The 57,671-nt window shown below is 39.7% G+C and carries 52 protein-coding genes and 2 tRNA genes (1 of these 54 running past the window's edge); 37 read left to right on the top strand and 17 right to left on the bottom strand.

The genetic code is table 11. The annotated features are described in order from the left end of the window. The 3 genes in view from LV83_RS03555 to LV83_RS03545 are tightly spaced (each overlapping or abutting the next) and all read left to right on the top strand, a layout consistent with a single transcriptional unit that may run on beyond the window. On the top strand, positions 1 to 251 hold the 3' portion of the coding sequence (locus LV83_RS03555; RefSeq protein WP_111610166.1) for a QcrA and Rieske domain-containing protein. Its footprint begins 244 nt before the window's first position; 251 of the gene's 495 nt are visible here — the last part of the coding sequence; the start codon falls outside the window, past its left edge; its stop codon occupies positions 249 to 251. After that, positions 251 to 790 carry a YceI family protein gene (locus LV83_RS03550; RefSeq protein WP_111610165.1) on the top strand — a complete coding sequence of 180 codons (540 nt, stop codon included), beginning with the start codon at positions 251 to 253 and terminating at the stop codon, positions 788 to 790. Before LV83_RS03555 ends, LV83_RS03550 begins: the two co-directional genes overlap by 1 nt. Then, a complete protein-coding gene (locus LV83_RS03545; RefSeq protein ID WP_111610164.1) occupies positions 790 to 1,662 on the top strand; it encodes a DUF5777 family beta-barrel protein in 873 nt (290 codons plus the stop codon). Before LV83_RS03550 ends, LV83_RS03545 begins: the two co-directional genes overlap by 1 nt. A gap of 107 nt (positions 1,663 to 1,769) precedes the next feature. On the opposite strand, the gene LV83_RS03540 is transcribed toward LV83_RS03545, so the two are convergent. Further along, on the bottom strand, positions 1,770 to 3,362 hold the full coding sequence (locus LV83_RS03540; protein WP_111610163.1) for a hypothetical protein: 1,593 nt from the start codon (positions 3,360 to 3,362) through the stop codon (positions 1,770 to 1,772). A 132-nt stretch (positions 3,363 to 3,494) separates the two neighbouring features. On the opposite strand from LV83_RS03540, the gene LV83_RS03535 reads away from it, so the two are divergent. Then, the gene (locus tag LV83_RS03535) at positions 3,495 to 4,406 is read left to right on the top strand and encodes a helix-turn-helix transcriptional regulator (protein WP_111610162.1); all 912 of its coding nucleotides are present in this window, start codon (positions 3,495 to 3,497) and stop codon (positions 4,404 to 4,406) included. Positions 4,407 to 4,566: 160 nt separating this feature from the next. Next, positions 4,567 to 6,129, top strand: coding sequence for a S8 family peptidase (locus tag LV83_RS03530; protein ID WP_111610161.1), 1,563 nt, complete (start codon positions 4,567 to 4,569; stop codon positions 6,127 to 6,129). A 79-nt stretch (positions 6,130 to 6,208) separates the two neighbouring features. Here the strand turns inward: LV83_RS03530 and LV83_RS03525 are convergent, their stop codons facing one another. From LV83_RS03525 to LV83_RS03495, 7 genes are all read right to left on the bottom strand, one after another. Then, on the bottom strand, positions 6,209 to 6,514 hold the full coding sequence (locus LV83_RS03525) for a DUF3784 domain-containing protein (RefSeq protein ID WP_111610160.1): 306 nt from the start codon (positions 6,512 to 6,514) through the stop codon (positions 6,209 to 6,211). A gap of 184 nt (positions 6,515 to 6,698) precedes the next feature. After that, complete coding sequence (locus LV83_RS03520; protein WP_111610159.1) at positions 6,699 to 7,547, bottom strand: ORF6N domain-containing protein; 849 nt, start codon at positions 7,545 to 7,547, stop codon at positions 6,699 to 6,701. Positions 7,548 to 8,064: 517 nt separating this feature from the next. Continuing rightward, entirely contained in the window at positions 8,065 to 10,170 is a 2,106-nt protein-coding gene (locus LV83_RS03515) for a M28 family peptidase (RefSeq protein WP_111610158.1), read from the bottom strand. Positions 10,171 to 10,172: 2 nt separating this feature from the next. Then, entirely contained in the window at positions 10,173 to 11,342 is a 1,170-nt protein-coding gene (locus tag LV83_RS03510) for a C40 family peptidase (RefSeq protein WP_111610157.1), read from the bottom strand. A gap of 84 nt (positions 11,343 to 11,426) precedes the next feature. Continuing rightward, positions 11,427 to 12,728, bottom strand: coding sequence for an amidohydrolase family protein (locus LV83_RS03505; RefSeq protein ID WP_111610156.1), 1,302 nt, complete (start codon positions 12,726 to 12,728; stop codon positions 11,427 to 11,429). A 105-nt stretch (positions 12,729 to 12,833) separates the two neighbouring features. Next, positions 12,834 to 14,219, bottom strand: a complete 1,386-nt coding sequence (locus LV83_RS03500; RefSeq protein ID WP_111610155.1) for an amidohydrolase family protein — start codon at positions 14,217 to 14,219, stop codon at positions 12,834 to 12,836. A gap of 4 nt (positions 14,220 to 14,223) precedes the next feature. Continuing rightward, a complete protein-coding gene (locus LV83_RS03495) occupies positions 14,224 to 15,915 on the bottom strand; it encodes an amidohydrolase family protein (RefSeq protein WP_245946987.1) in 1,692 nt (563 codons plus the stop codon). 318 nt (positions 15,916 to 16,233) lie between these two features. Here LV83_RS03495 and LV83_RS03490 point away from each other — a divergent pair, with 318 nt between their 5' ends. From LV83_RS03490 to LV83_RS03470, 5 genes are read left to right on the top strand one after another with little or no spacing between them, the layout of a single operon-like run. Continuing rightward, on the top strand, positions 16,234 to 16,596 hold the full coding sequence (locus LV83_RS03490; RefSeq protein ID WP_111610154.1) for a response regulator transcription factor: 363 nt from the start codon (positions 16,234 to 16,236) through the stop codon (positions 16,594 to 16,596). 48 nt (positions 16,597 to 16,644) lie between these two features. After that, positions 16,645 to 18,159 carry a HEAT repeat domain-containing protein gene (locus LV83_RS03485; protein ID WP_146613681.1) on the top strand — a complete coding sequence of 505 codons (1,515 nt, stop codon included), beginning with the start codon at positions 16,645 to 16,647 and terminating at the stop codon, positions 18,157 to 18,159. 19 nt (positions 18,160 to 18,178) lie between these two features. After that, positions 18,179 to 19,615, top strand: a complete 1,437-nt coding sequence (locus tag LV83_RS03480) for a glycosyltransferase family 2 protein (RefSeq protein ID WP_245946986.1) — start codon at positions 18,179 to 18,181, stop codon at positions 19,613 to 19,615. A gap of 4 nt (positions 19,616 to 19,619) precedes the next feature. Next, positions 19,620 to 20,849: a YaiO family outer membrane beta-barrel protein gene (locus LV83_RS03475; RefSeq protein ID WP_111610151.1), complete on the top strand. Its 1,230-nt coding sequence runs from the start codon at positions 19,620 to 19,622 to the stop codon at positions 20,847 to 20,849. Beyond that, positions 20,849 to 22,039, top strand: a complete 1,191-nt coding sequence (locus LV83_RS03470; protein WP_111610150.1) for a hypothetical protein — start codon at positions 20,849 to 20,851, stop codon at positions 22,037 to 22,039. Before LV83_RS03475 ends, LV83_RS03470 begins: the two co-directional genes overlap by 1 nt. On the opposite strand, the gene LV83_RS03465 is transcribed toward LV83_RS03470, so the two are convergent. Then, positions 22,040 to 24,046: an LTA synthase family protein gene (locus tag LV83_RS03465; RefSeq protein WP_111610149.1), complete on the bottom strand. Its 2,007-nt coding sequence runs from the start codon at positions 24,044 to 24,046 to the stop codon at positions 22,040 to 22,042. It abuts the gene before it with no gap. Positions 24,047 to 24,063: 17 nt separating this feature from the next. Here LV83_RS03465 and LV83_RS03460 point away from each other — a divergent pair, with 17 nt between their 5' ends. From LV83_RS03460 to LV83_RS03435, 5 genes are all read left to right on the top strand, one after another. Further along, positions 24,064 to 24,669: a class I SAM-dependent methyltransferase gene (locus LV83_RS03460; RefSeq protein ID WP_317046649.1), complete on the top strand. Its 606-nt coding sequence runs from the start codon at positions 24,064 to 24,066 to the stop codon at positions 24,667 to 24,669. Between the two features lie 9 nt (positions 24,670 to 24,678). Further along, positions 24,679 to 24,924, top strand: a complete 246-nt coding sequence (locus LV83_RS03455) for a hypothetical protein (protein WP_111610148.1) — start codon at positions 24,679 to 24,681, stop codon at positions 24,922 to 24,924. Positions 24,925 to 24,966: 42 nt separating this feature from the next. After that, positions 24,967 to 25,545 (top strand): peptide-methionine (S)-S-oxide reductase MsrA, encoded by a 579-nt coding sequence (msrA, locus tag LV83_RS03450; RefSeq protein ID WP_111610513.1) that lies wholly within the window; start codon positions 24,967 to 24,969, stop codon positions 25,543 to 25,545. A gap of 219 nt (positions 25,546 to 25,764) precedes the next feature. Continuing rightward, the gene (locus LV83_RS03440) at positions 25,765 to 27,432 is read left to right on the top strand and encodes a DUF6909 family protein (protein WP_111610146.1); all 1,668 of its coding nucleotides are present in this window, start codon (positions 25,765 to 25,767) and stop codon (positions 27,430 to 27,432) included. Positions 27,433 to 27,613: 181 nt separating this feature from the next. After that, positions 27,614 to 27,958, top strand: a complete 345-nt coding sequence (locus tag LV83_RS03435; RefSeq protein ID WP_111610145.1) for a hypothetical protein — start codon at positions 27,614 to 27,616, stop codon at positions 27,956 to 27,958. A 66-nt stretch (positions 27,959 to 28,024) separates the two neighbouring features. On the opposite strand, the gene LV83_RS03430 is transcribed toward LV83_RS03435, so the two are convergent. From LV83_RS03430 to LV83_RS03420, 3 genes are read right to left on the bottom strand one after another with little or no spacing between them, the layout of a single operon-like run. After that, complete coding sequence (locus LV83_RS03430; RefSeq protein ID WP_111610144.1) at positions 28,025 to 28,513, bottom strand: GyrI-like domain-containing protein; 489 nt, start codon at positions 28,511 to 28,513, stop codon at positions 28,025 to 28,027. 31 nt (positions 28,514 to 28,544) lie between these two features. Then, positions 28,545 to 29,198, bottom strand: a complete 654-nt coding sequence (locus LV83_RS03425) for an SGNH/GDSL hydrolase family protein (protein WP_111610143.1) — start codon at positions 29,196 to 29,198, stop codon at positions 28,545 to 28,547. Between the two features lie 34 nt (positions 29,199 to 29,232). Then, positions 29,233 to 31,101 carry a gamma-glutamyltransferase family protein gene (locus tag LV83_RS03420; protein WP_111610142.1) on the bottom strand — a complete coding sequence of 623 codons (1,869 nt, stop codon included), beginning with the start codon at positions 31,099 to 31,101 and terminating at the stop codon, positions 29,233 to 29,235. Positions 31,102 to 31,421: 320 nt separating this feature from the next. Between LV83_RS03420 and LV83_RS03415 the strand changes: the two genes are divergently transcribed. The 3 genes from LV83_RS03415 to LV83_RS03405 all read left to right on the top strand — a co-directional run bounded on the left by LV83_RS03415 (position 31,422) and on the right by LV83_RS03405 (position 34,172). Beyond that, complete coding sequence (locus LV83_RS03415) at positions 31,422 to 32,816, top strand: DEAD/DEAH box helicase (protein WP_111610141.1); 1,395 nt, start codon at positions 31,422 to 31,424, stop codon at positions 32,814 to 32,816. A gap of 76 nt (positions 32,817 to 32,892) precedes the next feature. Further along, a complete protein-coding gene (locus LV83_RS03410; RefSeq protein ID WP_111610140.1) occupies positions 32,893 to 33,720 on the top strand; it encodes an N-acetylmuramidase domain-containing protein in 828 nt (275 codons plus the stop codon). Between the two features lie 5 nt (positions 33,721 to 33,725). Next, positions 33,726 to 34,172 carry a DinB family protein gene (locus LV83_RS03405; protein WP_111610139.1) on the top strand — a complete coding sequence of 149 codons (447 nt, stop codon included), beginning with the start codon at positions 33,726 to 33,728 and terminating at the stop codon, positions 34,170 to 34,172. A gap of 68 nt (positions 34,173 to 34,240) precedes the next feature. On the opposite strand, the gene serA is transcribed toward LV83_RS03405, so the two are convergent. Further along, positions 34,241 to 36,133, bottom strand: a complete 1,893-nt coding sequence (gene serA, locus LV83_RS03400) for a phosphoglycerate dehydrogenase (protein ID WP_111610138.1) — start codon at positions 36,131 to 36,133, stop codon at positions 34,241 to 34,243. A 223-nt stretch (positions 36,134 to 36,356) separates the two neighbouring features. Here serA and LV83_RS03395 point away from each other — a divergent pair, with 223 nt between their 5' ends. Genes LV83_RS03395 through LV83_RS03385 form a run of 3 tightly spaced genes read left to right on the top strand, consistent with a single transcriptional unit; the run spans position 36,357 to position 37,521 of the window. Beyond that, positions 36,357 to 36,875 (top strand): DUF4920 domain-containing protein, encoded by a 519-nt coding sequence (locus LV83_RS03395; protein ID WP_111610137.1) that lies wholly within the window; start codon positions 36,357 to 36,359, stop codon positions 36,873 to 36,875. A gap of 5 nt (positions 36,876 to 36,880) precedes the next feature. Continuing rightward, positions 36,881 to 37,087, top strand: a complete 207-nt coding sequence (locus LV83_RS03390) for a hypothetical protein (protein WP_111610136.1) — start codon at positions 36,881 to 36,883, stop codon at positions 37,085 to 37,087. A 59-nt stretch (positions 37,088 to 37,146) separates the two neighbouring features. Then, positions 37,147 to 37,521, top strand: a complete 375-nt coding sequence (locus tag LV83_RS03385; RefSeq protein ID WP_111610135.1) for a DUF983 domain-containing protein — start codon at positions 37,147 to 37,149, stop codon at positions 37,519 to 37,521. 2 nt (positions 37,522 to 37,523) lie between these two features. Here LV83_RS03385 and LV83_RS03380 read toward each other — a convergent pair whose 3' ends face one another. Further along, a complete protein-coding gene (locus LV83_RS03380) occupies positions 37,524 to 39,053 on the bottom strand; it encodes a BCCT family transporter (RefSeq protein WP_111610134.1) in 1,530 nt (509 codons plus the stop codon). Positions 39,054 to 39,131: 78 nt separating this feature from the next. Here LV83_RS03380 and LV83_RS03375 point away from each other — a divergent pair, with 78 nt between their 5' ends. The 6 genes from LV83_RS03375 to LV83_RS03350 all read left to right on the top strand — a co-directional run bounded on the left by LV83_RS03375 (position 39,132) and on the right by LV83_RS03350 (position 45,113). Next, on the top strand, positions 39,132 to 39,512 hold the full coding sequence (locus LV83_RS03375) for a DoxX family protein (protein ID WP_245946985.1): 381 nt from the start codon (positions 39,132 to 39,134) through the stop codon (positions 39,510 to 39,512). A gap of 116 nt (positions 39,513 to 39,628) precedes the next feature. Beyond that, entirely contained in the window at positions 39,629 to 40,306 is a 678-nt protein-coding gene (locus LV83_RS03370; RefSeq protein WP_111610132.1) for a TetR/AcrR family transcriptional regulator, read from the top strand. After that, positions 40,299 to 42,008 (top strand): peptidase domain-containing ABC transporter, encoded by a 1,710-nt coding sequence (locus tag LV83_RS03365; RefSeq protein ID WP_245946984.1) that lies wholly within the window; start codon positions 40,299 to 40,301, stop codon positions 42,006 to 42,008. Before LV83_RS03370 ends, LV83_RS03365 begins: the two co-directional genes overlap by 8 nt. 5 nt (positions 42,009 to 42,013) lie before the next feature. Next, a complete protein-coding gene (locus LV83_RS03360) occupies positions 42,014 to 43,369 on the top strand; it encodes an HlyD family secretion protein (protein WP_111610131.1) in 1,356 nt (451 codons plus the stop codon). Continuing rightward, positions 43,366 to 44,754 (top strand): TolC family protein, encoded by a 1,389-nt coding sequence (locus LV83_RS03355; RefSeq protein ID WP_111610130.1) that lies wholly within the window; start codon positions 43,366 to 43,368, stop codon positions 44,752 to 44,754. The genes LV83_RS03360 and LV83_RS03355 overlap by 4 nt, the downstream gene beginning before the upstream one ends. A gap of 74 nt (positions 44,755 to 44,828) precedes the next feature. Then, positions 44,829 to 45,113 (top strand): DUF1330 domain-containing protein, encoded by a 285-nt coding sequence (locus tag LV83_RS03350; protein ID WP_111610129.1) that lies wholly within the window; start codon positions 44,829 to 44,831, stop codon positions 45,111 to 45,113. Positions 45,114 to 45,182: 69 nt separating this feature from the next. On the opposite strand, the gene LV83_RS03345 is transcribed toward LV83_RS03350, so the two are convergent. Next, positions 45,183 to 45,818, bottom strand: coding sequence for a peroxiredoxin (locus tag LV83_RS03345; protein WP_111610128.1), 636 nt, complete (start codon positions 45,816 to 45,818; stop codon positions 45,183 to 45,185). A 188-nt stretch (positions 45,819 to 46,006) separates the two neighbouring features. Between LV83_RS03345 and LV83_RS03340 the strand changes: the two genes are divergently transcribed. The 6 genes from LV83_RS03340 to LV83_RS03315 all read left to right on the top strand — a co-directional run bounded on the left by LV83_RS03340 (position 46,007) and on the right by LV83_RS03315 (position 50,512). Continuing rightward, a complete protein-coding gene (locus LV83_RS03340) occupies positions 46,007 to 46,339 on the top strand; it encodes an arsenosugar biosynthesis-associated peroxidase-like protein (protein WP_111610127.1) in 333 nt (110 codons plus the stop codon). 3 nt (positions 46,340 to 46,342) lie between these two features. Further along, complete coding sequence (gene arsS, locus LV83_RS03335) at positions 46,343 to 47,395, top strand: arsenosugar biosynthesis radical SAM (seleno)protein ArsS (RefSeq protein ID WP_111610126.1); 1,053 nt, start codon at positions 46,343 to 46,345, stop codon at positions 47,393 to 47,395. A gap of 1 nt (position 47,396) precedes the next feature. Then, a complete protein-coding gene (locus tag LV83_RS03330) occupies positions 47,397 to 47,993 on the top strand; it encodes a TIGR04282 family arsenosugar biosynthesis glycosyltransferase (RefSeq protein WP_111610125.1) in 597 nt (198 codons plus the stop codon). 113 nt (positions 47,994 to 48,106) lie between these two features. After that, a complete protein-coding gene (locus LV83_RS03325) occupies positions 48,107 to 48,730 on the top strand; it encodes a DUF6134 family protein (RefSeq protein ID WP_146613680.1) in 624 nt (207 codons plus the stop codon). Beyond that, positions 48,723 to 49,430 (top strand): TIGR04283 family arsenosugar biosynthesis glycosyltransferase, encoded by a 708-nt coding sequence (locus LV83_RS03320; RefSeq protein ID WP_245946983.1) that lies wholly within the window; start codon positions 48,723 to 48,725, stop codon positions 49,428 to 49,430. The genes LV83_RS03325 and LV83_RS03320 overlap by 8 nt, the downstream gene beginning before the upstream one ends. A 20-nt stretch (positions 49,431 to 49,450) precedes the next feature. After that, complete coding sequence (locus LV83_RS03315; RefSeq protein ID WP_111610123.1) at positions 49,451 to 50,512, top strand: VOC family protein; 1,062 nt, start codon at positions 49,451 to 49,453, stop codon at positions 50,510 to 50,512. A 6-nt stretch (positions 50,513 to 50,518) separates the two neighbouring features. Here the strand turns inward: LV83_RS03315 and gap are convergent, their stop codons facing one another. Continuing rightward, entirely contained in the window at positions 50,519 to 51,529 is a 1,011-nt protein-coding gene (gap, locus tag LV83_RS03310; protein ID WP_111610122.1) for a type I glyceraldehyde-3-phosphate dehydrogenase, read from the bottom strand. A 190-nt stretch (positions 51,530 to 51,719) separates the two neighbouring features. Here gap and LV83_RS03305 point away from each other — a divergent pair. The 3 genes from LV83_RS03305 (at position 51,720) to LV83_RS03295 (ending at position 55,516) form a co-directional block, all read left to right on the top strand. Then, positions 51,720 to 51,791 (top strand) — tRNA-Glu (locus LV83_RS03305). A gap of 49 nt (positions 51,792 to 51,840) precedes the next feature. Beyond that, positions 51,841 to 51,915, top strand: a tRNA-Glu gene (locus LV83_RS03300). A gap of 181 nt (positions 51,916 to 52,096) precedes the next feature. Beyond that, complete coding sequence (locus LV83_RS03295; protein ID WP_111610121.1) at positions 52,097 to 55,516, top strand: HEAT repeat domain-containing protein; 3,420 nt, start codon at positions 52,097 to 52,099, stop codon at positions 55,514 to 55,516. A gap of 361 nt (positions 55,517 to 55,877) precedes the next feature. Here the strand turns inward: LV83_RS03295 and LV83_RS03290 are convergent, their stop codons facing one another. Next, a complete protein-coding gene (locus LV83_RS03290; RefSeq protein ID WP_245946982.1) occupies positions 55,878 to 57,212 on the bottom strand; it encodes a hypothetical protein in 1,335 nt (444 codons plus the stop codon). Positions 57,213 to 57,476: 264 nt separating this feature from the next. Between LV83_RS03290 and LV83_RS21510 the strand changes: the two genes are divergently transcribed. After that, positions 57,477 to 57,671, top strand: a 195-nt coding sequence (locus tag LV83_RS21510) for an IS1/IS1595 family N-terminal zinc-binding domain-containing protein (protein ID WP_449353829.1), incomplete at its 3' end; no start/stop codon positions are given.

Below are 57,671 nucleotides of genomic sequence, written 5' to 3'. Positions count from 1 at the left end.
GCGGATGGTTATTGGTGCTGAGTGCGCAGACTCTTGTGGTCAATGTAGGAGGAGCTTACATGGCAATGACCTCAGTATGTACACACTCTGCCTGTGATCGCAATTGGACCTTTACAAATAGCCGGTTTACCTGTACTTGTCATGGCTCTCAGTTTGACACCTCTGGAAATGTCCTTCAAGGACCAGCAACTCAACCTTTGCAATCATATGGAACTGCTCTGAATGGAACTACTTTGACAATCACCAAGTAATGAAACGCCTTCTTTTTATCCTCTACTTTATTACCACAGTTGCGCAGGCGCAGACTTTTATTACGGAATCCGGATATGTGAATTTCCTTTCCAAAGCTTCATTGAATGAATTTAATGGCGAGTCTGACAAATTAAATGGCCTAATTGACTTGGATAAAAATCTACTGGATTTCTATGTAGATCTTAATACTCTGGAAACTGGAATAGGACTGCGAGATAAACACATGAGAGATAATTACCTGGAAACGGATAAGTATCCCTTTGCAGAGTTTACTGGAAAAATGAAGACAATACCTACATTAAGTACAGGGTCAAAAAGTTCAGTAACTGCTATAGGTACTTTTAAAATACATGGAGTTGAGCGGCAAATAGAAGTCAAGGGAACCTTAAGTAAAAATGCGAAAGGTGAACTGGAATTAGAAGGAGGATTTAATGTCCTCTTATCAGATTATAATATAGAAATACCAAAACTGGTGTTCTATGAGCTTGCAGAAAAGCAGGAAGTTACATTCAAAGCACTATTTAAACCCAAAAATTAATGAATCGATCGCTACTATTGATCCTCTTGGGGATGTTGCCATTTTCACTTTTCGCACAGCTGGAAAGAAACTTAGCTAATCCAAATCAACAGGTGGAATTGATTTTCCATGCCCCTAGACATATCAACTTGCTGACCGTGGAGCCTCTGAGTAAAAAGTCCATGCACTTTGCGATCATGCATACGTTTGGTACCCTGGACGGAGGAATTCAAAACCTCTTTGGATTGGATAATGGGGCAAATATTCAATTCAGTTTTGAGTTTGGATTGTCTGAAAAATTCTCCTTGGCGGCTTCTAGATCAAGCAGAGACAAGGTTTATAATGTCTTTGGACGCTACCATATTTTCCAGCAAACTCAGAATGGAAGTAAGCCTTTCTCTTTGAGTGTGGCTGGTGGTGGAGGAGTCAATACATCGAAGTATGACTTTCTTCCAGAACCTGCCCCGAACTTCTCGGAGCGGATGAGTTACTTTGGACAGGTGATGCTAGCTAGGAAGTTCTCTCCGAAAATCAGTTTTCAGTTGACCCCAATGTTGGCATATTTCACTGACCCAAGGCCTGTATATCAGATCGAGGGCACCGATAATTTGTATGTTGCCCTCGGATTTAGTGGAAAGTTGAAAATCACTGAGCGTTCCTCGTTAGCGTTACAATTCATCCCTAATTTAAACACTGATTTGCGAAGTAATTTTGGAATTGGCTGGGATGTGGAAGCAGGAGGACATGTGTTTCAAATGTACTTCGTGACTTCTCAGGCGCTGAATGAACAATACCTTTTGGCAGGTGGAAATGGTACCATCGGAGACGAGTTTCGATTGGGCTTCAATGTCAATCGAATCTTTGCCACAGGTCAGAAGCGCAAAAAGTACTAGAAATTAATTTAGATCCGAGGGAAAATCTAACCTGTTTTTACCTCGGATCAACTTCCAACTTCCTACTTCCCGACTTCCTACTTCCCAACTTCCCAATTTCCTACTTCCTACTTCCCAACATCCAACTTCCACTCACTAACAGTGATATTCCCAGTACGTTGACTTTCTACTAGCTCATAATTCTTGCTGAGCCAGACTGAAATAGCATCGATGTCTTCCTGTTCTTCAGGATAAGCATGCAGGTAATAATCGTAAATGAATACTTTCAGTCGTTCTGGTTGCGGGAGGGAATCTTGAGAAAATTGGTAAAGAGAAAGAAGCTTTTCCTGTGCCAAAGAATCATCAGCTAAAAGTACTTTTTTACTAAAATCCAGAAAGCTGTGAGTATATATATTCTCCTTTGAATCAGTTGTTTGAAGTTCGCTAGTTAATGTATGAATTAGATTATCGTATTGTTTGAGATTCTTTTGGTACTGGATGGAATAGATAGCAGGAAATAGCAGGATTAGTCCAAAAAGCGCTGTGGAGATTTTCTGATTTTTAATATAAAGTGGTAGCAGAAATGCAGCATTAAAAGCAGCCATTTTCCAGTCTTGAATCAGCATCGCAACTACTATTCCTAAGCCTAGAAGCATGCCTAAGTAGTTTTTCCACTTCACATTAACTTTCCAGCTCCTCCATCCAGAAGCAATCAAAAATGCCAAAATTGGGATTAGAATAATGAGGTGACGGGGATTGAGGTAGATGGGATTGTAGAATGCCAATGTGGAACTCATGAACCAAAAACCTAGGATCAGGCAAGCGAGTGCTAAGCTGAATACTCTTGCTGCAGAATTTCTGCCTTTCCAACCTTCAATTATTCCTGGTAACGCAAAAACCATCCAAGGCCAATATGCTCGTTCAACGAAAGTTTGGACGGGAAGTATTGTTAATCGCTCGAAGATGGACCAGAATCCTTTGTCAGCATAGGTATAATCCGAAATATAATGTCCAGCATTGATGGAAGTGATTCGATGGAGGGGATGTCCGAATGCAATCCAGAAATAGCCTAGGTAGGCGATTGTCAGAAGGATTGCTGTACCGAGTAAACTGATATAAAAACTCCAATTCAATTTCTTTTCTTTTAAATCAAAGTAAAATAGTAGAAGAGGAAAAGGAGCTAGAAATACGATGGTTTCCTTGGTGACAAAACCTATAAATAGAGCCGAAATCATCAGTATTCCAGAAAATACGGGTTTGCTTTTTCTGTAGGGAGCTGCTACAGGAATCAAGGTAGTCCACAGAACCAAAAGACTGTCAGGATATACTTTTGTCAGGAAATGCAGGAGATAAACCTGGGTGCAAAGCCAGAGGACAAGAACCCAAGTCAGACTTGCTTTTGGAAGTACTTTGACCAATAGAAATAGAGTGATGACGTAACTCAGAAGGGAGATTAGCGAGATTTTATGCGGATCAAACCCAAAAATAAGCCCGATCAACCCAGCAGGCACATAGGCTCCCCAGCGGCTGGAGAAATGATAATCATTCACTTCCATGCTCCCTTCCCAGAATTTCTGGCCTGCGAGTAAGTAATAGACATCATCGCTGAATGTAATCCCATCAAAGCCGAAGAGCCAGTACGCGAAAAGAAAGAGAATGCCTGATGCAAAAGCTGAAAATTGCGATTTGGTTAAAAATGGATCATGTTTTAAGCTTTTCATTAAGCTAAAATTAGAAGGAATTTTATTCTTCTTGAGATTATTTGTGAGATAGATTTACTGACAATACGCGTCAAATACGTAAATACCTAAACTCATTTGTTTACTTTTAACTTTCCAAATTCACTACCCACCATGAGCCAAGCAGGAAAGATAGAGCAGCAAAAAATTCTTCGCGTTTTCAAATTGATCAATCTGCTTCAAAGCAATATTGGGAAGCCTGTGCATAGGCTTGCTGAACTGTTGGAGACCGATGAACGCACGATCTATCGCTATTTTAAGCTTTTGGAAGCGCTTGGTTTTGAAGTAGTGAAGGAGTTTAGTAAGTACAAAATCCAGCAAAAGCCGGGAATGGATCAGACGCTTAATTATGGGACTTTCTCCCAAGAAGAAAGCCAATGGCTGAGATCTATGATTGAAAGTCAAGGCAAGGGGAATTTGCTTCATGATTCCATTATTAAAAAACTAGATGTACGATCTGAGGTGAAGCAGGGAACCGAGCAACTGTTCAAAGCTAACCTCAGCAGGTTAGTAGATGAGATAGGTCTTGGAATTCAACAGAAAAAGCAAGTTTGGCTAAAGGATTATTATTCGCTCAGCTCTGATACTACCAGTGATCGCTTGGTGGAACCCGTAGCTTTTTCTTCAAACTATGAGACTATTCATGCATTTGAACCTGCCAGTAAAAGCATGAAAGTTTTTAAAATTGAGCGGATAGGAGAAGTCGTATTGAGTCAAGGGCCATGGAAATTTGAAGCCAAGCATCAGCTGCCGGGAACTCAACTTTTTGGATTTACTGGTAAGAATAAATTTCAAGTCAAATTGAAGCTGAGCAAAAAAGCCTATCAACTGATGATGGAGGAGCACCCAAATGCCCGTCCTTTTATGTCTATAAGGAATAGAAACCAGTATTACTTTGAAGGTGAAATCCCTCAATTACCAGGATTGGCTAGATTTATTTTGGGCTTGCCGGGCGAGATAAAGGTGGAAGAAGGAGAGGAGATGAAAGCTTATTTGAGCGAGCAACTTTCCAAAATGCTTTTGTAAACGAGAGGATTTTACTTCTTAGAGGTTATACTTAGGATAAAATTTTATATGATTTAGGTAAAACTAGGGCACTTCGTTTTAGGCCAGACTAGAACCATTGCAGATAATCAGAATATTTTTTTTAACTTATTGATTATCAATTTTTAAAACCAAAATTTTTATGAAGTATTCAAAGAATAATCAGATTTTTGGGCTGATTTTTATCGCCCTTTTTGTAGTCTCTTGTAGTACTGAAGAGCAGCCAGCGGTCTCCCAAGTGGAGTTTACAGAATCAAATACCGAAGTAATACCCTCTTCAGAAATCGACCAGATTATCCTCAAATCTTTACAGGAATCCGGTGATTTTATCTGGGGAAATCAATCCGATGAATTGATCTGGAGTGCATTGATTCAAAGTGATTCCATTCTAAGCATAGGCTATCAGGCCAGCGGAAAAGAGTTGGTCAATGCTAGAATTGGGTTGGAAGCTGTGGATAGTCCAGAGATGAAGGAAGCAGCTGGGAAAATCATCGGCATGATTTCAGAAATTTCCTCAAAACAATCAACCTCAAATTTGAGAGAAACTGATGAGTCCGAAATTCATGAGGATTTGCCTTATCTGGAAATTAAAGTTTCCAGTCTGGAAGCACTTCAAAATCTAAGGGAAATGTCTGAGGTAAGGTACTTCGAACCTCGAAGCTATGAGTTTGATTACAGCCTTTTAAACGATAACCAATACGCAAGAATAAGCAGTGATTCTGGTTGCGAGAATGAGCCTCAAGCTATCTCAGGATCTGACTTTTCGATTATAACTCCTGGAGCAAAAGCCTCCTGGAATTATGATCAAATGGGTATTTCGCAAGCTTGGTCACAAAGTACTGGTGCAGGAATCACAGTTGGAGTGATAGATACGGGTCTTTCTCCAGATCAACCTTCTTTGAACGCTTGGTTCAATAGCGGGCAATCCAGTGGCAGAACTGTTCAGAGCTTTGGTACTTATAAAACAGGTTATTGGTGGTGGAAAAAATACGATGGTCCGAATGATCAATGTGGTCATGGAACAGCAATGGCTGGAGTGGTGGCATCCCCAAGAAATACGGTTGGAAATGCGGTAGGTGTGGCTTACAATTCTAATTTGATCAGCGTTCGTGGGACAAGTGATGTGATTTTTAATTCCGGGAATGAAAAGGATGGCGTAGCTGAAGCTTTGGTATTACTTGGAAAAAGATCAGATGTGAAAATTATTAGCATGTCTATAGGAGATTTATTTTCCAACTCCAAAGTGGCAGATGCCATTCGTTATGCTCATAATCGAGGCAAATTGATTTTTGCTGCAGCAGGTACTTCTACTACGTTTACGAATTGGGTTGGAGTGATATTTCCAGCCACGATGTCTGAGACTGTGGCTGTTACTGGTGTGAAAGAAGGAAATGGCTATCAGCGATGTGATACCTGTCATTCTGGTTCCCAAGTCGAGTTTACGGTAGTTATGGAAAGGAGTGCTTCGAATACCAAGCCATTGACTACTGCCCTTTATAGCAATGATCCATCCACAGTGGGCGGCTCCTCAGTAGCAACAGCCACCGCCTCCGGGATAGCAGCATTGGTTTGGGCAAAAAATCCAAGTTGGAGTAGGGATCAGGTACTTTCTAAGATGCGTTCAACCACAGATCTTTATCCTGCCAAAAATGGAGAATATGGCTACGGGAATTTGAATGCAGCAGCGGCAGTGTTGATCAATTAATTTCTTTTTGAACAACAAACGGGCTTAGAGATTAATCTAAGCCCGTTTTTTTATTGTTTTTCGGACTGAATAGTACAATTTACCTTGAACGATTGTTAACAAGTATGTTCCCAAAAACTATCAGCACTACCATACCTACAATAGTCACTAATACCCAAATGCCACTTAAAGATGGTTTATTTAACCAAATTGAAACTAAGTATCCCGCGATAGAAATTAGTCCCATCACTCCAAATACGATAGCAGCAAACGTTGGGAGCGCATTTGATTCAGCATTTTCTCTTTCTCTATTGGATAAACTAGTGTAGCCAGCTAAGAGGCCAGGATAAATCTTGACTGCAACAGCGATAGCTATAAAAAGTAAGCCTATGTAAATGGTTTCCATGAGGATTAGATTTATTGGTTAACCTGAAGCAATTTATATAGGAATTTTAAAGCTAGTTAACAAGGGTTTAGTTAGTTGTAATTATTTTGCCACTCATTGAGTATTTTCTACAGTTACGGAGTAGGACTAATCAGCTTGCATTTGTTTGACTTCGTCAGTTTTGAGCCTTTAAATTGAGAAGAAATTAAGCGGTCTCTGCATTCATTATAGAAAAAGCGAACCACTTCTTCCCTAGATCTTTGATTGAAGCCCCAAAGTGGTACATATCTTTTCCGTCGAGAAGAAGAAAACGGTCATGGGATTTTTTGAGCTCATAGATGTTAATCGGTTCAAATTGTGAGTTGTGCTTCTTTAAATCCAGTAGCAACTGTTTACTAACAGTATTAGTATAGCAATCTACCTGTACATTTGGCTTTCTTTTACTGAGAAGTAATAATACCGTTTCATCCAAATAATTGTCTATCAATAGAATGTGAGAATTGGCACTTTTGATAAGTTTAGCGACAAAGGAATATGCATCGAAAACCTGTCCCTCATAGAAGATTCCCTGTTCAGGGAGTTTTGGATCATTTTCCAATGCTTTAAATATTTTCTCAAATTTCTGATCAGATTCGATCTGTTTAAGCTCAAGGAGATCTACTCGTTGTAGAATTCCTTCTCTATTTGTAATCACTTTTCGCATCTCTACGAATGCTTTCATCAGCTGTATGCTTACCTGAACTGCTATTGAACTTCTCAAAACAGCCGATAGTATAGCCACTCCTTGCTCCGTGAAGGCGTATGGAGGTGAAGTAGAATCCTTAAGATTGCTCAACCGGTCACAATTTGTGACCAGTTGCGATTTCTCAATTTCATCAAGCTGAAATCTGAATTCTTTAGGAAAACGTTCTATATTTCTTTTTACAGCTTGGTTGAGTGCTTTGGTTTCTACTTGGAATGCTTCAGCAATATCCCTGTCTATCATTACCTGAGTACCGCCTATAGTCAATACCCAGTTTTCAAAATTTGTGTTGATCAAATCGTTGCTTGTCATAAAAATTAAGTATAGTTTTTAAAAAGTCATTTGAAATCAAGCCTGCCTGAGGCAGACAGGCATGACGAAGAACGTCACACACTGGGATAATTATACCCTTGCGAGATTCCATGTGGCCATTGAAAAACAAATTATAAACACATGAAAGAATACCTGAGCTAAAATAATCATAAAAAAAATTATGATTATCCGTAATGATGCCAGTCACCATAGATTCTTTGTTTGGTTGGCTGGAAGAGCGAAGCGGCCTCAAAGCTAGAGTATACCATCTATTAAGTCGCTTTTATCTATTTACTGGTAACAAAGCGGATATACATAAAAACAATCAATACTATTTACTGATTGAGAGGTAGTTAAAATTATTATGAAACCACCTTACTTCTCGGGAAACTAGGAAATTATTCTCAAGTCTTAATCCAAAATTAGATTCATTTAAATGATATGCCACACCCAAAAAAAAGGGCTTAGAAGTTAATCTAAGCCCTTTTCTTATGTCTTAAGTCTAAAATCTAATGTCTCATTTCAAACTCTTCGTCATCTTCTCCACTTTCTTACTTAAGTCCAAAATGGCTTTAGCATATCGTGTATCCCATTCTTCAAGGCGCTCGGTTGAATTGGTTTCTACCTCGTATTTGATTCCTGGCAATATCCACGAAGCATATCCTGAGAATGGATCAGTGCTTACATAAAGAGACCTGTACCAGCTACCGAAATACATTCCTTTGGGATCTATCCAACTCTTTTCCAAACCAATTAAATCTTGGTTCAATGTGGAGATTTGCTTCTCTGATAGTTCACCTGATGCTAAAGCTGCATTCATAGCTGTCTGATATGCAGCTGAACTAGATTCAAGCTTTTCAATAGCAGCATCTACTTTGTCGAAGGAAGTGAAATTGGAATCCATTTCTTTCACGGATTTCACGGCATTATCGAAATGCAGTCTCAAATCCTGCGCATATCTGGGTACATCGTAAGGAATGATTGTAGCATTTGCCAAGCGTAAAGTTAATACTCCTATCACAGAAGCGACAGTTCCGCCCATTTTGAAAGTAGGATCTACAAACTTGCTGTAGTAGTGGAAATTGTCATAGTTGGAGTGATAGGCAGATGTTCCGCCTGTTCCACCACTCAAGCTAGGCACACCTGCATACATGTAAAATGCAATATGGTCTGATCCACCTCCAAGATTTCCGATTCTCGGTTCCTCATTTTTACCGGCCCACACTTCAAATACAGTTTTGGAAGAATCCGGATAAGCCACTTCTTTGGTAGCTTCGATGATCAGGTTTTTTAGGGTTGGAGCTGCAGATACGCCAAAGTTTCTACCAGAAACTCCCGCATCAAAATTCATATAAATCACTGCCTTAGCTCCCAGTTCCTCCTCAAATTGTTCGACCCATTCCGTAGAACCGATCACCCCTTGCTCTTCTGCATCCCAGTGCCCAATCAAAATAGATCGTTTTGGAGCTTCACCATTCTTAATTAACTCGCCCATAGCTTCTGCTAGGGTCAACAGCATCGCAGTGCCTGAATTCGGGTCAGTTGCACCAAAACTCCAAGCATCGTAGTGACTTCCTAGGATGATCCATTCATCAGGATATTCGCTTCCAATGAATTTCCCGACAATATTATTGGCGCGGATAAAATCTACTGGCTGCTCTACTTTCACCCGAACTTTCAAGTCGGAACCTCCTGTGATTTTATATTCAAACGGCAACCCTCCCTGCCATGCTTCAGGTACAGAAGATCCTTTCATTCTACTCAAAATCTCCTTAGCTGCTCCGTAGCCAATAGGGGAAACAGGTATCGTGTGAAATGCCACATCTTTTGGATCCAGACGATTTACTTTTTTGTCTCCATCTAGTGGAAGTGCAGGTTCGAACGGAGTTAATGGATCCCCTGTGTAATCCAAGGTCAACAAAGATCCACGCTGTATAGTAGTTTCATTATAAAATGGTCCATCGGGATAGACATCTCCTTTTCCAAACCCTGAGTCTTTTGGATCAGTGAAAATTATTAAAGCTGCTGCGCCGTATTGCTCAGCGAATTTTGCTTTGAATCCTCTGAAATTTCCTCCGTAACGCGCAATGACCACTTTTCCCTTTAGATCAACACCCATTTCGGCCAGTTTTTCGAAATCAGCTTTGACGCCATAATTGGCATAAACCACCTCTGCGGTCACATCTCCAGAACCAGAGTAGGCATTGAATCCTTTGTAAAGTCTCGGGTCGGTGGAAAAAGGGTCGCCTTCGATAGGACCTTCCTGTTGAGACAAGGTGATTTTTTCTGGGGTAATGATTTCCAAAAGTGATTCGCCTGGATGATTTGGCAAGTAGACATCGTAAGGGTAGGAGGTGACGTCCATTCCTGCATCAGACATCACCTTGGTCATATAGGATGCTACGGCTTCATTTTCCGGAGTTCCTGCGATATGCGGAGCTTTAGTCAATTCTTTCAAATGAACTTTGAACCGGTCGTAATCGACTGCTTTCAGATATTCCTGTTCTAGGCTAGCCTCCTTAGTTTTATCCTGCGGAAAAAAGCCTGTGACTTGCTGTGCATTGGCAGAAAAGGTTAAGCCAGCTGCGAGGGCAATTCCTAAAAATGGTTTGTTTATTGACATGGTTAGTTATTTGTTAAAAGCTCTGAAACTGATAAAACGTGTTCGGAAGGTACATTTATAATTCTTTTTGTCCTTAAATACCTGCCTAGTTCGTATTCATCATAATTTGGGCTTGTCGGGTCAAAGCTTGAGACTCTTACTAGGCCACGGGAATGTATAAACTCTCCATTTCCTATCCACATGCCCACATGAACTACACGTTCTTTTTTCTCTGGAGTGCCTTTTACTCCGAAAAACAATAAGTCCCCAACTTGAAGCTTATCCCAATCTTTATCCGCATCGACTAGCTCTCCTTCGTTGATTTGCTGAGAGGCATCACGGGGAATAATCTGTCCATTGAGGTAATAGATCGTTTTAGTAAATCCGCTGCAATCAACTCCCTTAATTGACGTGCCTCCCCAGAGATAGGGGGTTCCCATCATTTGCTTGGCCGTAGTTATCAATGCTTCTGCTGAAGTATTTCTAGAGGCTATCCAGTCTTCCCAAATCATAGTTTCCGCAAAAGGGATATAACCTAATCTACCATCCGGCAAACTTACTTCTGCATAACTGTGATTTTCTCCTTCAAAGGTCAAAATATCACCAGCTACGACATCTGAAATCATATTCTCTTGTCTAGGTGAATCCCATACATGACCATAAAGTGAAGTGTACACTATTTTCGGTTCCTTAAACCACTGTTCCAATTCTGCCTCTGACATCAAATGAATTCCTGCTTTATCGACCCAGGAAAGATACCCGTCTGGAGTTTGGACAAGAAACCAACCGTCATCTTCTTTGAGGACGTTGAGTGGGGTTCCCATCAATGCTTGAGTTGCAAGTTCGGCTGAGTGCTTTGGATTACTTCTGATATTTGCCACTGAGATAGTGACCAAAGCTTTGGTTTTTTCACCTAAAGCTGCCTCTGGCAAACGGGTGACAGCATCAATAAAATCGATCTGTTCTGATTTCAGTTCTTCGATTAAAGACAGTAAAGCTTCTGGCTGATCAGTTTCACCTTTGAGAGAATCATTTTCAAAGCTCAAGTCCCAAAGGGCTACCCGTTTATCCGGTGCGACTTCAGCTCTTTTCGATTCAATGAGTGAGTTTACTTCTTCATTACTATTCTTGTTTTCACAGGAAATAAGAACAGTTATCAGCGATACTACAATTGGGATATATATTCTTTGCATAACAGGGGCAAAATAAAAGAAAACCACAAGCAAAGCCCAATATCTGAACTCTCCTTGTGGTTTAATTTGATAAAATTCTACCGATTAATTCACTTTCAAACCAGGAGAACGATCTAGGAACTCTTGGTACAGTCTGATTTGACGGTTTGAAAGAGGCATTCTATAGCCTTCGATAAATACGTGCATGACATTCGTTTTGGTCTCAAATGGATCCCCATCTGCCACGATCAAGTTGGCTACTTTGCCAGCTTCTACAGAACCATACTGATCTGCTAAGCCAAAGATCTCAGCAGGATTAATCGTAACTGCTTTCCAAGCTTCATCTTTGCCCATGCCATAAGCTGCTGCAAATGCAGCGAAGAAAGGCAAGTTTCTTACGTTCTCTTGGTCATCTGTTCTGATGGCTACTTTTACGCCCGCTTTGGCCATTTTACCTGCGTTAGCATAGGGCGTATCGTAACGGTCAGATTCACGGGTAGGAAGTGCTTGGATTGGACCTGTGATCACAGGTATTTTGGCAGTTGCGATAGAATCAGCAACTCTCCAGCCTTCAGAAACACCTGTAAAAATGACTTTAGCACCTTTTCCTTCTACCCATTTGATAGCAGCCAGGATATCAGAAGCGGCATTTACTTCAATCAAAAGTGGAAGTTCACCGGTGGTTGCTTTAGCCAGCTGAGCCATTTCAGGGTAATAGTCTAATTTTGCACCATCTGCTATAAGCTTATTATAGCTCTTTGCATTATCCCAAAGGTCATTCGCATCTTTCAGTGCTTTCTCGTTTGCCTTCTTGATATCCTCATCAGACCTACGGTCAAATCTACCTCTACGGCCAGAGTTGGGGAAGTTCATTACGATTCCTTTGAATCCTGCATACATCTGGTCTGGAGTGTAGCCATTAAGATTGATCAAAGCAGCAGTGCCTGGAAACAAGCCTCCTGCTGGCACTGTAAGCACTGTAGTTACGCCAGATACTCTAGTCACTGGAATTGCAACAGAGTTTGGATTCACTGCAGTCAAAGCCTGCATATTAGGAGAGAAATTACCGATCTCAGCATAATCTACAGTCTCAGGGACTGAGCTCACTTCCACCAAACCAAGTTTGGTACCACCGTCGATCATACCTGGATAAATAAATTTTCCAGTGCAGTCAATTACTTCAGCTCCATCTGCAGAAATATTAGCTCCCACTTCTTTAATTTTTCCATCTTCTATCAGCACAGAAGTATTGTTCAAAACACCTTTGGTAATGGTAACTACCGTAGCATTTTGCAACAAGAACTTACCTGGTCTTGGTTTGATAAATTCCCCGTCGATCTGTGCCATCGCCATTACTGGCAATAGGGCTAAGAGGAAGGCGAAAAAGGTTTTAGTTAATCTTTTCATGTGTTATAACATTTTATATTGGCCACATGGAATTCGCTATTAGATAAAATTATAACTCCCTTATCTCTAGTTTGCTCATTTCATGTCTTCTTTGATTACGGGTGATTATTGATTTAAAAGGAAAAGTGATTCTGTAGTCTCGAAAAGACTCTCTGTATCCTGCATACATCTGCTGTCATGACCTTCATAAATCATAACTGGCTCCACCATTTCGGTAGCACTGATTTTCATACGCTGATCATCTGCATCTTCCTTGATGTCGAAATATTTCACACCATCCACAAAGGTCATTTGCGGTACCGCATAAGAGGAAAGAGGATGACCTTCAAAGATCACCAAATCCGCCTGCTTACCTTCTTCTATAGATCCTACTTTATCAGCAATCCCTAATTGTTTTGCTGGATTGATTGTAATCATAGATAGCGCCTGCTCATCAGTCATTCCACCATAGCGCTGTGTTTTCGCAGCTTCATGATATAAGTGACGGATCAATTCAGCATCATCAGAGTTGATTGAAGTGATTGCACCATTTTCAGTTAGAATAGCTGCATTGTAAGCGGTAGAGTAGTAAACCTCAAACTTATATGCCCACCAGTCAGCAAAGACAGATGCTCCCATGGTATATTCAGCAATTTCTGGTGCCACTTTGAATCCTTCATTGGTATGCTGGAAAACCAGCTTAGTGATTCCAAAATCTCTGGCCACGTTGATAAGCATATATATCTCATCAGCACGATAGGAGTGACAATGGATGATGATCTTGCCGTCAAGAATGTCAGAAAGGATTTCTAGTCTTTCATTATGAACTGGCGAAAGAGCAGTGTTTCCCTTCTGGGATGCCGCTGCATTATATTCAGCCCATTCTTTTTTGTATTGAATCGCTTCGTTAAAACCATTTCTAAGGATCGCTTCTACACCCATTCTAGTCCGCGGCTGGATGCCATTTCCTCTACCATGAACTCGGGTAGGATTTTCACCCAAAGCGAATTTGATGGTACGTGGTGCTTCCTGCATGATGATATCTGCTGGATCTGTAGATCCCCATCTATGTTTCAAAGTAGCATTTTGCCCACCAATGACATTGGCAGATCCGTGCATTGCATGGGAAATAGTGACACCGCCGGCAAGGGCACGATAAATTCCAACTTCAAATGGATTCACCATATCTTTCATTCTCACCTCAGCTACAATAGGGGAAGTAGCTTCGTTGACTACATCCAAACCTAAATGCGAGTGAGCATCTATGATACCTGGCATGAGGTATTTTCCAGTAGCATCAATGGTCGTCACTCCATTAGGAGCATTTAGATTTTGACCTACCTTTTTGATAATACCATCCTGAACTAGAACATCTGAATTTTCAAGTGTTCCCTCTGTAACCGTCAATACGGTTGCATTTTTTATCAATACACTGCCTTTTTTCACTTGAGCTGAAGCAAACTGAATACTCAGACCCAACAGTGCAGCAAGAAAATAATTTACTTTTTTCATCTGATTACTTGTTTGCGATTAGAGTTGGAGTGAGTGTGCCTTTGAATGGAAATGATCCAAACTCGCCGACTGTCATAGTGGCGTCATAGCTGCCTTCGCTTACTTCGCCGGATACATCTACTGTAATGTCCATGCCACTGGCAGTGACATCAAATGAAAAAGACAAGGAGCTTCCATTCAAATTTACATTTTTGATATCTGAAGTTGCCTTACCAGCTCCAGAAGGATCGTCATACGTGATGGTTCCAGAATAGTCTGAACCATCTTTTTTAATGACAAGAATACCGCCTGAAGATCCAGCAGGGCTTTCAGAAGTATATTCCCAAGTACCCTCGATTTTCATTGCTCCATTGCCATCTTTTGCAGCTTTCTTTTTTGCTTTTGTTTCATAGTCGTAGATAATGCCATCTACTACTATGTGCTTTATTTGAGCATCTTCAGTGAAAAGAGAATCGGTACTCAAAATCAAATTTGCCATTTTCCCTTTTTCAATTGAGCCAGCCACCTTTGTCAACCCTAGGATTGAAGCAGGGTTTGTAGTCAAAGCGGCTAGTGCAGCTTTTTCAGAAAGGCCGCTAGCGATCATCTTTTGAAGTGCTTTCATGATGTCACCAGATTTTACACCTACGATAGAGAATGCGAATGGAATTCCAGCTTCTTCCAACTTCCCTGCTTGAGCAATGGCGTCATCATATGCTTTTTTCACTCGGGCATTCAACTCCTTTACTTCGGCTGTCGCATCGTCTTTCTGAGCTTTGATAGCTTTGTCATCAGGAATTTCCAGTTTTACTAATACTGCTGCTCCAGAAGCTTTTATTACATCAAGCACGCCTTCGTATTCTTCCAAACCAGTTAAAACTAACTTGAAACCTTTTTCTTTTTGAAGGCTGATTGCTCTTCTGATTTCCAAATCTGAAGAAGTAGTAAACATAACCGGAATTTGGCCTGTGGTTACTTCTTGCATTGCACTGTAAGTAGGCGTGATCTCAGGGCGCTTCAAACCAGCCACCGTACTATACTTCTGAGATCTTTCTGAAGTGAGCATGGTGTTATCATACACTTCTCGGAATTTAGCCATGACGCCAACTGCAGTACCAGGATACATTCCTCTGGAACCTCTAAAATTGGCAGCCAGCGCTGTATTTTCCTTCAGGATATTAGTTGAGTTTTCAGATCCTAATAATACAATTGCAGTTTTTCCGGCTATCATTCCGCCTTCAGGAGAAATCTGAACAATAGTAAATCCGACTTTTCTCAGGTCATCAACTTTACTATCCTTGATAGAAAATTGATCAACTGCAGATCTCCAAGGCGTAATACCTGCGATTTCGTCAGATGGATTGGAAGACACAAAGTCATCTGGCCTTTCAGGATCTTTTGGTCGGGTAATACCTACATCACTTGCACCAGCTATAAATCCTGGATAAATGAAAAGTGAATCTCCAGCAATCGTTTTGGCTTCTTTAGGTAGAGCGAGATTATTGCCGACACCTTGGATCAGTCCGTTTTTTATAAGAACTGTGGTTTTTACACCAGCTTGTCCAGGAGATGTGAAGACGGTTGCATTTGTTATTGCATAAGTATCAGTGATTGGTTTCTTTCCCGAGGGATCACTTTGGGCAAGTGCCAAAGTAGAAGAAAGCAATCCAGAAACCATGAAGCAAAAAACACCTGCATACAGTAGTGGTTTTTTCATATGATTGATTTGATTTTTAAGAAAATGAGGGTGATTGACACATTCAATAATAAGCTATTTATCAAAGGTTGAATAAGGTCAAATCCCTACAGGTTGATGGTTGTTTTTCTGAAAGCAAGCTAATAAAAGGGATTTCAGAATCCTTTTGGAATTATTTTTGACTCCCTATTATTTGATCAATGGCAAGAAATTGGATTTGAAATGCTATTTTAAATCCTCAAGAAACATCCTTACTTAAGAAGATTTATTTGACTGGTTAATTCGCTATTGTTTTACACTTAAGATCTTATATTTGACCCTAGCATCACCCGAAAAAAAATGAAAAAAATCCTGATAATTGAGGATGATTTACTTATTTCTAGCTTAGTTCAGTTTCGCTTAAAAAAGGATGGTTACGATACGGTATTGGTAAAAGATGGCAATGCTGGTATTGCTGCAATAGATAGTGAAATCCTCGACCTAATTATTACTGACGTAATGATACCTTTCAAAAATGGAATTGAGATCATCCATCATGCAATTAAAACTAAACCGCAAACCCCTATAATAGTGTTAAGCTCTCTTGGCGAAGAGGAAAAAGTTGTTCTGGAAGCATTCAATTTGGGTGTAGCAGATTTCATTCCTAAGCCATTTAACCCGAATGAGCTTGCTATTCGTGTTAAACGGATTCTCAGATTATAATTCATGAAAGGTAAAAGAGCCATAGTACTTGCGTTCTTACTTTTTTTAATGGCCCAAACCAACAAGGTGCTAGGCCAGGAAGAGCAAATACTGCCCGATTCTGCTTCATTTGTCCAATTTTTAATCAATCAGGGTGAAATTCCTGGTTTGGAGTTTCGGTTGATAGATGCAACTGATGGTACTCCTGTGGACAGCTTAACAGCAACAGATACCAAAATTGGTCTGATCTCTGAATACACTTCAGCCTTGGCCAGAAAGGATAGTCTTTTGCAGTCTGATTCAGTTTCTGCTGCTATTCAATTTTTGATTTACAAAGAGCAAAACACTTTCCCTGCAGCCTTAGAATTTGTATCAAACCTGCTACGTAACGGTGATATTATAGCAAAAACACCAACTAATGTGAACGGGAAAGACGTGATTTCCTTAGCAAATAAAGAGCGTTATTCCCCTACGTTATCAGGTACATCAGCCTATTTTGGTGATTTTAAAATATTTGCGATTTCTGTCATAATTTCCCTCTTTTTCGTTTTTGCATTTTTGATGATCCTCTTTATGCTGATTTTCAAAGCCAGGAGAAATAGGAAGGAAGTATTGTTGACCGTTTACGATGAGCAGGTGGTGGGTCCGCTTTCTGAAATACTTTTTGAAAAAAGCCTTGAAGAGTTAGAGTCACTCAGCGATGAAGAACTTTACCAAAGTTTCCCAGCAAAACAGCTGAAAAAACCGCTTTACAACCAGGTTCTTGTGGAGCGTATTTTGGCTCTAAATAAGAAGATGAAAGGGGACTTTAAATTGAAACTGAAGGCTCTTTATAAAAGGCTTCAGTTAGATAAGGCCACTATGGATAAACTGAAAAGCTCTAAATGGGACAAGGTGGTGACTGGTTTGGTGGAAGTGAATGAGATGGATTTGGGTGAGGCAATAAAAGAGGTTCAGAAGCATGTCAATTCTCCAAATTTCCACATTCGTTCCCAGGCTGTAGCGACTGTATTAACCCTATCAGAAGATATCAATCTTTCTTTCCTCAGGGATCAGGCTTTTCCCCTTTCCCGTTGGCAGCAAATGAATTATTTACGGATCATAAAGTATTTGTCTAGCAATAGAGAGTTAAATATTGAGAACTTATTTGACTCTAAAAATCAAAGTATCAGGTTATTTGGATATAAGCTAGTTCGAGTAATTGGCCGGGTAGATTTACTTGCTAAGTTGGAGGAAAAGTTTGATGGTGTTACCGAAGTAGAAAAGATTGAGATCATCAAAACATTCGAATATTTGGGTGTGCCAAGTCATACTGAGTTGGTCAACTCAAGCCTGAGGTCAGAAAACACACAATTAGTCATCATGGCTGCAAAGGCTGCAGGGACTATAGGTGATGAGCAGTCTGCTAAGATTATTTTGGAATTATTAGCTGGCAATCCTAGCTTCAGACTAAAAATGACCTTGCTGAAAAGCCTGCAAAGTTTAGATTCGGCCCTCTACACCGATTTCGTAAATCGAGATTCTGCCCTAGATACCCAAACCATCAATAGTCACCTTTCAGACCCTCTTTTGATAGATGTATAGTTTTTTATTTTATCTGATAATGGAAGTGCTAGGAGTTATGTTTTTACTCCTTAGCTTCTCTGTAATCACTACCTACATACTGATTATGGTTCTCAGCGCACTTGAAATGAGGGATCATCGAAGAAAAAATCAATTTGCTGATTATCAGGATATTATTACTTCGCCGATTGCCCCTAGTGTATCGATTTTGGCACCAGCATATAATGAAGCGGAGAATATAGTTCAAAACGTAAAAAGTTTGCTTTCTCTTCATTATGGTAAGTTTGAGGTGATTATCATCAACGATGGATCTAAAGATGATACCCTGTCAAAGCTCATCAGTGCATTCGAATTGGAAATCACTGATTTTGCGTATAACGAAGAAATTGATGCAGCACCAGTTAGAGGGATTTATAAATCCAAAAATCGTTCATATAACAGACTAGTGGTCATAGACAAAGAAAATGGTGGAAAAGCAGATGCGCTGAATGCCGGTATTAATGTCTCATCCAAGGAAATACTGGCATGTATCGATGTGGATTGTATCCTTTCCCATGAGTCATTGACGCGAATGGTCAGGCCATTTATGGAAGAGACAAATAGGAAAGTCATCGCCGTGGGTGGAGCTATTGGGATAGCTAATAACTGTGATGTCCAAGATGGCACCGTAACTACATATAGAGTTCCAACCTCGCTTTTGGGAAGGTTTCAGGTAATAGAATATTGTCGAGCATTTTTGATGGGGAGAATGGCCTGGGCCCGAGTGAATGGCTTGATGCTTATCTCTGGAGCTTTTGGATTTTTTAATAGAGAATTGGTCGTGGAAGTAGGCGGGTATTTCCCAAAGACCGTAGGTGAAGACATGGAATTGGTGGTACGCATGCGTCGCTATATGGAGGAGAGAAATATCCCATATAAAGTCGGTTTTGTACCCGACCCGCTTTGCTGGACGGAAGTTCCAGAAGATGGGGCAGTACTTTCCCGACAGCGAAATCGCTGGATGCGGGGTACGATCGAAACCTTACAACTTCACCGGGTAATCCGATTGAATCCAAGTTATAAGATTATGGGAATGATGTCGTATCCCTATTGGAGTGTGTTTGAAAAAATGGCTCCAGTACTGGAATTACTTGGATTACTCTACACCTTGGTTCTTATTATAATCGGTGATTTCTCTGCTTTTTACTTCATCGCATTATTTATAGTGTTGTATTTGCTGTCCATATTGGTATCCTCCTTCAGCATCTTGTATGAGCAGCTTTCATATAATAATTACAAGGATAAAAAGGATCTCAATAAGCTGATTATGACCGTTTTTCTAGAGCCGATGTTTATTCACCCGAAGATCGTTTATTGGGGATTAGGCGGACATTGGGATTTTATAAAAGGAAAAGGTGGCTGGGGTCAAATGATCCGTACTGGCTTTAAAAAGTCCGAAGACAAAAAGAATATAGAGCCAACTACCTTAAATTCTTAACCGTATGCAAAAAGCCCTTATTCTTTTGTTTTCTTTCCTGGTATTCTCAATAAGTCTCAAGGCTCAGGATTCATTTGACCCAGACGTATTGCTTGTGGATGCCAGAGCCTTGATTTTGGATGGAAAATATGCAGAAGGTAGAAAGATTGCATTTAGAGCGCTGTCCAAATATCCTGAGTATGCGGATATTCTAATTTTAGTAGGTAGAAGCTTTGCCTGGGAAGGTAAAAACGATTCAGCATCTATTTATTTGGAGCGTGCGATACTAGCTTCCCCAGCCTATGAAGATGGATATGTAGCATATTTAGATAATTTATCCTGGGCAGAGCAATATGATCGGGCAGACGCAGTTCTGGCTAAAGCCAGAGAAAACTTAGGTACACCGCTACCAAATGCAATCCGGTACAGAGAATCCAGATTGCTATACTATCGAGAAGATTATAACGCTGCCTATCAGATAGCAGAAGAGCTTTTTAAGAAGAAATATAAGAATGATAACTTGCTAGAGTACATGCAAAACTTGCAGCGTCTGAGAAGAAATAATGCGGTAGGGGCCACCTACGATTATGACTCTTTTGAAGGTGAGCTTACTCCATGGAATACCTTTTCTTTTTATGCAAGGACCAGGACTAAGTTGACGGGAACGCTAATAGGGAGAGTGACACAATCATCACGATTTGATGGCAACGGGACGCTTTTTGAATTAGATGCTTATCCTTCTTTGGGTAAAAAAGCTTATGCATATCTTAATGTAGGCGGTTCAAACGCAAGTTTTTTTCCTGATTTTCGATTAGGAGCTTCAGTTTATTTCAATCTTCCGAAAGCATGGGAGGTAGATGGTGGATTTCGATACTTACAATTTGCAGAGCCTACTTACATCTATACCGCTTCCCTCGGAAAATATACTGGCAATTGGTGGTTCAATCTCCGTGCGAATTTAATTCCTGGTACTGGAAATAGCTTGGGAACTTCTGCGAACTTGCAGGCTCGGTATTATTTCAAAACTGGTGAGGATTTTTTCTCTCTGCAGTTGAGTTCTGGGGTTTCTCCGGATGAGGAAACCCGTGATCCAACCCAACTTTTGAATTCATATAGAGCAAGAGCCGGATACCAGCAGTTGTTGACAGATCGCTTTATGGTATATGCATTCACGGGGTATAGCCGCGATGAATTGGGACCAGATCGATTTAGAAACAATTTGAATTTTTCATTGGGAGTTGAATATAGGTTTTAATGAAAAAGCTATTTACTCAAGAATCCATAATCTCACTAAGAAGGATATTTCCTATCCTGTTTGTTTTGATTGTAGTACCCTTATTTAGCTATTTATTTTGGCTTATTTATCCCTCTAAAGACTTGGAGGTTTTGGTTATTGATAAAACAGTGCCCAACGACCGTTATCAAGAGCATCAATCAATTTTCTGGGCTTTAGAGCATTTGAAATTCAGGAATTCGGCAGGAGAATTTTACGATAAGGAACGAGATTATATTGGGTTTTACCCTGATACCTCCTCTTCATTTGGGACTTTTAAAGACTTTACGCAACTGTCTGAAAAAGAAATAGTAAAGAAAGCCAATGAACTTGATGTTCTCTTTTATACGGATACGTATGGCGTATTTGAAAACGATTTTATTAAAATGGACCCTGATGAGTTATCTAAGAAGATTTACGGCGGACTGAATCGAGGAGACATTAACTTACTGCGTGAGGCAGCTTCTCAAAAGAAAACTATTATTGCAGAATTCAACACGATGGCTTCACCTACACCACTGGGTATAAGAACTGAGTTTGAGAATTTGATGGGAATCAAATGGACAGGTTGGATAGGGAGGTATTTTGATCAGATGGATACTACGATCAATAAGAATATCCCCAAATGGTTTATCAGTCAATACCTGGAGCAACATGAAGGAAACTGGGTTTCTCCAGGTCCAGGGATTGTTTTTGTCCATGAAAATGGAACTGTGGAAGTATTTACCAATGGGGTAGATTATTTTGGTGAAACGCCAAAGATCCGCACACAAAAAATCAACAAACACGGATTCAAGCTACCGGAAGTTGTACCGTATCCTGATTGGTTTGATGTGGTATTGATCGAGCGTGATTATCAGGTGATTTCTTATTACGATATAGATCCTTCTGATTTAGGTAACGAAAAGTTGCGGGAAATGGGGCTTCCAAGGTTTTTCCCTGCCGCAGTAGTCCGTGATGAGGGAAAAGGACAGTATTATTATTTTTCCGGTGACTTTTCGGATTTGGGAACTCAAATGGGCTCTGCTCACTTCCAAGGCTTACCAAGTCTCTGGCGAGGCTTTCATATTTTGTCAAATTTTAATGATCGACAGAGCTTTTATTGGAATTATTATTATCCTCTATTGTCTCAGGTTTTAGAAAAAACCTATAGAAAACAAGATCGAAACTAGTTAATTATCAGTAGGTAAAAGCTTTCTGGTTTGGACTATATAGTTGTTTTTGTTTTTGAAGTCTTCAAATTGTCCAGTTAATTTATTTTTGATGTTTTGATCTTCAATGGGATCGATGTTCAGGCCATCAGAAATTACAAACAGCTGATTATCCGACAGAAAATATTCACCATCCACATACTCCATCAGCTGATTTTTGTTTCGCATCAAAGGCATTGCTATTTGAGATTGGAATACTCTGGAAGTATCCATAACCTGTCCCAACCAAATGTCTTCCTGAGGAAGTTCTATGCCAACTTGTGCCTGTAAAAACGCTAATAAAGAAGGGGTGATTTCAAAGTGACTTATCATTCCTTTAAAATAGGTGGGCTTGTTGATCAGCGGAGAATAGATAATCAGGGGCACGTGAAAGCGATCCAGTCTAGATGCCATCGGGATGTCTGGTAAGCGGTGATCCCCGGTGAATACAAATATGGTATTGGCAAATTCGGGCTTCTCGCTGTAGGTGGTAATAAAATCTTTTACGGCGTCATCTGCATAAAGAATGGTCATGTAGATATTCTGATAATCTCGGTATTCTGCCTTCTTAGCTTCTGTCAGGTTCAGGTAGTTTTCCAGATGATCTTCAAATTTCCGAGAATACAACTCCCTCTCAGGGACTAAATATGGATCGTGGGAGGTGATAGTCTGGAATATTCCTAATTGTGGTTTTTCACTTGATCTAGGGAAGTAGTTAAGCCCATTGTTGAAAATTTCCTTGTCACCATAACCCCATGTGAAACCATTTGCAGGAGGCATTTTACTGTATTTTGGATCAAAATCATCTATATCTATGATTTGAGTGACATCAGAAAATTCCAAGAATTCCTTTTGGTGATCAAAGTTCACATCACTACCAATGGTGAAAGTTGATTCGTAGCCATTATCATTTAGAATACTAATCAAGCTCCTGTGATTCGGGAAGTCTTCAAATAACTCCTGAAAACCTCTTTCCCCATAAGGAAGTCCGGCAAAAACACCCGGTAAAATACCAAAAGTCCTTCCAGTTGATGAAATTGCATTAGTCCAAACCAGACTGTGAGCCTCCAGTGAATCTAGAAAGGGCGTAAAACTCCCCAAATAAGCATCTTTGCCTGAGTAGGCTTTACCCAAACTTTCTATCAGGACAAACACGATGTCTGGGGCAGTGAACAGACTGTCAAAATAAGGGCTTAATACATCTGGGTAGTCTGCCTGATGAAGAAATGGGTAAACCGGATCTGTATATTCCTTTCTAATGAATAAACCTTCATTGGAAGATCTCAGGTAGAAATCGAAATAATATTCATTGGTATAGGCGAAGTAGTCAAATGCTTGCTCCGACAGATATTTTGATTTGTTGAGCTGAATATTGGCTTTAGTTTCGTCAAATTTTTCAGGGTCGTTAATGGGAATGAAATAAAATAAAATGACAAACCAGTAGGTGCTAATTGTAAATGAGATTGATGTCTTTAAGCTGAAATTCAGGTATTTATTGGAGAAATGAAAAATGTAGAAAAGGATAAAAATGACTAGAATTCCACTTCCTATACTCATGACGTTGAGTTGACCTGAAGATTGTACAGTTAGAATAATATCATTTACATTATAGGCAAAAAGATCCTTTCCGAGCGGGACAAAAGTTTTGTTGAAATAGAAAAGTAAGGAAGCTTGAACGAGTAATGCAATTACTAGCCAGAATCTGGTAAACCATTTAGCAAACTTAACTGAAAATAAACTATTAGTTATGTGGAAAATAAAAAGCAAGCCCAGAAAATATAGAATCCAAGTGATATCCTCATAAAAACTATAACCTATGACAGCACGAAAACTGATTCGGATGGGATGAGTCTGGAAAATTAAAAGTAATTCTGCGACTCTCAACAAGAGCATTAAAGTTGAGAAAATCAGGGACATACTCCAGAAATTACTGAGAGTTGTTTGAATTTTTACAGGAAGGTTAGATCGAATTTCAGCCTTTTGGGCCATATTTACGCGACAATTTTATGGGTGAAGACTCAAAAGATAGGGCAAAATCAGGTATCTTCAAGGAGAGAATCAAAGATTATATGGGTAAATCGGATTTGTTGTTGGAATTATACAGCAACTTAAGCACAACAGGAGCGGTAACTTTCAGCTCAAAGGCATTAGTTAATAAAATGTTATCGCATACCAATCTGCAAGGTGCTAAACTAATTGTGGAACTTGGAGGCGGGGACGGAAGCATTACACAGGGGATAGTAGATCGAATGGACCCAGGTTCAGAACTTTTAGTTTTTGAGATCAGTAAATCTTTTTGCGAATCTATGGAGAAGATGTTTCCTCAGCAAAATGTCCGCATTATTAATGATTCTGCTGAAAACATAGCCGACTACTTAGAAGGAAGGAAAGTAGATTATATTTTATCCTCATTACCTTTTAGTTTTATTCCACCAGAAGTGAAAGACGCTATTCTTTCCAACTCCAAAATTGCATTGAATCAAAGCGGCTATTTTATACAGATATGCTATTCCTATCTGTTGAAAAATCTTTTTAAAAAGCACTTTGATAAAGTTAGTTTAAGTTTTACTTTAAAAAACCTTCCGCCAGCATTTGTGATGGTATGTAGCTAAACCCTAGTCATGGAAGTTCTTAGAACAGCCATTTTAGATAAGCTCCAGCGAAATAAAGGAGAAATATTCAGCACGGCTGAAGTTGTCATGCAAATGTACCCTGAAGATTGGGAGCTCTTTCTCGAAGAGGTAAATACTACTGCAATAGCACTACAGCAAGAAGGGCTTGTGGCGATTACTTCAGTTGAGGAGGCTACTGATTTCAATTTCTTAAAGTCGAAATCTCTAGAGCTCTCATCTCCAAGCAAAACTTAAGAAGATTCTCCCGAGTTGGATATTCAAGATGTGCAAAAAGCTATGGATGTAGTCTTAGAATTACCAAAAACTGAAGTGCATATTCCTAAAGGATTGGACCTGATTACCTTGGGTGCTGGTTGCTTTTGGTGTATAGAAGCAGTTTTTCAACGAATTAATGGAGTTGAGAAAGTAGTCTCAGGATATTCAGGAGGATATATAGAGAACCCTAGTTATGAGCAAATTGGTAGTGGAACCACGGGGCATGCAGAAGTAATTCAGGTTTACTTTGATCCCGAAGTAATAAGCTTAACTCAACTTTTGGAGATTTTTTGGGCTACACATAATCCCACAACTCTCAACAGACAAGGAGCTGATGCAGGCCCACAGTACAGATCTTCTATTTTCTACCACAATCCTGAACAACAAAAGTTAGCATTAACTTTAAAAGCCCAATTAAATATGTCTAATGTGTTTGAAAGGCCAATAGTAACAGAGATCACAGCCTATGCTAACTTTTATCCAGCGGAAGATCGATACCAAGATTATTTCAACCAAAACGGTACTCAACTTTACTGTCAATTCGTAATTCTTCCAAAAGTGAATAAGCTGAAAGAATTTTTTGCAGAACGCTTAAAATAGTATATGTATATCCTCTTTGTTACCAGTAAATAGATAAAAGCGACTTAATAGATGGTATACCCTAGCTTTGAGGCCGCTTCGGTCTTCGGTCATCCCCGCCTGTAGTTCGGGCAGGGGTCTTCCAGCCAACCAAGCAAAGAATCTAAGGCTACTGGCATCATTGCGGATAATCATAAAATAGTATTTAGTACTTTTGCCTTGCAAAACCCACTTGCATTTATGAAGAGAACTAGAGCACACGAATCCAGAGCTGCGATCGAGCGATTGTATATTACGATGAGACACCTTTTTACCAGAGGTAGTTATAAACCAATGGGAGTATCTGGTGAAAGTCTTGTTGATGCATTACGCGTGTTGAGTCCTGAGATCTACGGATTGGTTACGGACAATGAAAAAATCGAATTGGATGGTTTGCTTTACGTCATGGAGCGACTTCCAAGAGGCATTGAAGAGTGTCGGTTTGTACGTCTTATTAGCCGGGAAGGCTATGAAACTTCAAAACTAGAGGCGATTGTTCCGGCCAAGCGAAAGAGAAATTGCTACCGACTAGATGAGCACATCATGTATGTGGAGATGACCAGAGGCCGTTCTGATATCTACGATATTTTGACTCACTTGACATTTTTATACATAGAGTCAAACAAAATCTATAACAATAGCACAGATCCTAAAGGGAAAATTTCTACCAATTGGCTGATGCTCGAAGAGTTTGTACAAAAGGAAGCGGCAGGTGAGGAGTTTGAGAAGGAAGCAGCTTCTGCATACTTAAGTCACCTGATCGGTAGAACTTACGAAGAGACGATTCAGGCTGTAGATAAATTTGAGAAAAGCAATAATTCCAATAGCCTATTTTCCATTGTTTATCACATGGGAAAACTAGCACAGGAGGAAGCAACCAAAAATCTGGACCGCGAGATTTCATTTTCCACTACGCTTAGAGAGCGAATCGGCCATCACGTGTATGGAGAAATGTGGGCAAGAAGAATAAAAATTGCCTTGGATGAGCACAATTTACTGAAGCGTCCTATCCACATTATTTCTGCCAACCTTCACTCGGTTGTGAATACAATCTACGCTCCTCAATTGCTAGGTCTGAAGAACTACGAATCACTTGAAAAGGTGGTAATGGATATCTCTGTCAAAGCCAAAAACAATAAAGGTCAAGCCATTGATAAATATGCTGCAAATCATGGGTTTATCAATCTGCCCGATGAGTCAGGGACCAACATTGGCGCGCAGATCATAGATACTGCACTTTTGGAGAAAGATGAATTAATCCCTGGAGTGAAGTTGCCAAAAGAGCATTCAAAGCGACCAGTGTTTGTGGTGATGGATTACGCGTTTGGTGAGCAAGCGTATGAATGCTTTGATGAGTTGCTTAAGCCATATAATAAAGATGGAAAGCAAATTCCTCTCGACATAGTTTCTACCTCTATTATGGGAAAAGCTGGAATTTTATACGGTGGCAAAGGCGACTTAATGATTCCAAATGCACACGTATTTGAAGGAACTGCAGATAACTATCCTTTCAAAAATGAACTGAAGAAAGCAGATTTTGAAGGTTTTGGACTGGGCGTATATGAAGGGCCTATGATTTCGGTTTTGGGTACTTCTCTTCAGAATAAAGACATCCTAACCTACTTTATGGAATCTTCATGGAAAGCAGTTGGTCTTGAAATGGAAGGTGCCCACTACCAAAAGGCCATTCAGTCGGCATCCAAAATCCGTAAATCCATTCGCTCCAATGTGAAAGTACTTTACGCTTACTACGCTTCAGACAATCCATTGGAGACTGGAAGTACGCTTGCTTCAGGAGCTCTGGGAATGGAAGGAGTGAGGCCTACCTATTTGATTACATACAAGATCTTGGAGAAGCTTTTTGGGTAAATTGGGAAACCCAAAAGTCGCGGAGGGTGGCACAGAGAACGCGAGCAAAAATTGTTTTTTTTGTGATTAAAAAGGGTCTGTGGAGATACAGACCATGAGGATGCAATGACTCTTAGAGGAAATGCTTCGGATGATTTGTAGCATCTAGTCTTACTCTATCGTCTTTTTATAAATCCTTTCAATGAAATACTATTTAGCACTTCCGGTACTACTTCTTCTATTTCTCCAAAGTTGTCAGGAGGATAATGTGCCGATTGGCTGGATAGAATTCTACTGGGATCAAACTGGTTGTGCTGATCCATGGAACACAAACTCAAACACATCTAATGCAGAAACGGAGAATGCCATCGAAGATTACCTGAAGGTAGAAGGAGTGAAGAGAGCAAAAGTATTATCGATTACGGGAGATGGTGTAGTGCAAGGTTGCTATGCATGTTTTTGCACTACTGGAAAGCGTTTTAATGTGGCAGTTCCAAAAGATCAGAAAAGCAAGATGCTGGATTTGGGATTTAAGGAATCAAGCTAATCGAATAATATAATGTAGCCAAAAGCTATAAAGTGCCCAGAAATGATCCTTGGGCACTCTTTTTCATCAATCACTTTTAGATTTTATCGGAATCCAAAACTCCTCCTCGGAATCCGGGTCATTATTCTTGTGTTTTTCTCCCATCACAGCAAAATGAGGTCGATGATCCAATTGGTATTCTGAACTTGGCATCCAGGTGCCCAAAATATATTGATACATAGCGGGAGCTTCACTAGCTTTTCCCTTAAATAGGAATACTGCATAAAGACCGGAGGGAATAGTCAGCTTTTCCATATCCTCTGGTGGAGATTTACCATCCTCTACCTTCACGGCAGCCCATTTATCGAACTCATTTGCAGGAGAAAAAGTATCGAAATAGGAGAGGGAATCATATACTTCTACAGAATACAGATCATCGCCTATACTATTCAAAATCTCTTTTTTTCTAGGCATAAAAGATTTCCAAAGCTCTTGAGTTCTGTTGTTCAAGAAGTTCATTCTCACTTTTTTACCTATGAGTAATGTTTCAGGAAGATTTTTAATAGTTGGTGCCATCTTAAAATTTTCAAAGTGTTTAGGTGAATAGTTACTCCAGCTGTTTTTCTAAAAAGCTACTAATATTTTCCCCCAATAACTTATATCCCTTTTTTTTATAATGCACATCATTTGAACCTATTCCATGATTCTTGTGAATCTTTTTTGACTTTTGATAGATGTCATTGATTAGTACATCATGTTTTTTCATCACGGAGATCGCAGCAGTATTGTATTTTTCTGGATCAGTTGTAAATCTGCCAGCTTCTTCTTCTGGAACATAAGTGGTAGTCACAAAAACCAATTTGGCATCGGTTTTTGATTTGATCTGGGTCACCAGCGAGTCCAGATTTTTAGCATATTCCTCCACCGAATAAGTAACTGTCCCATTGACCTTATCTCGGTTACCATAGGGTTTTGCATCAATATGTCTGTAGGCAAGGTCCCACAAACCCCAATTAAACTGTACAATCTCCCACTCTTCATTCCCAAGCCATTCATCTATTTTTTCCAGCCCAGTTCCAGTGTGCTGAGCATTGCCAGGATTGTGGGTGACTGTTGCTTTCCCTTTGAAATGATCTATTACAAATGGCGTATACCCTATAGAAATAGAATCTCCAATAATCAAAATATTAGGCTGTTTTACCCTAAACGCAGTTAAGCAAAGTAAAATCAGTAAGGCGTAGGATAGAATACTTTTGTTCATTCTTTTAGAATATTTAGGCTTTTCAATTGATTAGCTACCAGGCTATCCCGTAATCATCTCCATAATCACTACTCCCTCCCCAGAAGGTTCCATGCTTCCAGTCAAACCATATCGCGTTGACTGGTCCGGAAGTCTTGTTCCAAAGTTCTATGTTATAGCCTTTTTCTGCTAATTCTTTTCGTAACCAAGTTGGTGTATCTTCTCTCACAACCATAGCTCCTGGACGCGATTCATGATCTCCAAAGGAGCTTTGCATTTGATAAGAATTGAAGTTTGCTGCTTCTGTAGCTTCCTGAACATTCATATCGAATTCCACAATATTCAAGAAAAGCTGCAAAAGATTCTGATCTTGGGAGTCTCCGCCTTGCACTGCAAATGCAAGCAAAGGCTTCCCATCCTTCATTGCTAAACTTGGAGTGAGTGTTACTCTGGGCCTTTTTCCTGGCTCGGGAAGATTGTATGGGCTGAGTTTTTCATCCAAGACGAAACTTTGCATTCGCTGTGACAAGCCTACTCCTGTATTGCCTGCAACTACCGCAGGAATCCAACCGCCACTTGGAGTGACAGACACTACCCAGCCTTCAGCGTCTGCAGTTTCCACAGAAGTAGTACCGCTTTGAAAGCCAGAGATAAAATGTTCGTCAAGAGTCGAATTGAACTGATCTGGAGTAAGCGAAGCCATGGCCTCTTGATTCTTGTTTAGAATATCCAGGTAGGGATTAGTTCCACCTTGAAAAGGATAGGGGTCACCAGCTGTGATTTTTGGATCGTTTACTTCTCCTATTAATTTGGATCGTTCTTTCGCGTATTCTTTCGAGAGTAACCCTTTCATTGGAGATTCAACATAAGCTGGATCCCCATAATAAAAATCTCGGTCTGCAAAAGCCAAATTCATTGCTTGATAAACTGTATGGATGTAATTGGCGGAATTGTATCCCATAGACTTAAGGTCAAAATTCTCCAGAATATTCAAAGATTGAAGCAACACAGGACCCTGAGTCCACTCTTGCAATTTGTAAACATCAATTCCCTTGTAATTGATGTGCAGTGGCTCTTCAATTTTCACTTTCCAATTAGCCAAGTCGGCTTCCGTAAAAAGTCCACCTTGTTCCCGTGTTCCTCTTACAATTTCCTTTGCAATATCACCTCTGTAAAACCTGTCATATGCTGCATAGATTGCTTCTTTTCTGGGTTTTCCCTCTTTCAAAGCTTTCTTTTCAGCTTCTACCAATTTGGATAGTGTTTGGAGTAAATCATCTTGAATGAAGATCTCGCCCACTTCTGGAGCCTCCCTTTCTTCCCCTAAATGAGGGAGGAAAATCTTTGTTGAATAAGGCCATTCTTTGATTCGAGCTTTCTGAGATTCCATCGCATTAGCAGTTTGTGCTTCGATAGGATATCCTTTAGCAAGTTCCATAGAAGGTTTGAGGACCTGCTCTAGACTCATGGTGCCATATTCTGCAAGCATGGTCATTATACCGCCGGGAGTTCCAGGAGTAGTGGCTGCCAGTGGTCCATATTGAGGTGGGTAATCCATCCCCTGAGATTTATAAAACTCAACTGTAGCTCCAGTGGGAGCATATCCCAATGCATTGATTGCAATTACCTTTTTCGTATTTGGGTTGTATATCAATGCCTGAGTTTCTCCACCCCAAGAAAGCACATCCCACATAGTTGAAGTGGCTGCAATCATCGCGCAGGCAGCATCTACGGCATTTCCACCTTGTTGAAAAATAGTAGCTCCGGCAGTTGCCCCTAGTGGTTTTCCAGTAATCGCTACCCAGTTTTTTCCATGAAGTATGGGCTTATTGGTTGGGGTAGTTCCAGCTCCCAAGCCTGGTAAACCTTGGCCAAAGGAGTTCATACTCAGTAATAGCAATGTGATTAGATATATTTTTTTCATAGAAAAAGTGATTTGATTACAAGATCTAAATCGTGTATGGATTTAAATCATCTTTGAAATTGAGTGTGTTGGCTAAACTAAAATATGAAGTAGAAAGTAATCATTTCGGTTTCTGAATTAAAACCAAATGAAGATTCAGGATAATTTTCAATATAGCTTAATTGATAGATTGAAGCCAGATCAAATCCTTTAAACTTGGATTGAATTCGATATTAGCACTTTCTAAAAGCCAACTATTTGTGTTTCTGTACAATTAGGGGCTATATTTGAAGAGGCGTAAACGAAAGCGCCTCCTTTTTATAATACTACAATCACTCAATTTGGACTTCTCATCATTTAATTTCGAAACCTCGCTCCAAGAAGGACTGGATGCAATGGGTTTTGAAAAACCAACACCAATCCAAGAAATGGCCATTCCGGTCATCATGGAAAATAAAGATCTTATCGCCTGCGCCCAGACTGGGACTGGTAAGACCGCAGCATTTATCTTACCGATTCTTAACAAGATCAGTAAGGATGGAACCACTACATTAAATACGTTGATATTGGCACCAACCCGTGAGCTTGCTATTCAGATCGATCAGCAGATTCAGGGTTTTTCTTATTTCTTGGGAATAAGCTCAATACCGATTTATGGTGGTGGAGACGGCATCGTCTGGGAGCAGCAAAAGAAAGCCCTTGAAACTGGTGCAGAAATCATCGTGGCTACTCCAGGGCGTCTGATAGCTTTGCTGGCTGGGGGGAAAATAGATCTTTCTACGCTGGAGCATTTGATTCTGGATGAAGCAGATCGTATGATGGATATGGGATTCTCAGATGATATTCTTAAGATCGTCAATTACCTTCCTAAAGATCGGCAGACAGTACTTTTCTCAGCAACCATGCCTCCAAAGATCAGGCAGTTTAGCATGAAGTTTCTGAATAATCCTGCAGAAATATCTATCGCCATTGGCAAAACAGCAAAAGGTGTGACTCAATCCATGTACTCTGTGTACGATACACAGAAGGAGGAATTGGTCAGAAACATACTTTCTCAAAAAGCTTACGAAGCTGTAATCATTTTTGCTTCGACCAAGGATAAGGTAAAGTCACTTTACAAAGTGCTCAGAAAGCAATTTGAAATAGAAGCATTCCACTCAGACCTCGAGCAAGTCGAGCGTGAGAAAATCATGTCTGCTTTCAAAAATAAGTCTGTTAAAATTCTTATTGGTACGGATATTATTTCCCGTGGTATTGATGTAGTTGGAATCGAATTGGTCATTAATTACGATACGCCTTCCGATCCTGAGGACTATGTTCATAGAGTAGGGCGTACGGCTAGAGCAGATATGGAGGGCGAGGCAATTACTTTTGTCAATCCTAAGGATCAGTACAAATTCGATAATATCGAGAAGTTGATCGGCATGAAAGTCACTCAAAATCCACTTCCAGAGGGATTTGAAGCTGGTCCAAGCTACACTGGAACTGCTTCTAAAAGCAAATCTGACTTCGGGTCAAAGAAAAAGTCAGGATTTAATAAGAACAAGAAATCAGGTTCTGGGAATAAAAGAAAGCCATTTCCAAGGAGAGAAAACACTAATCCTGGAGCGCCGGTTGAAGCAAGTTCCAAACCTGCGGAATCTAAAAAACTGGCGGAACCAAAGACTGCTACTGAACCAAAACCAGCCAAGCCAGGTAAATTTGGAAACCGGAAAAATGTGATAGATCCAGAATAAGCTATTAATTAAGTCATTGCGATTATGAAGTACTTCAATTAACTTGAAGTACTTTTTATTTTTAAATCGTATCGTAATGCAATACATAAAACTCAAATCAAGAGGTTCCTCTGTATCATTTTTACAGGAACTCTTAAGAAAGTTAGGTTATGACGCTCCTTCTTCCGGTTATTTTGGTGTTGAGACAGATTTAGCTGTCAAGGATTTCCAGAGTAAAAATCAACTTGTAGTTGATGGGGAAGTAGGAATCAAAACATGGACCATGCTTTTTGACAAAACGAAGCCAGCCGAAGTTTTTGGTGGCATATTTCTCGGTGAGCAGGATCTGGTAGATTTCTCAAAAAGGTATCAGGTCGATCTCGCAGCCGTAAAGGCAGTAAATGAGGTTGAAAGCTCAGGGAAAGGATTTTTCATAGATGGAAGGCCAAAGATTTTATTTGAAGGCCATATTTTTTGGAGGCAATTGAAAGCAAGGGGAATAAACCCAGAAGATTTTGCCAACGATACAAATCAAAATGTCCTTTATAAAAGCTTTACTAGAAAGCACTACTTAGGTGGGCCAAGAGAGTATGAGCGTTTAGAACAGGCAGCAAGCATATCTTCAGAACCACGATTTAGAGAGGCTGCATTAGCCTCAGCATCTTGGGGGAGTTACCAAGTAATGGGATTTCATGCTATTCCGTTGGGTTACCCTTCTGTTCAGCAATTTGTTGATGAAATGTACATCCATGAGCGGAATCACCTAGAAGTTTTTGGACGATATATTTTAAAGAATGGTTGTTTAGAGCATTTGCAGGCTAAGAATTGGGCGAAATTCGCTAAATGCTACAATGGCCCAGCATATGCTACCAATAAGTATGATGAAAAGATGGCTAAAGCCTATTTGAAATTTTTAAAAGATTAAACGCTATGGTACTGAAAGAATTAATAAGACTTTTTGAGCGGGATATTGAGCGGTTGAAAGCAGAAATCAACGCCTATTCCAAGGAAGAAAATCTATGGAAAGTGGAACACAACATTACCAACTCGGCAGGTAACCTTTGCCTTCATTTGGTCGGGAACATGTCTAATTTCGTAGGAAAAGAGATTGGTGGTTTCGACTACACTAGAGATAGAGAGTTTGAATTTGCTGGGAAGAATGTTCCAAAAGCTGAATTGATCGCGATGGTTGAGAAACTTCAAAATGTAGTGACCGCCAGCCTGGAAGGTCTGGATGAGAGCATGTTAGATAAGGATTATCCGTTGGAAGTACTTGGCGGTAAAATGTCTTACAATTTTTTCCTGATTCACCTCTTTGGCCATTTTAGCTACCATTTAGGGCAGATTAATTACCATAGGAGGTTGTTGGATAAGTAATATAAAACAGCTTGAACCTAAAAAGTCCCGATAATTCGGGACTTTTTGGTTTGAAGAAATCGTAATTCCTAATAAAGAACTCTGAATCGGATTGTTCCTGGGATTTGTTTCAACGCATCAATCGCCTCCGTGGAATAGGCCTTGTCGATATCTGTGATCACATAACCGATCTTCTCATTAGTCTTTAAGTACTGTCCCACAATGTTGATTTCGAAGTTTGCCAAAATCTGGTTGATTTTAGCCAAAACTCCAGGCTCGTTCATGTGAATGTGAATCAGTCTATGCGCATTTTGTAAGAAAGGCAACTGGATATTCGGGAAATTCACAGAGTTGTAGGTGTTGCCTGTGTTGATGTATTCCATGATTTTCCCTGGAACGAAGCGTGCGATATTTTCCTGAGCTTCAGAAGTACTTCCTCCTATGTGTGGAGTAAGAATCGTGTTTGGAAGACCGATGAGTTCTGAGGTCAGGGGTTCGGTATTGTTTTTTGGTTCCTCAGGGAATACATCCACTGCACAGCCTGCAAGATGACCGGAAAGAATTGCGTCTCTCAAAGCAGGAATTTCCACCACATGTCCACGGCTTAGATTGAGCAAGATTGCCCCCTTCTTCATCAAGGCGATTTTCGATCTGTCCAAAATGTTTGCATTCTCTTTTCTGCCATCCACGTGAAGTGTGATCACGTCGCATAGGCTAAGCAACTCGTCAAGGCTGTCGATTTTGGTTGCATTTCCAAGTGCTAAGCGCTCAATCACATCGTAATAGAATACGTTCATTCCCATACTCTCCGCAAGAACCGAAAGCTGGGCCCCAATATTTCCGTAGCCAATAATGCCTAGTTTTTTACCTCTGATTTCAAAGCTTCCACTTGCAGATTTATCCCATTTGCTTTGGTGGAGTGCAGCAGTTTTATCTGCAAAACCTCTCATCAGGAAGATGATCTCTGCGATTGCCATTTCCACCACAGATCTGGTGTTGCTGAATGGCGCGTTGAATACCGCTATCCCTTTTTCCTGACAAGCTTCCAAATCAATCTGATTGGTACCAATACAAAATGCACCAACTGCGATCAATCGATTGGCATTTTCCAGGACCTTACGCGTAATATTAGTTTTGGAACGGATACCTATGATGGATACATTCTTGATTTTCTCGCAAAGTTCTTCCTCAGACATAGCCGAGCTTACTACTTCTACTTCGTAGCCTTCTTCTTTGAGTAAATCAACACCGATTTGGTGGACATTTTCAAGGAGCAATACCTTGATTCTGCTTTTCGGGTAAGAGAATTTCGTGTTCAAATTATTAACGTATAAGATTTCATCTAAACTAGGCGCAATGTGATCAGCCTCTTTGGTTACTTTAGGACGATTTACATTTTCAGTAAATGCATAAAACTTATTGGCTAGACCTGATTTTTTGATTTCATAATCAGTATATCCATCACCGATCACATAGATTTCGCCTTCTAGATTGATTTTTTTGATCGTTTCCGCTTTTCCATTATTCTGAGAGAGAGGATTGTCACGATTAAAGTCTACAATGTTATCTGCATCATCATAGACAAATTCATTTGCAAAAACATTGTTTTCATGAATTCCATAAGCTCCTACTATGGGTATAATGAAGTCCTTGAATCCATTGGAAACGATGTAGATGTTTTCAGAATTTTCCTGAAGAAATTCCTTATTTCGCTCAAAGGACTTGGAAACTTTCTTTTTCAAAGCAGCGATCAAATCAGTGATTTGGGATTTATTAGCTTTGAGTATTTCAATTCGTTGGATCAAACTGTCACGAAAGGTCACATTTCCTTCCATTCCCTTATCAGTAATGTCCTTTATCGCTTGTAGTTTTTCTTCTCTTTGAGGATCATTTAGAAGACTGATTTCGCCAAGGATATCGAGGGCTTCTACTTGAGTGAATGTGCTATCAAAATCGATGATAAATTTAGTAGGATGAGGCATGTGCAGGGTCAAAAGGTTAATTAGCACGTAAAATTACAGGATTGTTAAAAAAATTGAAGTTTTATTGAAAAAATTGTTTAAAATCTTTTTCGCAATCGATTTATTTGTAATAGATAGGCTAAATAGGCAGGAATTCCGAATTGCTATAAGTTTGCCAAACATTTGAGCTTTCCTTTTTCTCTCCAAATCTTAGGCGTATTTTTGAGCCTAAATCATTTACGCTATGAAGAAATCATATTTATTTATACTCGGTTGTGGAATCGCATTGAATACTGCTTGTCAAAATCAGAAAGCGGATTCAACTGCTGAAGAAGTAATAACTGAAGTAAGCTCTGTCAAAGAAATCCCCGGAAACTATGGAGCAGATCTTGAAGTTGCCGACGTGGTTTCTCCTGCGGAAATGATTTCTGTGGTTGAAAAAGAAGGAAACTTTGAAGGAAAGATTGCAGGTGAAATTAAGGAGGTTTGTACCAAGAAAGGCTGCTGGCTTACTATGGATCTACCAAATGGAGAAAGTATGCGCGTTACCTTTAAAGATTACGGATTTTTTGTTCCGACTACATCTCAGGGTTATCCTATCATTTTGGAAGGCGTGGCTATATTGACAGAAACGGATGTCGAGACGTTGAGACATTATGCTGAAGATGGTGGAATGAGCAAGGAAGATGTAGCAAAAATCACTGAGCCTAAGCGTGAAATTACCTTTGAAGCTGTTGGAGTTGTGATTAAAGATAAAGCTTAATTTATATGCCAATAGCGCTTGATAATCTGCGTGTAGGTAGAAAATACCAATTGATCAACATGGGAGAAATCAGACAATTGGAGATTATCTCCCGTCTGAGAGGGACTAATTTCAAAGTGAAGGACCTTGATACACTGGAATTCTATACTATAGAAGAGTTATTACAGTGGGGCATAGGCAAAGACTACGATATCGATGAGATTTATCGATAGAAGGCTATTTTGATAGCCCTTTCTTATTGGATATTCGCCATTTTCAATACTAATCAGACATGAGTAATAAAAGTACCATTAAGGCAATTGCAAAGGCCAAATGTCCGAAATGTCACGAAGGAGATTTATTCTCAGTTCCTGTATATAGCTATAGAAAATTGTCTGAGGTAAATAAGACATGCTCTGTTTGTGGGGCGAATTTTCATGCAGAACCCGATTTTTTCTATGGAGCTATGTATGTCAGCTATGCTTTTTCGGTAGCGTTGGTTATTACTACTATGGTAGTTTTGAATGTGTTGATGGAGCGCCCTGAGGTCTGGATGTACCTAACCGTGGTAGCAGTTTCAAATGTGATTTTATTACCCTTGATGCTTCGTTACTCGAAAGTTTTATACCTCTATAATGTTGGTAAGCTGAAATATCGCGGATACTGATTTTATAAATATTTTTTGGGTGAAATCAGAATTAGAACGAGTGATATTGATACTAATAGCAGGAAAAACAATGCGGGTAACCCACCAATAACTGACAAGATCCTCACCCCGTCAATTCCTGAAAAAGTAATCATAACCCAAGATAAGAAGCCGATTAGGACTCCCCAGATCACTTTCAAATTTGTATCTGATCGAAATGGATCTCCAGTTTGCTTTTTCATACTGATACTTGCCAAAGCATCTGTGCTGGAATCTGCGGCTGTTACATAGGAAATGAAAATACCAAGGATGAAGAGTTGGGCAAATACTTTGAAATAGCCCATGTCTTCAAAAACCTTATAAATAATTGATTCTGGCCCAGAATTTAGAAATAGATTCTTATAAATAAGAGGATTATCGGCTGCAAAATCCAAGGTAGTTCCTCCGAATATTCCCATCCAAATCAAACAAAAGAGGGCTGGAAAAAGCCAGTTTACCAATAGAAACTCTCTGACAGTTCTACCAATGGCTATTTTCCCAAGGAATAGCGCTGTCATTGGTGCCCAAGCCATCCACATGGCAAAATTAAATGTGGACCAATCATAGGTCCAAGTATTTCCTGCACCACTCAGTTGTAAGCTGAGGTCGGCGAAATTTGTGAAGTATTCCTTGAAGCCAATTCCAATTGAACTGAATATTTGGGCTTTTTCTCCTAAAATCACAAATAGGATAGCGATCAGGAAAAAGAAGCCCAAATTAAACAGAGACAGGTTTTTGATCCCTTTTTCGATACCTGTTGAAGCGGAAATTATGAAGGTTATTAAGATTGCCAGCGTAATTAAGCCAGTCAGAAACGTAGGGTCTAGATCTGGGAAGAAAGCCAAAAACCCACCGGATAAACTAAGAATCCCAGCTCCTAGTGCTGCTGCCATTCCAGTTACAAGTGCAAAAAGACTGAACATATCCAGTCCAGTTTCCCAGAATGGATGAGGAGAACTTCCAAGAATGGGTCTAAGCATTATTCCCAGGCTAAATCGGCTTTTACCTGAGTAGTACATTAAGGCGAAAACTAATGCTGGAACGGCATAAATCGCATAGGGTGTAAATCCCCAATGAAAATACAATGCGCCCAAAGCAAAGGACTTGGCTTCTTCTGAATTCGGTTCAAATCTTTTAAAGTCCGGCGGAAAGAGGAAATGCGAGAGCGGTTCTGCACTTCCCCAAAACAAGATCCCAACTGCTATGGTTGTGCAGAGAACTATTGCAAACCAGCTGATTCTATTTAGTCTTGGAATCGCATTTTTGCCGCCTATTTTATACTTTCCTATGGGTGAAAAGAGTGCAGCAATGGTAAGTAGTGTCATCAGCAAGGAAACCCAGCTAAATCCTAGGCTAAAGTTGCGAAGTATCAGTTGCTGTATATTCCTGAAAACTGAGATAAATGATTCTGGGAATATGATGCTACTGAAAACTGCAACAATTAATAGAATAAAAGGTGGCCAAAAGACCCAAGGGCGAACATTAAAACCGAAAAATATAGTGTTTCTTGTCATGAATCAGGAAGATACCGGATTTCGAATTCCCACAAAAATGAATGAATATTTCGTGTTTAAATCCTAAAAGCATCTCCAGTGAATAAAATTAAATCCATTGCACTTTATATAATGGCCATTTTTTACCTACTAGCTGGTCTTAATCATTTTATAAATCCAGAGGGTTACTTGAGATTGATTCCAGAATACCTTCCCAATCATTTCCTTTTAAATATAATGGCAGGGATATGTGAAGTTAGTTTTGGTATAGGTCTATTAATTCCTAAATCAAGGCCTCTTGCATCCTGGGGAATAATTATCATGCTTATAGCTTTCATTCCTACTCATGTCTATTTCATACAGCTAAATTCCTGCATAGAAAACGGCCTTTGTTTACCACCTTGGACAGGTTGGTTTAGGTTAGTGATTATCCATCCTTTATTGATTTATTGGGCATATTTATACACTTCTAAGGAGTGAAGAAAATCCCAGAATTTAATATGATTTCAAAATGTTGTTAGTATTACTAACTTTTTGAAAGATTTGTTAACTTTTTCAATAGATCAGCGTTATGAGGGTAGTCAAAAAGAATTTTTATGGAGAATTTGTTGAATAACATCAAGATGGAGGTGCATGATAATCTCTACCTTAAGGAACCTTTCAGCTCTGAGTTGGGAAGTTCCATAGTGCAGGAGGGAGCTATCCTCATTCGTAATTTGGGGATGGAAAATTTTACCTTTAAAAAATTGGCAATTCATATTGGTGTCACAGAAGCAGCCGTTTATAGATATTTTGAAAATAAACACATGTTGTTGCTGTATCTTACCGCCTGGTATTGGGCATGGATGGAAGTCAATTATGTGTATGCTACTGCAAATTTGGAAAGCAGCAAGGCCCGACTTACCATTGCCATGAAACTTATAGTAAATGGCCCGTTTTTCATGAGAAACGCACATTTAGACCCAGAAAACCTACGAAGCATAGTCGTTAATGAATCACTCAAAGGATACCTGACCAAGACTGTAGATGTAGAGCATGAAAATGGAATTTTTGCTCAAGTTTATAATTTCGGTGAGCGTATTTCTGAATTGATTTATGAGATAAACCCCACTTATCCTTATCCAAAAACCTTGGCTTACACAGTCATGGAGGCCAGTTTACTTCATGCATTCAATGCCAAGCATTTACCAGGTATGACGGAGCAGTCCCTGGATTCTAAAAACCGTCTAGTCTTTTTTGAAGATTTAATACTAAAGGCAATTTCCAATGAATAATTCAAATACAACCACTCCGATGAAGCGATTTTTCAATCTGCTGAAAGAGGAAAAGGACCAAGTATATTCTATTTACTTTTATGCAATATTGAATGGTCTGGTAGCGCTTTCTTTGCCACTCGGTATTCAGGCGATCTTAAACTTCGTGCTGGGTGGTAGGATCACTACTTCTTGGGTTATTCTAGTTTTGGTGGTTGCTGCAGGGATAGCTTTCGGAGGTTTCTTGCAAATTTCACAACTACAGATCACTGAGAAATTGCAACAAAGAATATTTGCAAAATCAGGTCTTTCCTTGGCTTATAGATTGCCAAAGATCAAGTCAGAGCTTCTACACGGATCTTATGCGCCTGAGATTGTAAATCGTTTTTTTGATACAGTGAATCTCCAAAAAGGTGTCTCGAAAATTTTGGTGGAATATTCTACTGCCCTAATACAAGTGATTTTCGGATTAATACTCTTATCCTTTTATCACGCCACATTTATCCTTTTTGGAATTGTGCTGGTTCTGATATTGATCACAATCTTCTATTTCACCAGTCCAAAAGGAATGGCTACTGCGCTGAAAGAGTCCACCTACAAATACGAAACGGCCTATTGGCTGGAGGAAATTGGAAGAACGCTAAATACCTTTAAGCTAGTAGGAGGGAATTCGAAGCTTCCCATTCTTCGTGTAGACAAATTGCTCAAGCGTTACATTGATTTTAGATCGAATCACTTCGCTGTTTTGATACTACAATACAAGGTTTTGATTGGGTTCAAAGTTCTGATTGTCACCAGTTTGCTCATAGCAGGGAGTTTGTTGCTGATCAATGAGCAGATCAGTATAGGGCAATTCGTAGCGGCAGAGGTGATTATCCTAATGGTAGTTAACGCGGTGGAGAAGTTGATTCTTTCCTTAGAAACAGTTTATGATACGCTAGTGGCTTCTGAGAAACTGGGTCAGGTCATGGATATCGAGCTTGAAGACCACAAAGAGTCAGAAAAGGACATCACCCAGCAGTCCAACGGGATTAAGCTGGCGATGGAAAATCTTGTTTTTCAGCCAAAAGATGTGAGTAAACCTATCGTGAATGGAGTCACACTCACTATAGAGCCAGGAACTAAAGCTGTAATTACCGGCAAAAGTGGGAGTGGTAAAAGTGCTATGCTGGCACTCTTTTCTGGGCTTTATCAGACCTATAAAGGCACTATTAAAATCAATGACCTTTCACTTGAACTGATTCATTTGGATAAGTACCGCTCAGTAGTAGGTGACTGTATGGAATTGCAGCAGATATTCCACGGATCTATTTCCGAAAACATCCTAATAGGAAGAGAAATTGATAAGGGTCAATTGGATTTTCTTATTGAATTGGTTGGTTTAAAGGAGTTTATATACCAATTACCCGAAGATTTGAATACTATTTTACTGCCAGAAGGAAGGGGGCTTTCCAGGAAAATGGCTCAGGCAATTATGCTGGCTAGGGCTCTAGTAGGCCAGCCTAAAGCCATGATTTTGGAAAATGCACTGCAGCATCTCGATAAAGATGTAAAGGAACGGGTGCAATCTTACTTATTTCGAGGAGATTGGACCTTACTAATGGTTACCCAAGATAAAGATGTAATCCAATCCGCCAATCAGGTAATCGTGATGGATAATGGGTACCTGCTCTATCAAGGAAATCAATCTGGATATCAAAACTTTTTAAAACCTAACTCATAAGTAAAATGTTAAATATCTCTGAAAATAAAATCTTGGATAGAAGTCATTTTGAGCATACAGAAAGCCTCAAGATGACTGTTGCGAGCAAGCAAAAGAAAAGGAGAGTTAGGATTCTTTTTGTGTCCTGCTGCGTAGTGTTCCTTATACTCTTCCTTCCTTGGACCCAGTATATCCGCTCCAAAGGCTATGTGACGATGCTACAGCCAGAGCACCGGGCTCAGACTATTCAATCGGTGATTGCCGGAAGAATAGAAAAATGGTATGTGAATGAAGGTGTTTTTGTTTCCAAAGGAGATACGATTGTGAGTATCACAGAAGTGAAAGATGAGTATTTCGATTCTTTGCTTCTGCCTAGAACGCAGCTACAAGTACAGGCCAAAAACTTATCTGCATTGTCTTACAAGGAAAAAGTTAAGGCTTTGGAGAGTCAGATAGAAGCTTTGAAGCGAAATAATATTCTGAGAAAAGAGCAGGCTAGAAACAAGCTGGAAATGGCCGAGTTGAAAGTAGAATCGGATAGTATTCGGTTTGAGCAGGCCAAAGTAAATTTTGAAATCGGAGTGAAACAATTGGGTAGAGCAGAAAAACTATATGAAGAAGGACTACGCTCACTCACTGATCTAGAAACCCGCAGACTTAAGTTTCAGGAAGTGCAGGCTAGTGTCATTGGTGCAGAAAATAGTTTGCTGAGTAGTAGAAATTCCTACATCTCAGCAGTGCTGGAGCTTGATGCGATAGATAACGACTTTAGAGACAAGCTTTCTAAAGCAGAATCTGATATGTTCACAGCTCAATCCAGCCAATATGATGCTGAAGGCTCAGCCACAAAACTGGAAAATCAATATTCCAACTATGAAGCCAGAACAGGATTTAGACATATTTTGGCACCTCAGGATGGATTTATAGCAGAAGCAATTCAAGTAGGGCTAGGAGAGACCATCAAAGAAGGTGATCAAATAGTAAATATCGTACCGTCAAATGGTAAGCTCGCTGTAGAGATGTTTATCTCTCCGGTGGATTTGCCGCTGATGGAAGTAGGGAAAAAAGTACGGTTTATCTTTGATGGCTGGCCAGCAATTGTTTTTACAGGATGGCCTAGAATTTCCAATGGTACTTTTGGAGGTGTAATAGTAGCTGTAGATCAGTTTGCAGGAAAGTCTAATCAGTTCAGAGTGCTGGTAGCTGAAGATCCAGAGGAGGAGCCTTGGCCATCAGTCTTGCGTGTAGGTTCTGGAGCAGATGGAATCGCCCTACTTAATGATGTACCTGTTTGGTATGAACTCTGGCGTCAATTAAATGGCTTCCCTGCGGATTTCTACACCAGAAAAGAGAAAGAACAAATAGCAAAAGGACAGAAATGAAAAGATTATTTTTTACTTTCTTACTTTTAATCTATGGATTAATCACTTATGGTCAAGATACTGATACATTGAGGTTTGAGGCGTATATGGAATGGGTGAAATCTTATCATCCTATTTCTGCCCAAGCAGATATTATGCTTACCATGGGAGATATGGAAGTCCGAACTGCAAGGGGCGCTTTTGACCCTTTAGTGTACGGTAATCTTGACGAGAAAAGCTACGACGAAAAGGCCTATTATGATAAAAGAGAGGCAGGGATTTCTATCCCAACTTGGGCTGGAATAGAACTCAACGGAGCTTTTGAGCAGAATACTGGTCAATACCTAAATCCTGAAAATTCTGTTCCAACTGGAGGATTGCTTTCTGCTGGTGCATCGATTAACCTTGGCCAAGGATTAATATTGGATGATAGAAGGGCTGGCTTAAGAAAGGCTCAGATTTATCAGCAATCCACCGAATCTGAGCGTCAAAGGCTTCTAAATGAATTGTATTTACAGGCAACCGGAGCTTATTGGAATTGGTCTTTGGCTTTTGCAAATAGGGAATTGCAAGCGGAAGGTGTAGAACTAGCCAAAGTTAGGTTTAGGGGCATCAAGATTAGTTTTGAGCAAGGAGATTTTCCTGCTATAGATACAGTAGAGGCTGCTACACAACTTTTGAACAGGGAATACAACCTGCAAAAGGCCGAAAATGAGCTTTTCATGCGGACACAGGATCTCAATAATTTTCTTTGGGATGCTTCTGGAAATCCGATTGCATTAGACGCTCAGATTAAGCCAGAGGAGTTATTTTCGGATCAGCCTCTGATTCTAAATGAGGAGGAATTGCGGATTTTGATTGCTGATCATCCAGAATTAATGTTAGCAGATTTTGAATTAGCTAGTTTGGACGTGGAAAGACGCCTTAAAGCCCAACAGATTATTCCTGTAGTAAAACTGAAGTATAATTTTCTAACAGAGAATCTCAATGAATTTGATCAGACAGGCTTTTTTGAAAATAATTACAAATGGGGATTGACTGTTTATACGCCACTGATGTGGAGAAAAGCTAGAGGAGGCATGCGTTTGGCGGAGGCCAAAATAGATTTTAAACAAAATTCTAGAGACTTGAAAGAACTTCAGCTTCGCACAAAACTTGAGAATGAGCTCAATAGTTGGAATGTAGTAAATGATCAGATTAGCACATACACCAGAAATGTAGCTGCTTTACAGATGTTACTTCAAGGGGAATTGAGAAGGTTTGAGATAGGAGAGAGTAGCTTGTTTTTAGTCAATAGCAGGGAGGTTTCTGTCTTCAGTTCCCGAGTTACCTTGAATGAATTATTATCTAAAAGAAAAATTACTTATGCCAAGACTAGATTTGCTGCCGGTGTAGGATTTGAGTAAATTAGATACTTGCTATGCTAAATCCAGTATTAGATAGTTACCGTAATTTAAATTGAAACCAAATATCTGATTTTATGCCTGCCTTTGTAATAGTGGAAGTTGATATCACAGATCCTGAAAAGTACAATGCCTATAAGCAACTGACTCCTGCGACAGTGTCTGCATTTGGGGGAAAATTTGTTCTACGCGGAAATCCTGTAACTGTATTGGAGGGAGAATGGGATCACGAACGACTCGTCATGCTACAGTTTCCTACCAAAGAAAAAGCTGAAGCTTGGTATAATTCCGAAGGATATCAACATGCTAAATCTGTGCGGGAAGGTGCTGCTAATGCTAAATTTCTATTGATAGAATCATAAATTCACTTCGCAAGAATGAATCAAAAAAGGCTTCCATTCGGAAGCCTTTTTTGATTCATTATCACTGAATTATAAGTCTGGCTGTGGGGTGGTTCTCAAGTAAGGTTTGATCACTTTATGTCCCTTAGGGAATTTGGCAGGAATATCCTCGTCCTTTATTGCTGGAGCGATGACCACGTCTTCTCCTTGCTTCCAGTTAGCCGGAGTAGCTACAGAGTAGTTAGCCGTCAATTGAAGCGAATCAATCACTCTAAGTAGTTCTTCGAAATTTCTTCCGGTACTAGCTGGATATGTGATAATCAGCTTGATTTTCTTATCGTTTCCAATCACAAATACGGAGCGAACAGTAAAGTTTTCATTCGAGTTTGGATGAATCATATCATACAATTCAGAAACTTTTCTGTCCTCATCACCAATAATTGGAAAGTTCACATTCGTACTTTGGGTTTCATTGATATCGGAAATCCAGCCTTTATGACTTTCTACACCGTCCACACTCAAGGCCATCACCTTAGTATTCCGCTTTGTAAATTCGTCCTTGAGCTTAGCTACAGTCCCTAGTTCCGTCGTACAAACTGGAGTATAGTCTGCTGGATGTGAAAATAGAATTCCCCATCCATCCCCTAAATACTCGTAAAAATCAAGTTTTCCTGCTGTGGTATCGGCCGTAAAGTTTGGGGCCGTATCGCCTAGTCGTAATGCCATGTCGTTTATTTTTTAAAAGTTCTTTATTAATTCATCATTATAACGCTCCCATATGCTTTCAGTTCATGTATTTCAAAATCTTTGTGAAAAAATCATTTAAGCTAAACCCATTTGGAAAAATGAGGGTTGTAAGTCCAGTTACTTCTTTTACTTCGTAAATAAATACTACACCAAAACACCCTTTACTTATGAAAACTTACTACAATCCAGAAGATCTCAAAAAATTTGGTAAAATAGGCGAATTTCAAAAGCCTCTTGCAGACAAGTTTTTTGATTATTATGGAGAGGTATTTGCCGAAGGCGCTCTGACTGCCAGAGAAAAATCTTTAATCGCTCTTGCCGTGGCACATGCTATACAGTGTCCATACTGCATCGACGCATACACTACAGATACAATGGAGAAAGGCTGCGATGAGGAACAAATGATGGAAGCAGTGCATGTAGCAGCAGCCATCAGGGGCGGAGCTTCGCTCGTTCATGCCACCCAAATGATGAATAAAGTGAAGGAAATTTCAATGTAATAAATGAAATCACTCAAAGCACAACATCACCGACTCTCTAGTTCAGAGGAAGAAATTCAAATTTTGGAAAGCGATATGCCAGGCTTTTCGGGAGATCGATTTGCTTCTGAACTTGAGAATTCAAATCTATTCCCATTAAAGCCTACCCAAATTGAAGTACTTCAAATCAATTTGGGAAAAATGTGTAACCAGGTTTGCAAACATTGTCATGTGGATGCAGGACCTGATCGCAAAGAAATCATGACTCGCGAGACGATGAAAGAATGTCTTGAAGTCATCAGAAATCACGAAATAAATACGATTGATCTTACGGGCGGTGCACCTGAGATGAATCCAGATTTCAGGTGGTTTGTAGAGCAGGTAAGAGCTATTGATTCAGAGATTACACTAATTGTACGATGTAACCTTACTATCATTCTTGCGAATCCGAAATACCATGATTTGCCAGAATTCTTTAAAAATAATAAGATAGAAGTTGCTTCTTCCTTACCGTATTTTACTGCGATGAAAACAGATTCCCAGCGGGGAGATGGAGTTTTTGATAAATCTATCAAAGCACTCAAATTGCTCAATGTGCAAGGTTATGGGGTGGAAGGTTCAGGTTTGATTTTGAACTTGGTTTATAATCCTTCCGGTGCATTTATGCCGGCAGCCCAAAGTGGTTTAGAAGCAGAATTTAAAAAGCGTCTTTCTGACAATTTTGGAATTACCTTCAATTCACTTTTCACTATCACCAATCTCCCAATCAGTCGCTTTCTTGAATATTTGTTGAGAAGCAATAATTATGAAGCTTACATGGAAAAGCTGATAGAAAGCTATAATCCAGTAGCTGCAGCTGGAGTGATGTGTAGAAATACCATTTCTGTAGGCTGGGATGGATACTTATATGATTGTGATTTTAATCAAATGCTTGAGCTAAAAGTTTCATCAGAAGATTCACAACACATAAGAGATTGGAATCAGCAATCACTTACTTCACGTGAAATAATCGTTAAAAATCACTGCTTTGGGTGCACTGCTGGAGCAGGTTCAAGTTGTGGGGGAACTACTGCTTAGGATGAAAGATTGTATTATTATTTTTCAAAAAAATGCTGAGTTAGGTAAGGTGAAAACAAGACTTGCAGACAGTATTGGTGATCAAGCAGCCTACGATGCCTACCAGCGATTGGTGAAATACACTCATAGAATTACCTCTCAAAGTCCAGCCCAAAAACTCTTGTTTTTTTCGAGTTTCGTGGAGCAGGACCTTGCTCAATATCCAACAACTGATTACAGATTTGAACTTCAGTCAGGTGATGATCTTGGTGAGAAAATGAGAAATGCCTTTGATCAACTGTTTAAAGAGAAATTTAATCGCATTTTAGTAATAGGAACAGATTGTGCAGAGATAACGTCAGAATTGATTTCTGAAGCATTTAATAAGTTGAATACTCATGAAGTGGTCATAGGGCCAGCGCATGACGGAGGGTATTATCTTCTCGGTATGCAGAAATTTATCCCAGGTTTATTCGAGGGCATACCTTGGAGTACGGATGAAGTTTCATCATTAACTATGAATTATCTTGATAGTAATTTCATCTCCTATGCGCTACTTCCTAAATTATCCGATGTGGATTATGAAGAAGATTGGGACAGGTTCAAGGACAAAATTTAACCTATCTATTTCTCTTATATTTGGTTAAATTAAGAGAAACCAGCCATCTTAATTCAGATTTTACTCGTTCAAAAAAGGTCCTAATCACACCTGAAATTTCTTTCCTCAACTATATGGTATCTAAAGTCTATAAGTCTGTAAGTTTTCTACTAGTACTCTTTTCACTTTTATCTGGATTGAGTTTGAATGGCTTTAGCCAAACTAAAACGAATAGCTATGACATTGTCCTTGCTGGATTTACGATTGGTACTATGAAAGCTGATAAAACCACCTCAGCCAAAGGCGAGGATTATCAGATCCACAGCAATGTGGAGTTTTGGTTTTTTGGTAAAATCCATGTGGAATTTCTCCAGAAAGCCCACTATGCAAATGGTCAATTAATGAAGGCTACTACCAATTCGGACTCTAATAGAGGGAATTTTGTAACGACTGTTGTATGGAATAAGGACCATTACGATGTGGATGCCAATTCCTATAAATTCCACAATGAAGAACCAATCAATCGGGTAATTAAAGGAAGCACCGCTAGGTTGTACTTCCATGAACCAAAGCCCGGTGATGTGCTGATTTCTGAAAATTTTGGAATGCTAACTACGGTTCGTGAGATTGAAAAAGGCGTTTACGAAATCGATGTGAATGGAAGTATGAACCGATTCTATTACGAAGGCGGTGTGTTACAAAAGGTAGTACTGGAAAATAACATCAAGAATTATTCGATAAAGCGAAGAGTTGACTGAGATAAATAGGATTTCTGTAATTATTCCCTGTTTAAATGAAGAAGCAAATCTGAAAGAGTTGCTTCCTTTTCTCAATGAGCATGGAGGGGATATATTATCAGAAATTATAGTTTCAGATGGAGGATCAGAAGACAATTCTTTAGCTATTGCTGAGTCCTATGGTGCTATCCTAGTACGCTCTTTAGTCCGCTGCAGAGCCAGCCAATTAAACCTTGGAGCACAAAAAGCCAAAGGAGATATTTTATATTTTGTTCATGCGGATACAAGACCTGTCAAAAGTTTCGCGAAGATCATCTTACGAAGTTTAGCTGAGGGAAAACGAGTTGGTTGTTTTCGTTACAGATTTGATGCCGATACCATTTTTTTGCAGGCTAATTCCTGGTTTACGAGGTTCAACAGCCTGTTCTCAGGTGGTGGAGATCAATCATTATTTATAGAAAAATCATTTTTTAATAAGTTGAATGGATTTGATGAATCATTCACTATTATGGAAGATTTTGAACTTGTAAGAAGGATACGACAAAAATCTGATTTTCATGTTCTTTCATACGAAATGACAGTTTCGGCTCGCAAGTACATGGATAATAATTGGCTAAAAGTTCAGCTTGCTAATTTTACAGCATTCGCTCTTTTTTTGCTAAAAGTTAAGCCAGCTTCAATCAAAAGTTTATATTTAAATTTTTTAAGCCGTAAAAATTAAAATTGCATAACAGTAGTTGAATGAATCTAGCGACAATTAATGGTATCCAACAGGTTGGGATAGGAGTAAAGGATGCGAATCAAGCTTGGGCTTGGTACAGAAAGGCATTTAAGATGGATGTGCCAATATTTCAGGATAGTGCTGAGGCTAAGTTAATGACTCGATATACTTCTGGAAAGGTTGAAAGCAGGCATGCTATTCTGGCTCTCAACATGCAGGGAGGCGGAGGTTTTGAGATTTGGCAGTACACTTCCAAAGAACCTCTGGCATCTGAACAAGAATTGACTTGGAAAGATTTGGGGATTTTGGCTGTAAAAATGCGTTGCCATGATATCCAAAAGACGCATAAACATCTTAAAAGTGTAGGTGCTCAGATGCTAGGAGAGCCTGTCAAAAACCCTATTGGTATCTGGCATTTTTATGTGAAAGATCCTTACGGAAATACTTTTGAAATCATAGAAAATGGTTCGTGGTTTAGTAAGAATAAGGATCTTACCGGCGGAGTTTTGGGTGTGGTGATCGGAGTGTCTTCCATAGATGCTGCTTTACCTACTTACCAGAAGCACCTGATGCAATCAGAAATTCTTTGTGATAAAACAGGAGTATGGGAAGATTTCGTTCAGGTAGGCGAAGGGTCTTCAACTTATAGAAGAGCAATCTTGCAAGGCTCCTCGGTGATGACAGGAGCTTTTGGCAAATTGTTTTGTCAAACTCAAATTGAATTATTAGAGACCGAAAGTCAACCTAGAAATAAGGTTTTTGAAAACAGAAACTGGGGAGATCTCGGTTTTATTCATCTGTGTTTTGATGTAAACGGGATGGGAGCTATCAAGGAAAAACTCGCGCAAGATGGCATAGAGCTAACAGTAGATAGTGGTAATGAATTTGATATGGGTAAAGCCGCTGGGAGATTCTCCTATTTGGAAGATCCAGATGGCACTTGGATTGAAATGGTCGAAACATTCAAAGTCCCAATCATGGAGAAACTTGGCTGGTATCTGCACTTGCACAAACGCGATAACACTAAGAATCTTCCAAACTTTATCGTAAAACTCCTTTCTCTGAATCGTGTAAAGGCTTAATATCAATCAATTTCTATAAATCAAACGGGCTAGGTCTACCAAACGGTTGGCGTAGCCCGCTTCATTGTCATACCAACCTACCAATTTTACCATTCTACCTTTGGCAGATGTCAATGCAGAATCAATGATACAGGAATGTGGGTTTCCAATGATATCAATAGATACAATAGGAGAGTCTTCAACCTCCAAGAATCCTTCCAAATATCCTTTACTTGCTTCTCTAAAGGCCTCATTGATTTGATCCTCCGTCACCTCTTCCTTCAATTCCACTATCATATCAGTCAGTGAGCCGTCCGGAACTGGAACTCTCATCGCAGAAGCTTCTATTCTGCCAGCCAATTCTGGAAGTATCTCATCTAAAGCCTTCCCAGCGTTAGTCGTGGTGGGTATGATAGAATAGGCTGCTGCTCTAGCTCTTCTCAAGTCTCGATGCGGTGCATCATGGAGGTTTTGATCATTGGTGTAGGAGTGTACAGTTGAAGCAAAGCCCTTTACTACACCAAATTTATCATCTAATACCTTCACCATAGGAGCCAAGCAATTTGTAGTACAGGAAGCATTAGAAACTATCCTTTCTTCACCAGTCAATATTGAATCATTGACTCCTAAGACTACCATTTTGATTGTAGGGTCTAGGGAAGGAGCAGAAATAATCACCTTTTTTGCTCCTGCGGTTAGGTGCTTTTCCGCTCCTGATCTAGCGGTAAACCTCCCAGTACATTCTATGACTATATCTATATCTAAACTTTCCCAAGGAAGTTTTTCGGGGTCAGCGATTCCAAATAGTTGAATTTCCTGGTCATTAACTTTCAGATTCGAATTCTGGATTTCAATTTTACTAGGAGATTTGCCATGAATGGAATCGTATTTCAACAAGTGAGCAATTGCTGTTTGATCTGCTAAATCATTGATAGCGATTAGATTAAGCCCTTTTTTTTCTAGGATTAATTTTGCTGTATATCTGCCTATTCTCCCAAATCCGTTAATGGCAATTCTAATGTCTTGAGTTGGTTGCATGGTAAGTTTTCAATTGAGAGATCAAAAATAGGAAAAACAGTCACAAACCTTTCCAAGAAAATTTTATTCCTTTGGACTCAGCTTTTTAGCGCGAAACAGAAGAAATTTTTGAAGGCAAATTGGTTTTAAAAACTTAACACTCTATATTTGCACAACCATTTGAAAAAGCAAGTTTTTCAAGGTCATTAATGGTCGGTTCGTCTAGGGGTTAGGACGTATCCCTTTCACGGATAAAACACGGGTTCGATTCCCGTACCGACTACATTGTCGCCTGAATTTCAGGAAGTTGTGAATAATTTTTGATTTATTATGGTCGGTTCGTCTAGGGGTTAGGACGTATCCCTTTCACGGATAAAACACGGGTTCGATTCCCGTACCGACTACCAAGACGTTAAAGCTCAATCCCCGCTTTGTCTTAAGAAATTTTTGTTTTATGGTTGTTAGTGGTTAAAGTGAACAAAATCCCGATCTCTGGTCGGGATTTTGTTTTTATAGCCTTTTTGATTAGTGGCTAAAAAGCCATTTTTAATTTTATTAATTTCAAGATTGGAATAATAAAATTAACCTATGTCTCAACCCAAAATTAAACTACACTACGCCAAAATAATTTTGGCTGCTGCAATCCCATTGTTGATCTCATGTAGTAAAACTGATAAAGTAGATCTACGTGAGCGCACATTGACTAAGGAGGAAATTGCTCCCATGGTACAGGCAGCCGAAAGCGGAATTAACGCTACTTTAAGCCCAGGATTAAAGCTTTCACTGTGGGCAGTTGACTCACTTGTTTATGATCCTATTTCTATTCAGGTAACTGATGATGGTAGCTTGTATTATACCCGAACTAATCGCCAGAAAAACTCTGAATTTGACATTAGAGGGCATCAAGAATGGGAAATAGAGTCAATAAGTCTTCAAACTATAGATGAGAAAAGGGCCTTTCTTCAAAAGACGCTATCGCCGGAAATGTCTGACAAGAACACTTGGTTAGCTGACGTGAACGGTGACGGATCGCACGATTGGCGTGATATGACTGTAGAAAGAGAAGAGTTGTACAGGCTGGAAGATAAAGACGGGGATGGACTAGCTGATTATTCTCAAATTATGGTTCAGGATTTCAGTGACGTCACAAATGATGTGGCTGGCGCACTACTGAAATTAGATGATAATTTATTTATTGGAGTAGGTCCAGATGTATGGAGGCTTACAGATAAAAATGGTGATGGTATCATGGATGAGAAAGAATCTATTTCTCATGGCTATGGTGTTCATATTGGATTTGGTGGTCATGGTATGTCCGGACTAGAACTTGGTCCCGATGGTAGAATTTATTGGGGAATTGGAGATATCGGGTTCAATGGTGTTGGTCCTGATGGTACCGAATGGAAATATCCAAATAGAGGAGTTGTCGCCAGATCCAATCCAGATGGAAGTGATTTTGAGGTTTTCGCAATGGGCGTAAGAAATACGCATGAATTTACTTTTGATGCCTATAATAATCTCATCTCAGTTGATAATGATGGAGATCATCCTGGAGAAAGCGAGAGACTGGTTTACCTAGTGAACGGTTCAGATACGGGCTGGAGAACCAATTGGCAATTTGGTAAATACCGAGATCCAGATAACAATACTTACAAAGTTTGGATGGATGAGAAGCTTTTTATCCCAAGACATGAAGGACAGGCCGCCTACATCACTCCTCCAATCCAGAATTATATCAATGGACCAACTGGAATGGTTTATAACCCTGGAACAGCTTTAGCTGAAAAGTGGAAAAACACCTTCTTCGTTGCTTCTTTTGTTGGTAACCCAACTAGATCTGGTATTCATGCATTCAAACTAGAGCCTGATGGGGCTTCATTCAAAATGTCGCAGACAGAGAATGTTATGTCGGGAGTGTTGGCAACTGGACTAGACTTTGGACCTGATGGTTCTTTATATTTTGCCGATTGGATTGAAGGTTGGAATACCAAGAATTATGGGCGAGTGTGGAAAATTGAAGATGAGGCTGGAGCAAATTGGGAAGCTAGAAAAATCACTGCTCAGGTGATGAAAACTGATTTTAAAACACTTACAGATGATGCTCTTTCTGGTTATCTAAGTGATGAGGATATGCGGATCAGGAGAAAAGCTCAATTTGAATTAGCCAAAAGAGGAGACAAAGGAATGGCTGTTTTCAAGACAGCGATAGCACAGAAATCAAATCAATTTGCAAGAATCCATGGAATAGTTGGCATTAGCCAACTGGCTAGAATGGAGAAAATGGATTATGCTGATGCGCTAATCCCACTTTTGAAAGATCAGGATGCTGAGATTCGTGCACAAGCTGCCAAGTGGCTTGGAGACATAAAATATGCGAAAGCTGGTGATGCTCTTATGCCTTTATTGACTGATAACGAAATCAGAGTGCGATTCTTTGCATCGGAAGCTTTAGGAAGAATAGCTTACGAACCGGCTATTAATGGCTTGATCGAAGTATTGGAAGCTAACAATGATGAAGATGCATTTCTGCGTCATGCAGCAAGTTTAGCTTTGGCACGAATCAATAAGAAACAGCCGATTCTAGCTCTAGCATCTCACCCTTCTGATGCGGTTCGTCTAGGAGCTGTTTTAGCACTACGCAGGATGGCTGATCCTGGGATTGCAACCTTCTTGGCTGATAACAATGAATATATCGTTACTGAAGCTGCGAGGGCTATCAATGATGATTTTTCAATTGAAGGAGCTTTACCTGCTTTGGGAGACTTGTTGGTTACTACAAAGTTTGAAAATGAGCCATTAATTAGAAGAGCAATCAGTGCAAACTTGCGAGTAGGAAATCAGAAATCTTTGGATAACCTGAAAGCCTACATTGCTAAGCCAAATGTAAATCCTGTCCTAAAAGCTGAGGCAATTGCTACATTGGGTACTTGGGCTAAGCCATCGGTGCTTGATCGTGTAGATGGAAGAAATAGAGGTGCGGTGGAAAGAGATCTAGCTCCAATTCAATCTTCAGTGAAAGAAACTCTTATCAGTGCTTTGAATGATAGAAATGAAGAAATTAGAGTTGCTAGTGTGAAAGCAATTGGGAAATTAAAGATCGCCGATGCTGAACCTAAGCTGATTGCCCTGCTAAGAAGCGATCAATCTGAGAATGTTCGTGTCGCGGCAATTTTAGCACTTTCTGTTGCTAACCCAGGTTCAATTTCTACTCCAATTGAGATAGCTATGAAAGATAATTCCAGAGCTGTCCGCGTGGTTGGATTAGATTTACTGACCAAGACTGACATTTCTCAAGATCTTATGGTAAGCCTACTTCAAGATGTCATCCAAAACAGAACTACTACGGAAAAGCAAGCTGCTTTGATAAGTTTAGGGAATCTAGAAAATTCAGCTGAACTACCAATTTGGACTACACTTTTGGATGATTTATCTAAAAATAAGTTGCCAAGTGAAGTGATGATCGAGCTGGAAGAAGCAATAGATGAAACAGGTTCTGCTGATTTGAGAACTAAATACGACAAGATCCAAGAAGAAAGAACTGGCGGTGATCTGGTAGCTTTGTACAGCGGGGCATTGGATGGAGGTAGTGTGCGTGCTGGACGGAATATTTTCTTTCAAAATCAAACTGCGCAATGTATCCGCTGCCATGGATATGATGATATGGGAGGCGTAGCTGGTCCGCATTTGAACGGTGTCGCAAATCGTGCTACCAAGACCGAATTACTGGAAGCGTTGATCGATCCAAGTAAGCGTCTGGCTCCAGGCTATGGTATTGTCCAACTTGAGTTGAAAAACGGAACTACAGTAAACGGAACTTTGATGGAAGAAAAGGAAGATGGATTACTTATAAAGGTGGGAGCAAAGCCAGATACTTTAATCATGAACAGCAGTATTGCCGAGCGTATAAACTCTCCTTCAAGCATGCCTGATATGAAAGCTTTGCTCACTAAAAGAGAAATTAGAGATTTAGTGAGTTTCTTAAGTACCTTGACTAAGGAATGGGAATAGGAAAACTGCTTAAAATTTTAATACTAATAGGGATCATCACAGTTGTGGTGATCCCTTTTTCTTTAAAGGGTTTCCTCGGTTTCTAGCTTATGATTTGGGAGACTTAAAGCTTATAAAGTTTGCACTATAGAAAGTACAAATGCTTTAAATTTTGTTGCTCTCATTACTAATGAACCTGAGTAGGTAAATTTCTCTGGTACAACTCAATAATTAAATCAACACTCTATAACTAGGAATTTGACTGTTGATAATGAGGGTTTCTGGAGGGTTAGAAATAAGTTTCAGTTTAATCTGAACCCTGTTTAAAAAGTAAAAGCCACCTGAACTAATCGGGTGGCTTTTAAAATGGATTTGGTGTTACTTATCTCGGAAGATCATTTCCTATGAATTTGTTCGGGTTAGTGTTTGGAATATTAGAACCCCACTTTTGATTAATCCGATCAATGAATAGATTAGCAACAAAAGCATGAGCTCTGGCATTCGGATGAACTCCATCAAGCGAAAAGCCTCCATTCGGTGGTGTAATAGATGCTGTAAGCCCGACGCCACCTGAACTTACTTGACCAGCCAATACTCTATTCAACAAATCGTTAACGTCAACTAAGACTAATCTTTCCGAATTTGACTGAACGGCTGCACTAATAAAGCCATTGAAAGCAATGATTTTTTGTTGAATTTCTTCTTGTTCCTGTGGTATCAAAATAAATTGGTCTTCAACAGGAAAAGTAATTCCCCTTAAAAGTGCGGGATTTCCTCCTATGGGTTGACCTAACGCTTGTGAAAGTGTCAAAGTAGCTTTGTCTGTTGGCTTACTCTGTCTAAGTGTTGGTAAACCTAGCCCAGTTAGATCCGTCAATGACTCGTCTGCTATTACAAAGGCATTTTGACCAGACTGAAACTGAACTCTTCTTAACTCTTCCTCCTGTACTGTAATCAAGCCGAATGACCTAGCCTGAGCAAGACCTCCATTGTAGGCAGCATAACCTTGATTAGCTTGATCTGCTTGCGCTTGACTCAATGGTAGCGCATTCCAAGGAACTAGGTTGAAATAAGGTAAAACTGCCAAACTTGGTATGTTGGCTACAGCACCTTTGGCAGTAGCATTTGCCTGAAGCATAGTGCCTAATGCAGCACTAAGCCTTTGTTGAAAATCAGTGTTAGAAGTTAGAATAGCTGGGTTGGAAGCTCCACCTGTGGCATATCCTAATATATCATTGTTTCCCAACCAGAAAGTGAAGAAAGTTCCCCCATTGGCTAGAGCTGCTGCTGCGTCTCCAATTACCGTTGAAGTCCCGGGATTAGAAGCAAACCTTTCATAAAGTCTATTGTAAGCAGGATTTGCCGGAGATGCAGGACCTCCAGTCTGAGGTATTAAAGCCGTCAATAAGGTGATTCCAGGAACCCCAAAATTATTTAGGTTAGCTTTATCCCCAGTAAAATTACCAGGAATATCTCCTGCACCAATAGGAGATGGGCCTATAGCACCTGTTTGAGGATTTACAGAAAGCACCAATCTTCCCAAAGGTCCCTGAGGCCCCATTTGGAAAAAGCCATTGGCAGAATTAATATCTGGTACATTGAAGTCACCTCCACCATTTAATTTTGCCTGTTCTGCCAAAATAATTGCGAATGAATTTTGTTGCCCTCGATTATAAAGAGCACCATCCATATATCCTGCTGTAATAGAATTACCCACAGAAATTATCTTTGTGAAATCCGCTGATCCAGATGTTGATTCAACTATTACAGGCTCTGGAAATTCGTATGTACAAGCTACAAATGAACTTAGTACGAATGAGTATATTAATTTATTAAGGCATAATACTGAAAAATAGTTGGTAAAAACCTTATAACATCAATGATTATCAGGTAAATACAAGAGGTTTACTGAAACTGGTTTCAGTAAACTTTTTTTGTACTATGAAAACTCAAAAAAAACAGATGTTGGGCTTGCGGGAATTTGGAGGTTATTCGCTGGGGGAAGCAGGCAGGAAAACAGCGATTTAAATGTAAAAACTGTGGTCTTTTCTTCACCCGTAACTCTAAAGAACAGACACTTCGGAACCGTTTTGTATGGTTTAAAAAATGGGTTCTTGAGCGGCAGACTTTTAAGATTCTATGTCGTGAAAGTGGTCTTTCAAAAGATACTCTTCAA

It is taken from the genome of Algoriphagus yeomjeoni, from assembly GCF_003259505.1.
Classification (GTDB): Bacteria; Bacteroidota; Bacteroidia; order Cytophagales; family Cyclobacteriaceae; genus Algoriphagus; species Algoriphagus yeomjeoni.
The sequence above is the reverse complement of the archived record's forward strand: the minus strand, read 5'-3'. Positions and strand labels throughout refer to the sequence as shown.

What these genes read in the sequence shown, in the direction of transcription:
- LV83_RS03550 (WP_111610165.1), top strand. Translation starts at nt 251, where the DNA reads ATGAAACGCCTTCTTTTTATCCTCTACTTTATTACCACAGTTGCGCAG.
- LV83_RS03545 (WP_111610164.1), top strand. Translation starts at nt 790, where the DNA reads ATGAATCGATCGCTACTATTGATCCTCTTGGGGATGTTGCCATTTTCA.
- LV83_RS03540 (WP_111610163.1), bottom strand. Translation starts at nt 3,362, where the DNA reads ATGAAAAGCTTAAAACATGATCCATTTTTAACCAAATCGCAATTTTCA.
- LV83_RS03535 (WP_111610162.1), top strand. Translation starts at nt 3,495, where the DNA reads ATGAGCCAAGCAGGAAAGATAGAGCAGCAAAAAATTCTTCGCGTTTTC.
- LV83_RS03530 (WP_111610161.1), top strand. Translation starts at nt 4,567, where the DNA reads ATGAAGTATTCAAAGAATAATCAGATTTTTGGGCTGATTTTTATCGCC.
- LV83_RS03525 (WP_111610160.1), bottom strand. Translation starts at nt 6,514, where the DNA reads ATGGAAACCATTTACATAGGCTTACTTTTTATAGCTATCGCTGTTGCA.
- LV83_RS03520 (WP_111610159.1), bottom strand. Translation starts at nt 7,547, where the DNA reads ATGACAAGCAACGATTTGATCAACACAAATTTTGAAAACTGGGTATTG.
- LV83_RS03515 (WP_111610158.1), bottom strand. Translation starts at nt 10,170, where the DNA reads ATGTCAATAAACAAACCATTTTTAGGAATTGCCCTCGCAGCTGGCTTA.
- LV83_RS03510 (WP_111610157.1), bottom strand. Translation starts at nt 11,342, where the DNA reads ATGCAAAGAATATATATCCCAATTGTAGTATCGCTGATAACTGTTCTT.
- LV83_RS03505 (WP_111610156.1), bottom strand. Translation starts at nt 12,728, where the DNA reads ATGAAAAGATTAACTAAAACCTTTTTCGCCTTCCTCTTAGCCCTATTG.
- LV83_RS03500 (WP_111610155.1), bottom strand. Translation starts at nt 14,219, where the DNA reads ATGAAAAAAGTAAATTATTTTCTTGCTGCACTGTTGGGTCTGAGTATT.
- LV83_RS03495 (WP_245946987.1), bottom strand. Translation starts at nt 15,915, where the DNA reads ATGAAAAAACCACTACTGTATGCAGGTGTTTTTTGCTTCATGGTTTCT.
- LV83_RS03490 (WP_111610154.1), top strand. Translation starts at nt 16,234, where the DNA reads ATGAAAAAAATCCTGATAATTGAGGATGATTTACTTATTTCTAGCTTA.
- LV83_RS03485 (WP_146613681.1), top strand. Translation starts at nt 16,645, where the DNA reads ATGGCCCAAACCAACAAGGTGCTAGGCCAGGAAGAGCAAATACTGCCC.
- LV83_RS03480 (WP_245946986.1), top strand. Translation starts at nt 18,179, where the DNA reads ATGGAAGTGCTAGGAGTTATGTTTTTACTCCTTAGCTTCTCTGTAATC.
- LV83_RS03475 (WP_111610151.1), top strand. Translation starts at nt 19,620, where the DNA reads ATGCAAAAAGCCCTTATTCTTTTGTTTTCTTTCCTGGTATTCTCAATA.
- LV83_RS03470 (WP_111610150.1), top strand. Translation starts at nt 20,849, where the DNA reads ATGAAAAAGCTATTTACTCAAGAATCCATAATCTCACTAAGAAGGATA.
- LV83_RS03465 (WP_111610149.1), bottom strand. Translation starts at nt 24,046, where the DNA reads ATGGCCCAAAAGGCTGAAATTCGATCTAACCTTCCTGTAAAAATTCAA.
- LV83_RS03460 (WP_317046649.1), top strand. Translation starts at nt 24,064, where the DNA reads ATGGGTGAAGACTCAAAAGATAGGGCAAAATCAGGTATCTTCAAGGAG.
- LV83_RS03455 (WP_111610148.1), top strand. Translation starts at nt 24,679, where the DNA reads ATGGAAGTTCTTAGAACAGCCATTTTAGATAAGCTCCAGCGAAATAAA.
- msrA (WP_111610513.1), top strand. Translation starts at nt 24,967, where the DNA reads ATGGATGTAGTCTTAGAATTACCAAAAACTGAAGTGCATATTCCTAAA.
- LV83_RS03440 (WP_111610146.1), top strand. Translation starts at nt 25,765, where the DNA reads ATGAAGAGAACTAGAGCACACGAATCCAGAGCTGCGATCGAGCGATTG.
- LV83_RS03435 (WP_111610145.1), top strand. Translation starts at nt 27,614, where the DNA reads ATGAAATACTATTTAGCACTTCCGGTACTACTTCTTCTATTTCTCCAA.
- LV83_RS03430 (WP_111610144.1), bottom strand. Translation starts at nt 28,513, where the DNA reads ATGGCACCAACTATTAAAAATCTTCCTGAAACATTACTCATAGGTAAA.
- LV83_RS03425 (WP_111610143.1), bottom strand. Translation starts at nt 29,198, where the DNA reads ATGAACAAAAGTATTCTATCCTACGCCTTACTGATTTTACTTTGCTTA.
- LV83_RS03420 (WP_111610142.1), bottom strand. Translation starts at nt 31,101, where the DNA reads ATGAAAAAAATATATCTAATCACATTGCTATTACTGAGTATGAACTCC.
- LV83_RS03410 (WP_111610140.1), top strand. Translation starts at nt 32,893, where the DNA reads ATGCAATACATAAAACTCAAATCAAGAGGTTCCTCTGTATCATTTTTA.
- LV83_RS03405 (WP_111610139.1), top strand. Translation starts at nt 33,726, where the DNA reads ATGGTACTGAAAGAATTAATAAGACTTTTTGAGCGGGATATTGAGCGG.
- serA (WP_111610138.1), bottom strand. Translation starts at nt 36,133, where the DNA reads ATGCCTCATCCTACTAAATTTATCATCGATTTTGATAGCACATTCACT.
- LV83_RS03395 (WP_111610137.1), top strand. Translation starts at nt 36,357, where the DNA reads ATGAAGAAATCATATTTATTTATACTCGGTTGTGGAATCGCATTGAAT.
- LV83_RS03390 (WP_111610136.1), top strand. Translation starts at nt 36,881, where the DNA reads ATGCCAATAGCGCTTGATAATCTGCGTGTAGGTAGAAAATACCAATTG.
- LV83_RS03385 (WP_111610135.1), top strand. Translation starts at nt 37,147, where the DNA reads ATGAGTAATAAAAGTACCATTAAGGCAATTGCAAAGGCCAAATGTCCG.
- LV83_RS03380 (WP_111610134.1), bottom strand. Translation starts at nt 39,053, where the DNA reads ATGACAAGAAACACTATATTTTTCGGTTTTAATGTTCGCCCTTGGGTC.
- LV83_RS03370 (WP_111610132.1), top strand. Translation starts at nt 39,629, where the DNA reads ATGGAGAATTTGTTGAATAACATCAAGATGGAGGTGCATGATAATCTC.
- LV83_RS03365 (WP_245946984.1), top strand. Translation starts at nt 40,299, where the DNA reads ATGAATAATTCAAATACAACCACTCCGATGAAGCGATTTTTCAATCTG.
- LV83_RS03360 (WP_111610131.1), top strand. Translation starts at nt 42,014, where the DNA reads ATGTTAAATATCTCTGAAAATAAAATCTTGGATAGAAGTCATTTTGAG.
- LV83_RS03355 (WP_111610130.1), top strand. Translation starts at nt 43,366, where the DNA reads ATGAAAAGATTATTTTTTACTTTCTTACTTTTAATCTATGGATTAATC.
- LV83_RS03350 (WP_111610129.1), top strand. Translation starts at nt 44,829, where the DNA reads ATGCCTGCCTTTGTAATAGTGGAAGTTGATATCACAGATCCTGAAAAG.
- LV83_RS03345 (WP_111610128.1), bottom strand. Translation starts at nt 45,818, where the DNA reads ATGGCATTACGACTAGGCGATACGGCCCCAAACTTTACGGCCGATACC.
- LV83_RS03340 (WP_111610127.1), top strand. Translation starts at nt 46,007, where the DNA reads ATGAAAACTTACTACAATCCAGAAGATCTCAAAAAATTTGGTAAAATA.
- arsS (WP_111610126.1), top strand. Translation starts at nt 46,343, where the DNA reads ATGAAATCACTCAAAGCACAACATCACCGACTCTCTAGTTCAGAGGAA.
- LV83_RS03330 (WP_111610125.1), top strand. Translation starts at nt 47,397, where the DNA reads ATGAAAGATTGTATTATTATTTTTCAAAAAAATGCTGAGTTAGGTAAG.
- LV83_RS03325 (WP_146613680.1), top strand. Translation starts at nt 48,107, where the DNA reads ATGGTATCTAAAGTCTATAAGTCTGTAAGTTTTCTACTAGTACTCTTT.
- LV83_RS03315 (WP_111610123.1), top strand. Translation starts at nt 49,451, where the DNA reads ATGAATCTAGCGACAATTAATGGTATCCAACAGGTTGGGATAGGAGTA.
- gap (WP_111610122.1), bottom strand. Translation starts at nt 51,529, where the DNA reads ATGCAACCAACTCAAGACATTAGAATTGCCATTAACGGATTTGGGAGA.
- LV83_RS03295 (WP_111610121.1), top strand. Translation starts at nt 52,097, where the DNA reads ATGTCTCAACCCAAAATTAAACTACACTACGCCAAAATAATTTTGGCT.